Source organism: Effusibacillus sp. SKA8, from assembly GCF_058273125.1.
In genome coordinates this window covers 1-56,517 of sequence record NZ_JBZCSF010000001.1, presented here as the reverse complement: position 1 = coordinate 56,517, position 56,517 = coordinate 1, and the positions used below count along the sequence as shown (strand labels likewise).

The window sequence follows — 56,517 nt, the reverse complement described above, 5'->3', positions numbered from 1 at the left end:
GCTGTTTTCCAGCGTGTATTTCACCTTTTCCATCACATTGTTGGCCACGACTGAAATTTTGGTGCCGTAACTGACGATAATATGCAAATCGACAATCAGGCGGTCATCGTGAATGTGAACTTCGACGCCGCGGCCCGGATTGTCCCGCCCCAACAGTTCACTGATGCTGTCTTTGACCTTTTTCTGGGATGCCATTCCCACCAGGCCGTAACAGTCCAACGCCGCAAAGCCGGCGATCGTGGCAATCACATCTTCCGCTATTGCAATCTTGCCCAATTCGTTCTGCACTACTTTTGGCATGTCGAGCACCTCCAAAAATGCACCCAAGCGGCACCATAATTCTACTACAAATAGTGGCAAAGGAAAAGTCGTCTTGCAAGGCTCCTGTTCTCTATGGTAAGATAAGCAAGTCAGTCTTATGCGAGGAGGTGCAGTCCATGGCCAAGCGTTGCGAAGTTTGCGGAAAAGACCCGAAAACAGGGAATCAGATTTCCCATTCCCATATCTTGACCAAGCGCCGTTGGTTGCCCAACATTCAACGTGTCCGTGCCGAGGTAAACGGTGCGGTGAAACGGATTCGTGTATGTACCCGCTGCTTGAAAGCAGGCAAAGTGAAACGCGCGATCTGAAACAATCGCGCGTTTTTGCTTTCCTAATCTTTCTTCTGGAACACATTCAACATTGCTTTTACGATGCCTCCGAGAAACCTGGGCAGTTTGATGGTATAAAAACGCAATGTGACCCCTCCTCAATAGTGTAAATCCGTCCCCATCCGAATTGCCGCCTGAGGCGGGTTAAAAAATCTGTACCGCCCGTGGGCGATTTTACCGTCGCTACTATATATATTCCCGCGCCCTTAAAATGTGCCAGATTAAAGCAATCTTATGCCGATTGGCCGCCGCGTATGCGTCGGATGGCCGCCGCCGGATCCGCCGCGCCGTAAACGGCCGACCCGGCAACCAGAACGTTTGCCCCCGCTTCCCGCACGGCAACCGATGTCACGGGATTGATCCCCCCATCGACCTCGATATCGACCTGCGGCAGGTTGGACGCCTCCAGCATCCGGCGTAAAGAGCGGATTTTCGGCACAACCGCTTCGATAAATTTTTGCCCGCCGAAACCGGGATTTACAGTCATCAGGAGGACCATGTCCAATTCGGAGAGCATATGCTCAATCATCGCCAGCGGCGTATGCGGATTGAGCGCAACCGATGCTTTGGCACCCAGCGATTTGATCAACTGGACGGTTCTGTGCAGATGCGGGCATGCTTCAACATGAACGGACACGATATCCGCTCCCGCTTTCACAAAATCCGGTATGTAACGGTCCGGCTGCTCGATCATCAGATGAACATCCAGCGGCAGCCGGGTGTGCGGTTTAATTGCAGCGACGATCAACGGTCCGATCGTCAGGTTGGGGACAAAGTGCCCGTCCATCACGTCGACATGGACATAATCCGCCCCGCCCTTTTCAATAACCTGGATTTCGTCCGCCAGTCTGGCGAAATCGGCAGACAAAATCGAAGGCGCTATCTTGACCATCTAAGAATACCTTCCTTCTTTCGCTTCCCGGATTTCCTTCAGAAATTCCAGGTAGTGTTGATATCTGACCGCGTCGAGAGAACCTTCCGAAAGCGCTTTGCGTACTGCGCAGTCGTGTTCCGTCTCATGCTCGCATTCGCGATAATAGCAATGCCGGCTGAGTTCGGCAATGTCGCGGAAATAGGCGTCCAGATCGGCCGGTTCCATATCGCCGAAGTCAAGCTGGCTGAATCCGGGAGTGTCCGCGATAAAAGCATCGGGTTCCACCGCAAGCAGTTCGACATGACGGGTCGTGTGGCGCCCCCGGCCCAGCTTCTGGGACACTTCTCCCATTTTCAGACCAAGCGATGGATAAAGCGCGTTCAGAAGAGACGATTTGCCCACGCCGGATTGCCCCGCCAAAACGGAAATCTTGCCCCGGAACAAAGCACGCGCGTTTTCCAAGCCGGTTCCGAGTTTCGACGAGATGGGACAGACCGGGTACCCCATTTCTTGATAAGGACGGATTTCCCGGTGCAGGTCTTCGCCGTTTTCCAGCAGATCCATCTTTGTCAGAAGGATTGCGGCCGGTATGTTTGCCTTTTCCGTCAAAACCAGCATCCGGTCCAGCAACCAACGGTTGAGCTCGGGCTCTTTCACCGAAAACACCAGGACTGCCTGATCCACATTGGAAATCGGCGGACGGACCAATTCAACGGACCGTGGAAAAATTTCCCCGATCACGCCCTCCCGTCCCCCAACCGGGCTGAATTCCACCCGGTCTCCAACCAGAGGGGTGATTCCGCGTTTTTTAAAAATGCCGCGGGCTCTGCACTGATAAACGCGGTCATCCGCCAGCACGTAATAAAAACCGGCTAGCGCTTTCACAACCATTCCTTCCGGCATGCGATTCCTCCCGTCATCACAGATAGGGAATGACCTGTCTTTGCTTTAACGCGTTGTTTTCATAGACTTCGATTTCACCCGAAACGGTGGGCGTGACATAAACCTCCAGCGAGTACCGTTTCGGAGAACTTACCTTTTCTTCGTTGACAACAATCTGTTGCCCCCGGGCATCCTTCTGCTTGATCGTGATCGTGACTTCGGTTCCCTTGTCAGGGCTGACCAAAACTTGGTACGGCCGGATTTTCACGTCCGGCGGCAGCCCTTTCGATACCCAAAGGGTGATCTTTGAACCCTTGTCCACTTCCTGTTTCGGCTCCGGACTCTGTTTGATCACGCGATCCTTTTCAACCGTGAGACTGAATTCGTTGTTGACCTGCACTTGAAAACCGGCCGCCTGCAGTTTGTTCAACGCCTCGGCATACGTGAGATTGGTCAAATCGGGAGTGGATGTCTTCTCGGGACCCGCGGAAATGACGACGACAATTTGCGTCAGGCCGGGAATGATCGGGACCTGCGCCTGCGGGTCGTGGCGGATCACCAGGCCCTTTTCGACTTCTTTGCTCGGTTCGCTGACAAACTTGACGCTGTTCAAGTCAATGCGTGCTTTCGCCAGCTCTTCCCTTGCCTTTTGCTCGTCTTTTCGCACAAGGTTCGGCATCAGGACCGGTTCCACTCCGGTGCTGACTTTCAGCGTGACGGTCCGGTTGTTTTTCACCCGTTTGTTCGGCTCCGGATCCTGTTCGAACACCTTTCCGGCTTCCAGTGGAGCGCGGCCCTCTTCACCCGAATCTTTCATATCCACCCGCCTGATGTTTTGTTCCTTGAACCCGTATTTTTTGAGTTCGTTGACAGCTTCCTCATAACTCATGCCCGTCACCTTCGGCATGTCGACTTCTTTGCCGGCCATCGCGGTCGACATTAGCGTAAACCCGGCGGCGACACCTGCGGTACCCAACAGTAGGAGACCAACGACGATTCCGATCATTTTCCAGATATTGTGCTTCTTAGGCTCTGCGGTCCGTTCCCGCTTCGTTCCCCCATTGCCCAGCATCGTTGCCGAGGGCCGTTCCTGCAACGCGGCAGCCGGAATCTGCAACGTCGGCTGAGTCAGCGCGGTCGGGTCCGGCGCGACAAACTTCTCGACGTTCGGATTCTGCAGCGATTGGTCAAGGTCGCGGTACATTTCCTTGGCGGATTGGTAACGCACTTCGGGGTTCTTGGCAAGCGATTTCAGAATGATGTTTTCGACGCTTTGCGGAATCTTCGGGTTTAACTGCCGGGGCTCGACAAAATGTTCCTGCAGATGCTTCAATGCGACGGATATCGGCGTTTCTCCCGAGAACGGAAGTTCGCCCGTCAACATCTCATACAAAACGACGCCGAGCGAATAAATGTCCGATTTGACATCGGTGATGGCTCCCCGCGCCTGTTCCGGCGAAAAATAATGCACGGAGCCGATCACGGACCCGTTGTGGGTGATCGTGCTGGATGTCACCGCTCTCGCGATGCCGAAATCGGTGACTTTGACGTGTCCGTCTTTGCCGATCAAAATATTGTGCGGCTTGATGTCTCTGTGCACGATTTGATGTTCGTGGGCGTGCTGCAGTGCCGAACAAATCTGTTTGGCAATATCGACCGCCTCCGCGACGGGCAGCGGTGCCCGTTCCCGGATCACTTCCTTCAGCGTCTTGCCGTTGATATATTCCATTACAATAAAATAGGTCTCTTCTTCCACGCCCACATCGTAGATATTCACGACATTCGGGTGAGACAGGCTGGCGGCGGACTGGGCTTCCCGCCGGAAACGGCGGACAAACTCTTCATCCGCGACAAACTGCGGACGCAGGACTTTCACCGATACGTAACGGTTTAAAACGGTGTCCAAAGCGCGATACACAATGGCCATTCCGCCTCCGCCGATGCGATCCAGTATCTCGTACCGATTGGCCAGTTTTTTTCCGATCACAGCGTCTCACCCCGTCTTTGCGGAACTGTATTTTGCAACGCGACAACGGTAATATTATCATTACCGCCTTCCTCGAGGGCGCGTTCGACGAGCCGGTCGATCTTATCCTGCAGCTTGCCTTCCCGGTTCATGATTTGTCCGATCTCCCCGTCGCTGACAAGGTTCGTCAAGCCGTCGGTGCAAAGCAGCAGAATGTCCCCTTCTTCCCAGGGGGTCACCAGCAAATCAACCTCTACCTTCAGATCTGTCCCCAATGCCCGCGTCAAAATGTTTCTCTGCGGATGGGAATTGACTTCATCCTCAGTCAACTGCCCGTTTTTGAACAATTCGTTGACAAGCGAATGGTCGTCGGTCAATTGCCTGATTTCGCTTTTTGTAATCAGATACCCGCGGCTGTCGCCGATATAGCCGATCGTGATCGAACGGGGACTGACGATCCCCGCGACGATGGTCGTCCCCATCCCGGAATACCCGCTTGTACTCCGCCCGCGATGATAAATCTCCTCATTCGCCCGCAAGATCGCTTCCACAATATAATCGCTCAAGTCGGGTTCCGCTTCCGCTTCCGACTTGCCCTGCAGCTTGTCGCACAGTTCGCGGCCTATGACCTCCACCGCAATCGACGAAGCGATTTCCCCCGCCAAATGACCGCCCATCCCGTCCGCTACGAGAACGATCTGATAGTGACCGACATCCATGTGGAGAGCGAACTCGTCCTCGTTGATTTGCCGCACTAACCCGACATGGCTTTTGGCCGCATATTCCATTCGACTCACCCCTAGCTTCTCCCCTGTTCCGCCCGCAATTGTCCGCAAGCGGCCGAAATGTCATGCCCCATCTCCCGTCTCACCGTAGCGTTGACCCCCAGGCGATTCAGTTCAGCGACAAAAGCCCGGATCTTTTCTTTCGGAGTACGCTTATAATTTCGCTCCGGCACGTAGTTGACGGGAATCAAATTGACATGACACAAAAGACCGTTCAATAGGTCCGCCAAAGCGCGTGCATGCCGCAAGTCGTCGTTCACTCCGCCGATTAGCGCATATTCAAACGTCAGCCTGCGTCCCGTCTGCTCCCAGTAATAGCGGCAGGCGTCCATCAATTGCCCGATGTTCCACGCCCGGTTGATCGGCATCATTGAGGTTCGCAGTTCGTCAAACGGCGCGTGCAGCGAAATCGCCAGCGTAATTTGCCGCTTTTCATCGGCGAGTCTCCGGATGGCCGGGACCAATCCGCTGGTCGATACCGTAATGTGGCGGGCACCGATGTTCAACGATTCCGGCGAAGTGATAATATCGATAAACTTCATCGCCGCATCGTAATTCTCCAGCGGCTCGCCCGATCCCATCAAAACGACGGACGAAACGCGCTGCCCCTCGGCATCCAACATGCGTTGAAAAAACAGGACTTGCTCGACAATCTCACCGGCCGTCAGGTTCCGGACAAGCCCTCCGAGAGTCGACGCGCAGAACGTACACCCCATACGGCATCCCACCTGCGTGGAAACGCAAACGGAATTGCCGTACTGATGCCGCATCAAAACCGTTTCGACAGTGCTGCCGTCGTGCAGTTCCAACAGGAGTTTAACCGTTCCGTCCTTCGACGTCTGGCGGGTGATTTCCTGCATGGTTCCCATTACCGCCTGCGCTTTCAACACTTCCCGGAACGCCGCCGGCAAATCGGTCATTTCGTCGATTGTCGCCGCCCGCTTTTTATATAACCAATGGCAGATCTGTTTGGCGCGAAACCTAGGCTGGCCCAGTTCCGACACAAAGCGCTCCATTTCGTCCAACCGCATGTCATACAATTGCCGTTTCGGTCCCCCCGGCTCAACCATCGTCCCGATCGCAACCACCCCCTGTTCCTACATTTTCCGTAATCTGCATATAAAAAATCCGTCCGTGCCGAAATGGTGAGGCAACACCTGCACCCACCCTACAGGCGCAACGGCTTTGTCAGCCACAATCCCCGGCAAAAACGAGCGGACCGATTCGATTTGAAAATCGGATCGCTCTTTTAAAAAATTTCGTATAATGTCTTCGTTTTCCTGCCGTTCTATCGTGCAGGTCGAGTACACCAGCACGCCGCCGGGTTCGAGGGCGCCGGCGGTTTTCCGGATCAGGTCCGCTTGCATTTCGCTCACTTCCGTTACATCCTGCGGGGTTTTGCGCCATTTGATATCCGGTTTTCTGCGGATCACGCCAAAACCGGAACAGGGTGCGTCGAGCAGGATCGCGTCAAATTGTCCCAATTCCGGCAGCAACTGCCGGACATCCCCGGAGACCGTCCGAACCGATCGCAGTCCGAGACGCTCTGTCGCATTTCGGATCAACGCGGATTTATGTTCGTGAATGTCGGCTGCGACGATCTCTCCCTGATCGTTCATGCGTTCCGCCAAATGCGTGGTTTTACCGCCAGGCGCGGCACAAGCGTCCAAGATCCGCATGCCCGGCTGCGGGTTCAGGCAAAGGGCCACCAGCATCGAACTTTCATCCTGAACCGTACAGAGCCCTTCCCGAAAGACGCCCAATGCCGCCACATCGACTCCAGCCAGCAGCACAATCCCGTCGGGGGAGACTTGGGAAGGACGCGCTTGCACTCCTTCCTTGGCAAGCGATTCCAGTACTTCTTCCCTCGTCGCCCGCAGCCGGTTGACACGAAGCGACAGGGACGGCCGCCCGTTGTTGGCAGCGCAGATTTTGGCCGTTTCCTCGATTCCGTATTGCTCGGTCCATTCCCGTACCAACCATTCGGGGTGGGAGTGAACCAGCGCCAGATGGCGCAAAGGCTCTGTTGCAAACGCTGGAAACTCCGGGCTTCCCGCCCGCAACAAATTGCGCAGGACGGCATTTACAAAACCGGCCAATCCCGGATTGCGGCGCTTGGCGATTTCCACCGCTTCATGGATGACGGCAAAGGACGGAATCCGGTCAAGATAATCGATCTGATAGACGCTTAACCGCAAAAGATTGCGCACCCAGGCGTCCAATTTCGCGAGGGGTTGTTTTAAAAAAGGTTGCAAGCGGTAATCGAGCGTATTCAAACGTTGAACGGTTCCGTAGACGATTTCCGTCACAAGCGCTTTGTCGTTTGCGGCAAGCGCATGTTTCGCCAAAGCGGCTTGCAGCGCCAAATTGCTGTAGGCGGACTGTTCGTCCACCGCCAGCAAGACCTGCAGCGCCAACTCCCTGGCGTTGATTTTCCGGTTACGGTTCCGGGTTTGCGTCGTCAAATCGATTCCCCGCCTCCACAGTTTGTCCCCGCAACAGTTCCTCCGCGCTCATTCTCCGCTTCCCTTCCGGCTGCAATTCTTTGATCGCAAGGGTGCCTTCCCCCGTTTGAACCACGATCGCATCTCTCGTCGCCGCCAAGACGGTGCCGGGAAGTTCACCCGTGATCCGGTGTTCATCGACGATTTCGGTCCACCAGATTTTCAAAATTTTTCCATTCAATTTGGTAAAAGCGACCGGCCACGGATTGAGGCCGCGCACCTGATTGTAAATCGCCCGGGCATTCTTGGACCAGTCGATCCATTCGTCGTCCCGCGTCAGGTTCGGTGAATATGTAGCCAGCGATTCGTCTTGCGGCGTCTCCGTAACGGTTCCGTCCGCAAGCTTCGGGAGCGTTTCCAGCAGGAGCCTGGCACCCGCTGCCGCCAGTTTGTCATGCAGAGTGCCGACCGTATCTTTCTCGTCAATCGGCACCCGCACCTGCGCCAGCATACCGCCCGCATCCAGCACCTGCACCATGCGCATGATCGTCACGCCCGATTCTTTGTCCCCGTTGATGATCGCACGGTGGATCGGCGCGCCTCCCCGGTGGCGGGGCAAAAGCGAAGCGTGCACATTGATGCAGCCAAGCCGCGGCATGTCCAGCAAACGCGCGGGAAGCAGCTGACCGTAAGCGGCTGTGACAAGCAAATCGGGCTGCAAACTCGCCAAATAATCAAGCGCCTCCTGCGAGCGGATCTTCTCCGGTTGAAAAACGGGCAACCCTTTCGCCAAAGCGACCGTTTTTACAGGCGGAGGCAGCAACTGTCTGCCTCTTCCCTTCGGCCGGTCCGGTTGCGTCACGACACAGGCGATATCGTACCCGCCGGCAAGCAAAGCGTGTAAGCTGGGAACTGCAAAATCGGGAGTTCCCATGAAAATGATGCGCATCCTCCCGCCTCCATTCCAAAACATAGTCTCTGCCGACCAAGCGGCGCCGATTCACTCGCTTACCGCTTGTTTTTTAAGAGGTTGGCGGGGTTGACGTAATCGGTAAACAAAATTCCGTTCAGATGGTCGATTTCATGCTGGATGCAGCGGGCGAGCAGCCCTTCCCCTTCGACGATAATCTCCTCCCCGTGACGGTTCAGCCCTTTCGCCACCACCTTGTTCGCACGGGCGATTTCCGCCGTAACGCCAGGAATCGACAAGCATCCTTCCGGCCCGATCTGCTCCCCTTCTTTTGAAATGATTTCCGGGTTGATCATCTCGATCAATCCGTCGCCGCAATCCATCACGATCACCCGTTTCGAGATGCCGACCTGCGGCGCCGCAAGGCCGACACCTTCCGCGTCGTACATCGTTTCCGCCATGTCGTCCAGCAGTTTCAAAATGTTTTTTGTAATTTGCGGAACCGGTTTCGCGACTTCGCGCAATACCGGATCGCCTTCCAAGCGAATCATGCGAATCGCCATCAGTATCCCTCCTGTTGCTGCGCGTTACAAAAGCATTTGCGCGTTCACGTCAACCGTCAGCGTGCCTTCTTCCTGCCGCGCCAAACGGGAATATTCCAGGTATCCCTCCAACAAGTCCCGCTGCACGCCGGTAAAATCGCGGAACTTTATCCCGAGATGGTAACGGTATTTGCCCTGCAGCTTGGCCAGCGGCGCCGGACACGCGGCAAGCACCTCGACGTCCGGAAAATGTTGGAATCGCGCCCGCAGCCGTTTTTCAAGCCCCCGGATCAATTGTTCGGCTTTCGTCTGCCGTTTGTGCTGGGCCGTAAAAACGGCCAATTCGCAAAACGGTGGATTTTCCAGCGTTCGCCGGATCTCGATTTCCCGCCGGTAAAACGCTTCATAATTTTGGGTTACCGCATACTGTATCGCATAGTGATCCGGATGATACGTCTGCACGATGACGTCTCCTTCCGTTTCATGCCGTCCCGCCCGGCCGGCAACTTGCGTCAACAGTTGAAACGTGCGTTCGGAAGCCCGGAAATCCGGCAGGTTCAGGGATGTGTCGGCTGTGATCACGCCGACCAGCGATACTCTTGGAAAATCCAACCCTTTTGCGATCATCTGGGTGCCAAGCAGGATATCCGCTTCCCCGGCTTGAAATTGCTGCAGCAATCGTTCATGACTGCCCTTTGTTCCGGTGGTGTCCACATCCATCCGGATCACGCGGGCGGCGGGAAACACCTTGTGCAGTTCCTCTTCCACCCGCTGCGTCCCGGTTCCAAAAGTCCGGATATGAGGGCTTGTGCATGCGGGACATTTTGCAACGGACGGTTCGGAGTGGCCGCAGTAATGGCATCGCAACACGTCAAACCCGTTGGCGTTGTGATACGTCAGCGTGATGTCGCAATGCGGGCAACGTGCCACATAGCCGCAATTCCGGCAAAGGATAAAGGTGGAATGCCCGCGGCGGTTGAGAAACAGAATCATTTGTTCTTTCTTCTCTAATCGCTCGGAGATTGCACGGTACAGACGGCGGGAAAACATCGAACGGTTGCCCGCCTGCAATTCCTCCCGCATATCCACAATTGTAACATTGGGCAGCGCTTTCTTGTTAAAACGGGTCGGCAGCACGATCTGCCGGACTTGTCCCAATTCGACCGCATGCCGCGTTTCCAGCGATGGAGTGGCGGAACCGAGCAGCAGTACGGCGCCGTGGGAAAGCGCCCGCTGCCAGGCGACCTCCCGGGCATGATATTTTGGATGATCTTCCTGTTTGTAAGAGAATTCATGTTCTTCATCAATTATAATAAGTCCAATTTTCTCAAACGGTGCAAAAATGGCGGAACGCGCTCCCACCGCAATCGACACTTCCTTGCGGCGGATCCGCTTCCACTCGTCATACCGTTCCCCCTGCGACAAGCGGCTGTGGAGAACCGCCACCTGATCCCCGAAACGCCGTTTAAACCGCTCCACCATTTGCGGAGTCAGCGAAATCTCGGGAACCAAGACGATCGCTTCCCGGCCTCTGGCTACGCATTCCGCGATCGATTGCAGATAGATCTCCGTTTTCCCGCTCCCGGTCACTCCCTGCAGCAGAATCCGGTCGGCTTTTCCCGCTGAAAGCGAAGCGACAATGCCGCTTAACGCCCGCTGTTGCACATCGGTCAACGTCAAGGGTTGTTCCAACGGCCCCTGGAAACGGTTTGCGTAAGGATCCCGCCGCTCTTCTTCCTCCGTCACCCGGATAATTCCTTTTTGGACAAGTGCCTTCACGGTTGCATAAGTCGAGCCGGTCGCCCGCAGCGCGTCGCGTACGGGAACCACCGGGCCGTGGGCGCGGATCCACTGCGCGACTTCTTTTTGCTTGAAAGCGCGTGCCGGAATTTGATCCATCGCTTTTCGAAAATCCGCTTCCGGCAGCGTGCAGCTCGCGACCTTTACATAGACCGTTTGCACGCCTTGCGACAATTCCCGTTGTTCCCGCACGACCCCCTGCCCGATCAAACGCTGCAGCAAGGTTCGCCAGCCGGGGTTGTCCTTTAACAGTTTGTCTTTATAAACCGGTTGTGCGCTCTCCCGCAATACCTGGAAGATCTGCAATTCTTTTGCCGTCAGTTTGCGGGAAACCGCTGCAAACTCCGCCGGTTTCAAAACGTTTTCGTCCAGCGTCAACCGAACGGCGGTTTTGGCCCGGATGCCGGCGGGAAGCAGCGCCTGCACGGAAGCGGCTTTCGATGACAGGTAACGATACGACAGCCAGTCGGCCAATTTCACCAACTCTTCCGTCAGCGGCGGCTGCTCGTCCAACACCTCCAGGATGTCTTTGACTTTGTCCACGTCCGCGTGATCCGAAAGTCCGACCACATACCCCTCCAGTTGACGAGGCCCAAACGGAACGATGACGCGCGTGCCGACGGAAACCTGCCGCAAATGGCGTTCGGGAATCCGATAGTGAAAAGGACGGTCCACTTCCCGCGCACGCACGTCGACGATCACTTCGGCAAACTTCAGACCGGATTGCAAGTTCATGGCTACACCTTCCCGCCAGGCGGGAGCCCGTTGCGAATGGTCAGAATCTCATCCAAAATCGCTTCCGCCACGTCCCGTTTGCTCATTTGCGGCAAATGCCGGACCGGCCGGTCCGGCCGGATCAGCGACACGATGTTCGTATCCGCCACAAACCCCGCCCCTTCCCGTGAAACGTCGTTTGCCACAATCAGATCCGCATTTTTTTTGCGAAGTTTGGCAAAAGCGTTTGCTTCGACATCGTCGGTTTCCGCCGCAAAGCCGACAACCACTTGCCGCGGCGTTTTCCGGGCGCCAATTTCCGCAAGGATGTCCGGATTGCGGACCAATTCGATCGTCAATCGCTCGTTTGTTTTCTTCATTTTGCGGTCGGCCGCGACCGCCGGGCGATAATCCGCGACCGCCGCAGCCTTGATGATCACGTCCTGTTCCGGCAACAAGCTTAACACCGTATGGTACATGTCGAGCGCGGATTCCACCGGCACGACTTTCACGTTCGGCGGAGGTGTCAGTCCCGTAACGGCAGATACAAGAGTGACGTTCGCACCGCGACCGGCGGCCGCCGCCGCGAGCGCAAAGCCCATTTTTCCGCTGGAATCATTGGTGAGATACCGGACCGGGTCGATTCGCTCCCGTGTGCCGCCGGCGGTCACTAGCACCCTAAGTCCCAGCATGTCCCGCTTTCGTTCCAGGACCGCCCGGATCACTTCCAACAGCTCTTCCGGTTCCGGCAACCGTCCTTTGCCGGTATAGCCGCAGGCAAGCGGTCCTTCTCCCGGCTCGGCGATCAGGTGTCCGCGGCTCCGCAATCGTGTCAGATTCTCCTGAACCACCGGATTGTTGTACATATTGACGTTCATGGCGGGCGCAAACAAAACCGGGGCGCGGGTGGCAAGGATCGTCGTCGACAGCATGTCGTCCGCCAAACCGTAAGCGGCTTTCGCGATCATATTGGCGGTCGCCGGCGCCACTACCACGAGCTCCGCTTTGTCAGCCAAAGCGATATGGCTGATTTCCGCCGGATCCGGCTCCGTAAAAATATCGGTAACAACAGGGGTTTTCACAAGGCTTTGGAACGTCAACGGCGCAACGAATTTCGTAGCGGATTCGGTCATTATGACGTGCACCATCGCTCCCTGTTTTACGAGAGCGGAACAAAGCCCGGCCGTTTTATACGCGGCAATTCCCCCGGTGACCCCCACCAGGATCACTTTGCCCTGCATGACCATCACTCCTCGCGGCAACCCGAAAATCGAACGTCGTCCAACGCAAAAAAGGAAACAAACAAAGAAACAACCTGCTCAGGTTGTTTCGCGAATTATTTGATTCCTTCTTTCGTGCGGACGTATCGGATCTTGTCCTGACAGATCTCATTCAATGCAATCGTAACATGCTTGTTGGACGGAACATCAACCAGCGGCTCGGCTCCCTCCTGCAACCGGCGTGCCCGTTTGGCTGCCGCCACCACGAGAAAATATTTGCTGTCCGCTTTCTCCATCAAAGCGTCAATCGAAGGATACAACATTTTTTTGTCCCTCCCGAATCAGCTTGTTGTAATATTCCCGATTGCGTTTCACCGAACACAACTCGGCGTAAATGATGGAGCGAATGCGGTCGACCGCATTGTCCACCTCGTCATTGACCACCACATAATCGTATTCGTTGATATGGCTCATCTCTTCGGCGGCGGAACCAAACCGGAGCTTGAACGACTCTTCCGTTTCGGAACCGCGGCCGAGTATACGCCTCTTCAATTCCTCCAGCGACGGCGGAATCAGAAAAATGAACACGCCGTTCGGATACTTCTTTTTCACCTGCAAAGCGCCCTGGATATCGATCTCCAGCAGCACATTCTGACCGGCCGCCAACTTGTCTTCGACATAGCGAACCGGCGTTCCGTAATAATTTCCGTACACTTCCGCCCATTCAAGCAGTTCGTCATCCCGGATCATCCGCTCGAACTCTTCCTTTGACTTGAAGAAGTAGTTGACTCCCTCCACTTCTCCTGCCCGTGGCTGGCGGGTCGTACATGAAATCGAATATGCCATGTCCGGCATGATCGGCAACAGCGCCTTGCACACAGTCCCCTTGCCGGCACCGGACGGACCCGACAAGACGACCAGCAGCCCTTTTTGCACCATTTGCATACCCCTATTCTTCGTCGTCTTGCTGATTGTCTTTGGCCACCAGGCGATGCGCGACCGTTTCCGGCTGAACGGCCGACAGGATGATATGGTCGCTGTCGGTGATAATCACCGCGCGGGTGCGCCGTCCGTAGGTCGCGTCGATCAGCATGCCACGGTCCCGGGCTTCTTGAATGATTCTTTTGATGGGGGCGGATTCGGGCGAAACGATCGAGATGATGCGGTTTGCGGAAACGATGTTTCCGAATCCGATATTGATCAGTTTGATGCTCATAGGACTCCTCCTCGCATAACTATTCGACATTTTGCACTTGCTCCCGTATCTGCTCCAGGACGCTTTTGGCCTCGACCACAAGCCGGGAAAGGGCCAGATCGTTCGACTTGGAGCCGATGGTGTTCACTTCCCGGTTCATCTCCTGTACCAGAAAATCGAGTTTCCGCCCAACCGGCTCCGCAAACTGCAACGCGGCGGCAAACTGCTTGATATGGCTCCTGAGCCTGACCAGTTCCTCATCAATATTGGCCCGCTCGGCAAAAATCGCAACTTCCGTAACCAGGCGGGATTCGTCAAGTTCCGCTTGGCCGTTGAGCCATTCCTGTAGGCGCTTGTATAATCGCTCCCTGTAATCTGCGACGACATGCGGGCTCCGCTCGGCCATCCGGTCGACCAACCGGCTCAATTTGTCAAGCCGTTTCAAAAAATCGGCCGCCAATTGCTCCCCTTCCCGGGCTCTCATATCCAGCAACCCCTGCACTGCTTCAGCCACCGCAAGGCTGATCACCCGTTCGACCCGTCCCGGATCCGCAACCGCCTGTTTGATTTGAACAACGCCTTCAAATTGCAGTAACTGAGCAATTGACAGGCCGTGCTCCAACCCCAACTCGCCCGCCAGACGGTCGCCGGTCCGCTTGATCTCCCGTGCCAGTTGCTCGTTGACGACGATGTCCGCCGCGCTTCCCGACAATTGCTCGAAGGTTATGTACGCTTCAACCCGCCCCCGGCGGATCTTTTCCGCCACCAGCTTTTTGATCAGGTCATCGAAAGCGAGAAACTCGCGGGATATCCGCACATTGATCTCCGAATACCGGTGGTTGACCGCTTTCAGTTCGGCCACGGCCCGATACCCGTCCTGAACCGCTTCTCCGCGACCGTAACCGGTCATGCTCCTAATCAATGGAAATCCCTTCTTTCCGTGCTTCTTATTTTACTGCAAATCGGGTGTATTAGACAAGTTACCCTTCCATTTTCTTTTATTATCTAAAGATTTCTAAGTATTGCATGATATCGCGCACAAGCTTCTCGGCGGGCAAAAACCCTACCGCCCGCATGCGGTAGGGTCCATTTCAAATTTATATTAACGGTTGTAAGCCATGCGCGAACGGCGGGCCATCCGGTTTGTGGCGCGGCGGGCGGCCAACGAGAAAGTCGGAATCGCGGCGGCCGTCATCACGATAACCCAATCCAGCAGATTTAGTGGCACCGTCTTAAAAATCGGCTGCAACGGTTCAATGTAAATCACTCCCAACAACAACAGCGCGGAGATTGCCACGGACGCGATCAGCCACGGGTTTTCAAAAAAGTTGCGCGAAAAGATCCCGCCTTCGACGCTCCGGCAGTCAAACACCTGGATCAACTGCGCCATGACCAGCGTGGAGAACGCCATCGTTTGCGCTTTCACGAGATTGTTCGGATCGTCCGCATACGTCAGCCAAAACACGGCCAGCGTGACAACCCCGATCAACACTCCCCGCGTCAAAATCTTCTGTCCGACACCACGGGCAAAAATGCTTTCTTTGACATTGCGCGGACGCTTCTGCATAATGTTTTTCTCGGGCGGGTCGACTCCCAGGGCAATCGCCGGCAGGCCGTCGGTCACCAGGTTCACCCAGAGGATTTGAATCGGCAAGAGCGGCAGCGGCAATCCTGCCAGCATCGCCAGGAACATCACCAGAATCTCACCGACGTTGGAGGCCAGCAGGTACCGCACAAATTTCCGGATGTTGTCGTAAATGCCGCGTCCTTCTTCAATCGCCGCCACAATCGTTGCAAAATTGTCATCCGACAGTACCAGAGCGGACGCTTCCTTCGCCACATCGGTGCCCGTCCGGCCCATCGCGATTCCGATATCAGCCGCTTTGATCGCCGGGGCGTCGTTCACGCCGTCCCCCGTCATGGCGACGACGTGCCCGTTTTGCTGCAGCGCTTTGACGATGCGCAGCTTGTGTTCCGGCGACACCCGGGCATACACGTAGATGTCTTCCACCCGTTCCTGCAGTTCCTTGTCCGACATCGCGTTCAACTGCGCTCCGTTCACGACCAGTCCGCCCGGCGGGAGAATTCCGATCTGGCGCGCGATCGCCTCCGCCGTGGCCTGATGGTCGCCCGTGATCATCACCGTCTTGATACCCGCCCGCTTGCACTTTGCAATCGCCTGGTAAACTTCCGGACGGGGCGGATCGATCATTCCCGCCAATCCGAGAAAAATCAGCCCTTTTTCCGGGTTCGGAACACGGATCTCGGCAGGGTCCCGGACCGGGCGATAAGCGATACCCAGGTTGCGGAGCGCCCCCGCCGCCATCGATTCATTCGCCTGCGCCACCGCTCTTCTTAATGAAACGCTCATCGGAACGGCTTTGCCGTCCACCAGAATATGAGAACAGCGGTCGAGCAGCACATCGGGAGCCCCTTTGACCAGCAGGTGGAACTGCCCCGCCTGATTCCTTGTCAGCACCGACATCATTTTGCGGTTCGAATCAAACGGGAGTTCGTCCAGGCGCTGTTCCGCTTCCGCCAGCCGCTCCGGCGTAATTCCCGTTTTCGCAGCCATTACCAGCAGGGCCCCTTCCGTCGGGTCTCCGGAAACCGTCCAGCGCGCCTCGCCTTTTGGGTTTTTTTCCCGCGTCAATTCCGCGTTGTTGCACAGCGCCGCGATCTCCAGCAGGCGCCGCAAATCATCGCGCTTGCGGGGGTCGACTTTTTTGCCGGACAATTGGAACTCACCTTCCGGTTCAAATCCGTACCCCGTTATGTCGTAAAACTGCCCGCTTACCCACACCTGTTGCACGGTCATCATATTCTGCGTCAAAGTCCCCGTCTTGTCGGAACAGATCACCGAAGCGCAACCAAGCGTCTCAACGGAAGGAAGCTTTCGCACAATCGCCCGTCGCTTGATCATGCGCTGTACGCCAAGGGCAAGGGCGATCGTGACAATCGCCGGCAGTCCCTCCGGTATCGCCGCCACCGCCAGGGAAACGCCGGCCAGGAACATCTCGTAAATCCCGTGCCCGTGCAAGACCCCGGTGACAACGACCACCAATGTAATCGCCAGCGCCACATAGACCAGGATTTTGCCCAACTGTTCAAGCCGTCTTTGCAGTGGGGTCTCGGTGTCTTCCGCCGTTTGGATCAAATCGGCGATCAGACCCATTTCCGTATCCATGCCGGTGGCGACCACCACCCCGACACCTTTGCCTCGCGTCACCATGGTGCCCATGTACGCCATATTGCGGCGGTCGCCCACACCCGCGTGCGGGTCGTCGATCGGCTCCGTGATTTTTGCGACCGGAAGCGATTCCCCGGTTAAGGAAGACTCCTCGATCTCCAGCGACTGACAGCGGATCAACCGCAGGTCGGCCGGTACGCGGTCGCCGCTCTCGAGCTGCACAATGTCACCCGGCACCAGTTCGGAAGCCGGAATCGTCACTTTTTTTCCATCCCGGACGGCATGGGCTGTCGGGGCGGCCAGTTGTTTGAGGGATGCCAGCGAACGCTCGGCGCGAACCTCCTGCAGAAAACCGAGAATTCCGTTGACCACGATGATGGCAATAATCGTAACCGCATCGGTATACTCGCCGAGCAGCCCCGAAATCAGCGTGGCGGCCATCAACACCAGAACCATAAAATCCCGGAATTGATCGAAAAACAGCGACAGCAGGGACACCCGTTCCCCCTCGGACAAACGGTTTTCTCCGTATCGCCGCCGCCGCTCTTCCGCCTCTTTCCGGGAGATGCCGTTGACGGTCGTCTCAGTGAGCCGAAGGCATTCCGGGACGCCCAGTGTGTGCCAGTTGGTCTTTTGCACCGAGTGCCACCCCTTTTTCGTATCGTTTGTCCCTAGTCATGTCTATGCTTGACCGCGGCTGAAAATGACCTGTCCGCTGCCTCTGTGCAATTCCAAAAACTTAGAATGGTACAAAAAGGAAATTAAAAAGGGGCATTCAGCCCCTTTACGATTTCAATACGTCATGATCCACATACCGTTCCCCGTTCAATTCGCTGATGATGTTGATGGCGACCCTTGCCCCGTCCCCCGCCGTCACAATCGTATGAACGCTGACGCCGGCCACCGTTCCTGCAGCCCAGATCCCCTCGACATTTGTCTTGCCGTTCGCGTCCACATCGATGACGGTCTTGATCCGGGGTTCCGTGGCGGGCTTCGTGTTCAGGCCGATTTTTTCCGCCAGGTCAGTCGCCACACCGGTTGCCAGAATGACGTGCAAAGCTTCGAATTGTTCATTCTCGGTCTCAATTCGGAAACCTTTGTCCGTTTTGACGATGTTTTGCGCTTTCCCGTTCACCAGCTCCGCCCCGAATTTCAACGCCTGTTTTTTCCCCGTTTCCAGAAGATCCGGTCCCGAAATTTCCATAACGCCATAGTGATTTTCCATCCAGGCGCGTTTTGTAATGCTTTGGTCATTGTCAATCACAAGCGTTTTCTTCCCGGCCTTTGCGGCAAACAGGGCGGCGCTTGCACCTGCGGGTCCCGCTCCGATAATGGCAATATCGTACATCCGGCAACAACTCCTTTGCAATTCATTTTTATATAGTTCCAACTCTTACCTGATTATACTGTTAAAGCAAATCCTTAGAAAGCCTACCGACATCCACCATGCTCGGGTTGGTCATGGAAGTGGACAAAGACACCCGTTTCAGTTGGCTAATACCAGGCACGCAACAAAGATAAATTCTCGCCTGAAACAAGATACTGCTTGGCGTCACTCGGAATCAGAATCGTGTCCCCCTGTTTTAACGGGAGCCGTTCCGTCCCGCAGACAAGCTCCCCTTTGCCCTCCGCCGCGATCAGAATCTCGGGGTTCCCCGCCTTCGCCTGGGACAGGGGGAGCGGGTCGGAAGTTTTGAGATCCAACTTTTCAATCGCGAAATAAGGGCATTGGCACAAACGCCGGTGTTCATAGCGGTCGCCGGAATGGATCGTTTCCGGCACAGGCGCAGGGGATTCCCCGGCATCTCCGTACCGCATTGCGTCCGCCGCTTTGTCGATGTGGAGCTGTCGCGGGTTGCCGCTCTCATCGACCCGGTCCCAATCGTATACCCGGTAGGTAACATCGGACGATTGTTGGATCTCAATCACCGTCGTCCCTTTTAACAGGGCATGCAAAGTGCGGGAAGGCACGAAAATAAAGTCGCCATTTTTCACGTCCCGGTATTTGAGGTATTCTTTCACCCGTTTTTGCGCAATCGCCCGGTAGTACTGCTCCCTGTCGGCAAACGTGTGGCCGTGGATCACCCTCGCTCCCGGCTCGGCGTCCAATATGTACCAGGCTTCCGTTTTGCCGAAATCCCCTTCATGGGCCAACGCGTATTCGTCATCCGGGTGAATCTGCACCGACAGGTCCTGTTTTGCATGCAAAAATTTGATCAGCAGCGGAAACCGTTTGCCACTCCACGTTTCACCCAAGTACAGCTCCGGATAGGCCGCAACGATTTCCGAAAGCGTTTTTCCCTGCAGCGGGCCGTTCAGACAGACGCTCGGATCACTGGGATGGTCGGACAAAGTCCAGATTTCCCCAATCGGTTCTTGCCGCTCTACGCCAAACATCCGGGGGAGCTTGTTCCCGCCCCAGATGCGGGCCTTCGCAACCGGCGAAAACTTCAAAGGATAACCCGCAAAACCCGTCTCCATACTCCTCTCCTCTCAAATCCGGACATCGAGTTCGCTATGAAGTTGTCAATGTGTGAAGGAAGCCGTCAAGGTTTGAAAGTGGCAACCCCGATCCTCGACTCTGCGTTTCAACACCTTTGCCGGGTCCGCAAGCGGTCTTCAGCGCGGTAAAACAGATAAATTTTTTTGCCGTCTTTTACAATCGTGGCCGTGTTGAACAGATCTTTCGCTTCCCACGTGTCGCCTTGGGGACGCAGGATCGGGTATGGCAAACCCGCATCACCAAGCAACGGAAAGATCCGCAGAGGCGAATTTGAGCGCTTTTTCAATCTGCCGTTTGATGGTTTGCAGCCCGCTTTCCGACTCCGCCTCTGCCCGCAAAACCAAAATCGGTTGCGTATTGGAGCAGCGCACCAACCCCCAGCCGTCGGGGAACAGGACTCTGGCCCCGTCGACGTCGACCACCTCGTGGCTGCCCTGGAAGTATTGCTTCACTTTTTGTAGCACCTGTTTTTTCTTCTCTTCCGGACAGGGAACTCTCGTTTCCGGGGTCGCCGGATACCGGGGCACGTCCGCAAACAAGCCCGACAGGCTTTGATCGGTGTTCGACATGATCCGCAGCAGCCGTCCCGCCGCGTAAAGCGCATCGTCAAAGCCATAATATTCATCCCGGAAAAATAAATGCCCCGACATTTCCCCCGTAAACGGGGTCTGCAGTTTCTTCATTGTCGCTTTGATATGGGAATGGCCCGTCCGGTGGAAAAACGGCTTTCCGCCCAACCGGGCGATCTCTTCGACAAGCGCCTTCGAGCATTTCACTTCAACGGGCGCTTCACAGCCGGGATACTTCGGCAAAATTTCCCGCCAGAACAAAATCATCAGCTGGTCTCCCCACAAGATGCGCCCTTGCTCGTCCACAACGCCCAATCGGTCGCCGTCGCCGTCAAAAGCGATGCCGACATCCGCTTTTTCCGCCCGCACTTTCTCGATCAAATCCCGCAGGTTTTTCGGATCGACCGGGTCGGGATGATGGTTGGGGAAGTTCGGGTCCGATTCGCAATACAAAGGGATCACTTCGCATCCCCACGCTTCCAAAGCGCGGGGAACAAACGGGGATGGCGTTCCGTTGCCGCAATCGGCCACCACTTTCAACTTTCTCGGTCCCAGCTTGATTTTTTGCCGCAGCATATCCAGGTACGGCTGCTCCACATCCTCTCTTTGCAGCAAATTCGCCCTCCAGGAAAACTTTTTCGGCGCTCCCTCCGCATCGCGAATGCGCAGCATCGCGCGTTTTAACTGTTGAATTGTATCTCCATAAATGGTCGTTTTATGCATGGCGATCTTGAAGCCGTTTTCGTCTCCGGGGTTGTGGCTGGCTGTGATGATCATGCCGCAGGGGATGTCAAAATGTTCCAGTGCGTAGTAAAACATCGGGGTGGTCACTTCGCCCGCATCGATCACGCGGCAGGCGGAGTCATGCAATCCGGAGATCAGCGCGCGGTGCAAATCGGGCGAGGATTTGCGGTTGTCCCTCGCAACGACAACGGTGTGAAAGCCGGCCGCCTTGACTTTTTCGGCAAAAGCCCGGCCCAGCAAATAAGCAAAACCCTGGTCGATTTCCTCTCCCGCTTTGCCTCTGATATCGTACTCCCTGAACACGTGCGAAGGAACCGCCACATCTTTCTTAACCGCAACAGACATTTGCATCAACCTCCATTTGCAGATTCAAACAGACGGCTTCTGTCAGCAAATAAGAGAGAGTGGATTCCGCTCCGCAGTTTCGGTTCGGCCCTGTCGGTGTCAAACCGTCGCAACAGCTTCCTTCTTCTGGATTCGCCAGGGGAGCCCGGCAATCGTTATCGCCGTGAAACCACGCCCGGCATTTTGCGGCCGCTTCCCGGTAAACGGGGTCCTTCAAGACGGTGTAAGCCTGCGCCGCGGCCAGGGCCAGTTTCATCACCTCAAGCGGCTGCTGGTCCCAATCGCTTCTGCAATCTGCGGTACACCAGCCGCGATTTCCGATTGGCCGGATCCAGCCTTGCGGAGCCGTCATTTTTTCGATCAGAAAGCCAAGGCTCGCTTTCGCCGTTTCCAACGTCTCCTGGCGGCCGGTGACACTGTACGCGTGGAACAAAGACCAGGGGAGCACCCCGTTTCCGTAAGTCATCACCGGTTCAAACCAGCGCCATCTTGGGCCGGCGTTTTTCCGGTAAAGTTCGAGCAGCCTCGCTTCGAACAAATCCACGTACCGGCGCAACTCCGGGAAATGTTCCGACAAAATGCAGCATGCCGCCAACACATAAGCCCATCCCCTGGGAAAAGCCATTGATTCGCTCCGCCGGATCGCCTTGAAAAAAATCCGTTCCGCAACAAGCGAGCGCCCCGGGTCCCGCAACCGGGCGCAGACGACAGCACAAGCCCACAGAGCGCGGCCCAGGCAATCGTCGGACGGCTGCTCCGGTTCCGGCGAACGGTCGTATGCAAAATTGTTGTGGAAATTGCCGTCTTCCCGCTGGGCCCACAACAAAAAGGAAAGATAAATATCGGCAAGGCGCAGCAGTTCTTTTTGCTGCCGTTTGTTTTGCGGATCGCCGCCATCGGCCGCCGGCCGGCTCCGGAGCCATTCGACGCACGCCCAAAGCGCCCTGGCGTTGTCGTCCGTCGTGTATCCCTCGTTCCGGCGCGGGATGATCCCCAGGCTGTGTTCCAACAATCCCGTATCGTCCGTCATTCTTTGCAAATGGCGCAAACTAACCGGAAACGGGCACAACCTCTTCCACCCCCGATCTTTTGCACTGAACTCCGGAGTTGTTGGCCGTTTCGACAAACAACCGGGTGTGGGCCTTCCCGACCTGCGGCCAGTGCATGGCTTGTCCGATTCGCCGCATGATGCCTTCCCATCGTTCCAAGACCGCGGGTTCGGAAAGCAGCCAGGCAATTTTTGCAGCCCAGCCGGCCTCGTCGTCGTAAGGAATCAACATCTCTTCGCAACCTGCGAGCAGATCCTGCGCGTAGCTGTACGGGGTACTCAACACGGGACGGCCCAAGCCGACCGCGTACGCAAGCGTCCCGCTGGTGATCTGCTGCATGCCGGGATAAGGCGTGATATACAGGTCGCACGCGGTAATGCATTTGACCAGATCGGACTCCTCCATATAGCGGTCGATCATCACCACGTACCGTTCCAAACCGTTTTCGCGGATCATCGCCTGCAACTGCTGGCGGTACGCTTCGCCTTCCCGCTTCTTTACCTCGGGATGGGTTTGCCCGACAATCGCGTACAGCACATCCGGAACAGCTTTCACCACCGTCGGCAGCGCCTTCAGGATCAATTCGATCCCCTTGCCGCGGCTCAGAAGGCCGAAGGTCATCATCACCTTTCTATCGGCCCACCGCAACTCCTGGCGGTACTGCTCCCGCTTGCCCATGGCGGGAACCGGCGTGCCGTGCGGAATGAACACGATTTTCTCTTCCGGCAAGGCGAAAGCTTGTTTCAGATAAGCGATCGCTTTCCGGTTCATCACGACGATCCGGTCGCTTCGTTCGGCGATTTCCCGCTGGATGGAGCGGTAAGGCTCCTCCGGATTTTCAAACACCGTATGGAACGTTGTAATCAAAGGTTTCTTCAGGCGCCTGACGAAGTCCAGTACATAAACCCCCGCTTCTCCGCCGAAAATCCCGAATTCGTGCTGCAGCGAAACAACCGTTACGTTGCTCTTGTTGATCCTTTCGGCCATGATTGCGTAAGCTTCCCGCTGATCCTTCGGCAAACGCCAAATGGCGGGATCGGTCGAATCCATTTCGTCTCTCCTGTCGATCAGCGCGACGACAGCGTCCGATCCTTTCCACTCTCTTGCCGCGCTGACGCTTTGCCGCAAATGGTGCGTATAGGTTGCCAGCCCGCATTTTTTCGGTATATACGTGCTTACGTAAGCGACACGGTTCATCCCTGAAGCCCCCCCGCCATGCGATTCATCACGGCCTCGTGCAAAATGTGTCTGGCCCCCAATTCCAACCCGTACCCGAAAATGCAGTTGTTCAGTTGGGTGGCGTTGTTGACTTTGCACCCGTCCCACATGACCGTTTCGGAACAGCGCACATGCTGTCCGATTTCGCAGCGGTCGCCGATCACCGCATAGGGGCCGATCACGCTGCGGTCACCGATTTGCACATGGTCTCCGATCAGCACAGGCGGTACGAATAAGACGCCGGAGCCGATTTTTGCATTTTCCCCTACCCATATGCCTTTTCCCCTTTCCGTTCCTTTTAACGGCAACGCAAGTTTGCGATCGAGCAAATCCCAATGCACCTGGCGATAGCGATCCTTGGTTCCCATATCGATCCAATAGCCGTCAATCGGTGTGCCGTATACCCCCAGGCCCCGCTCGATCAGCAGCGGGAACGTTTCCCGCTCGACGGAAACTTCGCGGCCCTCGGGAATCCACTGCAAAACCGCCTTCTCCATCACATAGATTCCCGCGTTGATCCGATTGGACGGAGCTTCGCCTTGCGGCGGTTTTTCCACAAACCTGAGGATTTCCCCGGATGCCTTCTGTTCCACCACCCCGTAATGGGAGGGGTCTTCCACCTCGGTCAATCCGATTGTGACCGCTCCCTTGTGTTCAAGGTGGTACTCGAGGAGCGGCTTGATCGACACTTCATGCACAATGTCGGCATTTACGACCAAAAAACGGTCGCCAAGCAGCGGCTCCGCATTTTTAATGGCGCCGGCCGTTCCCAGAAGCGTCTCTTCCACCGCATATTCGATGTGGACGCCAAGCGGGCTTCCGTCGCCAAACCGATCCTGAATCATCCCGGAGAAGTGTTTGACGGCCAGAACGAAATCCAAAATGCCCTGCCGCTTGAGATGCAGAATCAAATGTTCAAGCCATGGACGGTTGCCGACCAGCGCCATCGGCTTTGGCAAATTTTCCGTCAACGGCCGCAGGCGCGTTCCCAAACCTCCCGCCAACAACAACGCTTTCATCGTGAACCACCCTTTCCCTCGAATACGAAATTCGGATACAAAAAAAGAAGAATTCGTCATAAAAGAAAATTTTTTACGTCATGATCCCATGCTGTAAAAAAGTTTCAAGTATGCAAAATCTTCTTCCGCAAGCTGGTGATTTCGATTGTTCGTGGCGATGACAAGACTTTGGCCGACATCCCTCCGTTCGAACGAACTGTTATTAGCACTCATCCGAATCGGCTGCTAACAATAATATAAAAATGGGAGATCCTGCTTTTCAAGGGCAAAAAATTTCAATTTTCGCCCATTTCCACATCAGAGATTCGGAGAATCCCGGTTTTTTGGCAAAATTCGTTTTTTCTTTGACGAACTCGCCGGCGCCCCGTATACTTTGGAGTGATTTACAGGAGGTGCGGGATATGGCATTCGACGGAATCGTTCTGCGCGCGGTCGCGCATGAATTGAACCAAACAATTGTCGGCGGCCGCGTGGACAAAATCCACCAGCCCCTCCCCCGGGACCTGCTGTTTACCATCCGGAACCAGGGGCGGAATTACCGGCTCCTGCTATCCGCCAACCCGACATATCCGCGGGTCCACCTGACCGAACGGTACAAAGGGCAAAATCCGACGGAACCGCCGATGTTCTGCATGCTTTTGCGCAAACATTTCGAAGGCAGCCGGATCAGCGGCATCCGTCAGATCGGCAACGAACGGGTTCTCCTGATCGATGTCGAAAACCGGGACGAATTGGGAGATCTTTCGGAGAAACGGCTGGTGGTCGAGATCATGGGCCGCCATTCGAACATCATTCTGATCGACCCGCGGACACAGCGTATCCTGGACGGAATCGTGCACGTCAATTTCGGGACGAGCCGGCACCGGGAAGTGCTACCGGGCCGCCCCTACGTTGCGCCTCCCGAACAGGACAAAATCTCTCCCTTCGCGGAAACGGAATCCGGCTTTTTGGCGAAGCGGCAGGCGGACAACAGCCCCTTTGACAAATTTGTCGTCAGCGCGTACAGCGGAATCTCACCGTTAATCGGGCGCGAATTGGCACATCGGGCGGAACAGGTCGGAGTCGGGACGCAGCAAACGAGCGGAGCCTCCCGGGAAAATGGGCTCTGCCATGGGAACGCGATGTCCCACGGGAACGAGTGGCGAATTTTCGCCGACTTCCTCGGGCCGTTGCGGGACCATCGCTATTCGCCGACCCTGGTCGTCGACAAAGACGGGAAACCGAAGGCGTTTTCGGCGATCCGGCTGACGCACGTCGCGGGAGACGCGCAGGAATGGGACAGCATCTCCGCCTGTATGGAGCAATTTTTTGCGGAGAAATCCTGGCGGGACACGCTCCGCCAGAAAGCGGGCGACATCGAGCGGGTGCTCTTTGCCGAACTGGAGAAAGACCGCAACAAGTTGGCCAAGTTCACAGAAGCGGTTGCCCAAGCGGCGGAGGCGGACATCTACCGCGTTTGGGGCGAACTGCTGACGGCAAGCCTCTATCAATTGGAAAAAGGGCAGACCGTTGCCCGCGTTCCCAATTTTTACGAAGAGGGGATGCCGGAAACCGAAATCCCGCTTGACCCAACGCTGTCTCCGCAGGAGAATGCGCAGGCTTACTTCAAAAAATACAATAAGGCGAAAAAATCGGTGCCCGTCCTTGAGCGGCAAATCCGGCAGACAACCGAGCAAATCGCTTATCTGGAGAGCGTTCTGCACTTGATCTCGACTGCGGATCTGGCGGACTTGGAGGAAATCCGTGAGGAGTTGGAACAAGAGGGGATCCTCAAAGCCGCCAGGAAGCCGGTCGGACAGAAGAAAAAACAGGCCGCCGCCCAACCGGAACGGTTCCGCTCCAGCGACGGAATCGACATCTATGTCGGCAAGAACAACAAACAAAACGATTATCTGACGATGAAGCTGGCCCACTCGGCCGACACGTGGCTCCATACGAAAGACATCCCCGGTTCGCACGTCGTCATTCGCGCCAAAGACGTGCCGGCGACCACCCTGCAGGAAGCGGCCATGCTGGCGGCCTATTTTTCGAAAGCCCGCGAATCGAGCCAGGTGCCGGTCGATTACACTTTGGTCAAACATGTGTGGAAACCGAACGGCGCAAAGCCCGGCATGGTTTTGTACGAGGGGCAAAAGACGCTGTACGTCACGCCTGACCCCGCCCTGATCGACAAGCTGCGGGTCAAGTGAACGCAAATCCGGGTTTTGGCGCACGTGTTTGGCACACGGCCATTTCCGCGGGAAAAAGTTAGCCCGGCAGCAACCGATGCCGGGCTGGCCCGCATGGAGAATGTAGCCCAGGTTACACCCGATCCCCGTTTCCTGTGGTAAAATAATTGAATGGGGAGTTGTTGAGAAAGTGGGGTCTGGAATGGCGGTCATCGAAGTGAAAGAACTGCGCAAAGAATTCAAACGGCTGATTCCGAAAAAAGGCCTGTTCGCTTCCATCCGGAACCTGTGGAACACCGATTATTCGGTCCACACGGCCGTCAACAATATCACGTTTTCCGTCGAAAAAGGAGAGCTTGTCGGATACATCGGCCCCAACGGGGCCGGCAAATCGACCTCGGTCAAAATGCTGACCGGGATTCTCGTACCCACATCGGGAGAAATCCGGGTCGCCGGTCTCGTGCCGTACAAAGAGCGGAAGGAACACGCAAAGAACATCGGCGTGGTATTCGGCCAAAAAACCCAGCTCTGGTGGGACATCGCGGCAATCGAAAGCTATCGGATCCTAAAAACGATCTACAAGATCCCGGACGTTGTCTACAAGCGCAATCTAGATCTGTTTCGCGAACTGCTTGACCTGCACGAATTCGAAAATACGCCTGTGCGCCAATTGTCCCTCGGCCAACGGATGCGGGCCGATCTGGCGGCGGCGCTTTTGCACGATCCGGAGATTCTGTTTCTCGACGAACCGACGATCGGCGTCGACGTGTTGGCCAAAGAAAAACTGCGCGCCTTTATCCGGGAAATCAACCGGGAGAGGAAAGTCACCGTCCTGCTCACGACTCACGACATGACGGACATCGAGAAACTCTGCAACCGCGTGATGATCATCGACGGCGGGTCGATCCTCTATGACGGCTCCGTCGAACAGTTGAAACATCACTTTGGCGGCAAACGAACCCTCGTGATCGAACTGGAAGAGGAACTCGATCCAACCGCTTTGAATCTTCCTTACGTACGCCTTGTGCGGCAAGAAGGAACGCGGATCTGGCTGGCGTTTGACAAAGAGGAAATTTCCGCCTCCGAACTGATCATGGATCTGGCCCGGACGCACCGCATCCGCGACCTGACGGTGGAAGAGCCGGAAATCGAAGCTGTGGTCCGTCAAATCTACGAATCGGGCATCGAACGGAAAAAGCGCCCGGAGCGCACAGATCAAGGCCTGGCGCAGGAAATGCCGAGCGCGTGAAGGAGGATTCCAATGCCGCTGTTCTGGATGTTTAGCCGCCAGAGTTTTTTGAACCTGTCCGCCTACCGTCTCAATTTTTGGTCGGAGATGTTCGCGCTGTTTGTCCAGATATTTGTCGTCCTGACGCTTTGGCGGGTGCTGTACGGGCAGGCCCCTCACATCTTCGGTCCGGTCAGCCTGCAGGCGATGATTACCTATGCGGTGCTAGGCATGATTCTCGACATGATCCTGACGACCGACGTCGGGCCGCATCAATATTTGACCGGACAAATCAAGTCGGGGATGATCACCAGCGACCTGCTGCGACCGATCGACTTTCCACTCCATATGCTGTTGCGATTTTCCGGCGAGGCTCTGGCCCGCATCGTGTTTTATGTGTTGCCGCCGGTTGCCGCTTCGTACCTGCTGTTCGATCTCACAACGCCAGGCAGTCCCGGGCAGTTCGGCTGGTTTTTGCTGAGCGTGATGTTTTCCTGGCTGATCCTGTTTTTCTGCAATTTCCTGTTTGGCCTGATCTCCTTCAAAACGCTTGATCTGGTCGGATTTTTCTTTACCTACTGGGCGATGCTCAGGTTTTTGTCCGGGCAGTTGATTCCGCTCTGGATGTATCCCGACTGGATGCAGGCCGCGATTTCCTGGCTGCCGTTTCAATCGATTTTCTATACGCCGCTCTCGATCTATATCAACAAACTGACCGGGGACGCGGTATGGCAGGCCGTCGTTCAACAAGCGATCTGGACTGTCATTCTGTACGGAGCGGTACGTCTGGCTTGGAGCCGCATTCACCGGCAGCTTGTGGTGCAGGGGGGATAAAAAATGCACGAGCTTCGCGTATACGCCAGCATGATCCGGGGGGCCATCCTGGCCCGGCTGCAGTACCGGGCCGATTTTTTGATGGGCATTTTGGGAGTGTTCGTGTTAAACGGGGCCACGCTGGGAACGACTTGGGTACTCCTGCAACGGTTTGAGAATTTGAACGGGTGGACCTTCTGGGAAATCGTGTTTCTGTACAACCTGTGGCTCCTGGGGCACAGTTTCCGCGCGATTTTCTTTCGCCAAGTCGCTTTTCTCGACGATTACATCGTGCAGGGAACCTTTGACGGCTTTCTGACCCGTCCCGCTTCGCCGATGATTCAGTTTCTCGGGCGCGAGGTGCATTATCTGGGAGTGGGAGACTTGCTTTTGTCGTCGACGATGTTGACCCTCGCCTACCAGAAGCTGAATCTTCACTGGACGCCCGCGATGTTTGCCTGGTTCGCCCTGATCGTTCCCGCCTCCACTGCGGTAGAGGTGTCGCTGATCCTGATCCTGTCGGCCATTGCCTTTAAAACGGGCCGCTCCCGCGCTATTGTCAACGCGGCCACCCAGTTCAGTTTCAATCTCGTGCAGCAGTACCCGCTTGATATGTTTGGGCGCGGCGTGAAAGCGATCGTCACGTTTATCCTGCCGTTTGCCTTTATGAACTACTACCCAAGCCTGCTCCTGCTTGGAAAATGGGACAAAGCCGGCAGCTATCCCCTGCTTGCCTATGCGTCGCCCGCAGTCGCCGCCATCTTGTGCGTGCTGGCATTTTTCGCATGGCGCTGGGGCATCCGGCAGTATCAGAGCACGGGGTCGTGACACACGAATTGGTGTGCAGCAATCTCGCGCAAGGTGCAGCTATTCGCACGGTTACTGTTCATAACCGGCGTGCGGGATCTGACCGGCGTCGTTGCCGGAATCTTCGTTGCCGGAATCGTCAATGATGCCGTCGATCGTTCCTTCCCGGTAAGAGTCCATAACCTGTACATAGGTGTACTGCAGAGCCCCTTCCGGATGCTCTTCGTCTTTCGTCATGCGGTTGACATCCTTTGAGACTTCCTGCCCGACAACGCCCGCCGCCCGCCGCAGAGCTTCCGAATTGTATCCCTGTGTCGCGTATCGCTCTTCCGTCATCCCCTTTACCACCTTCCAAGACGGTTTTTCCCGTTTTAAGGTTTCCTTATATGCCCAAAACATGCATGGCACAGTCCCGCAAGCCCGCCAAGACAAAAAAAGAGCGCCTTGTCGGCGCTCAGCGCTTTTATGCTCTCTATTTCACGATTGTGTGAATCCCTTGGCCAAGCGCATTCTCGCTTGCTTCCATCACCATCTCGCCCAATGTCGGATGAGCGTGGATCGTCAGCGCAATGTCTTCCAAAGTCGCTCCCACTTCAATCGCAAGACCTATTTCCGCGATCAGATCAGGAGCTCCCGGTCCGACAATTTGTCCGCCGAGGACCAGACCGGTTTCCTTGTCGGCTACCACTTTCACGAACCCTTCGTTTGCATTCAGCGAGAGCGCCCGCCCGTTGGCCGCGTAATTGAATTTCCCTATGGCGACGGTGTAGCCTTTTTCTGTCGCTTCCGTTTCACTGAGGCCTACACTGGCGAGTTCCGGATCGGAGAACACGATGGACGGGATGCATTTGTAGTCAACGGCGCTCGCATGACCCGTAATCACTTCTGCCGCCACTTTGCCTTCATAAGACGCTTTGTGGGCCAGCGCCGGACCGGGGACGACATCGCCGATCGCGTAGACATTCTCAATGCTGGTCCTGCATTGGTGATCGACCTGAATGTAGCCGCGCTCGTCTTTCTTCAATCCGATCTCGCCAAGCCCCAGTTCGTCCGTGTTGGGAACGCGTCCCACCGTGACAAGCAGGTAATCGGCCGTCACCTCTTTTTCCTGACCTCCGGCTTCAAACTTGACAGTCACGCTCGTGTCGGTTTGGACGGCCGCCAGCGCTTTTGCCTTGGTATGTACCTCGACACCGTCTTTTTTCAACCTGCGCTGCACCCAACGGACAATTTCGTTTTCAAAAAGCGGCAGCACCTGATCCGCGCCCTCGATGACCGTTACCTTGGTTCCGAACTTGGCGAAGGTCTGCCCCAATTCGATTCCGATATACCCACCGCCAATCACAACCAGGCTCTTCGGAATCTCCTGAAGCTGCAGGGCTTCCGTCGAAGACAGGATCCGTCCGCCGAAGGGAAACGCTTTTAACTCAATCGGGCGGGATCCCGTCGCGATAATGCAGTGATTGAATTTATAGCGGTTAAATTCGTTTCTCTGATAAATCCGAACTTCATTGGGAGTGACGAACAACGCTTCCCCTTGCACGACTTCCACGCCGTTTGCCTTAAGAAGCGCCCCGACACCGCCGGTCAGCTTGTTGACCACGCTTTGTTTCCAAGCCTGGACTTTCGCGAAATCAACCTTGACTCCCTCGGCGGACACCCCCATGTCCGCCGAACGGGACATCTCTTCATACCGGTGGGCGGCCGAAATCAAAGCCTTGCTCGGAATGCAGCCGCGGTTGAGGCACACGCCGCCGAGTTCCGCTTTCTCCGCGAGCAATACTTTCCTGCCGAGTTGGGTAGCCCGGATCGCGGCCACATAGCCTCCCGGCCCGGCGCCAATTACAAGCACATCCACTTCCATACCGAACTCTCCCACTACCATTCTCAGACCTCCATGGCATCCATCAGATCTCCATCAGCAACATCTGCGGATCTTCCAGCAATTGTTTGATGTGATTCAGAAAATGTTGGGCGGTCGCCCCGTCGATCAGGCGGTGATCAAAGCTCAGAGACAAGGCCATGACCGGCGCCGCCTGGATTTCGCCGTTGATGACGACCGGTTTTTCCGTGATTCGCCCGGTGCCAAGAATCGCCGCTTCCGGATAATTGATCACCGGTGTAAAGAACATGCCGCCGGCGGAACCGATATTGGTGATGGAGAACGTGCTGCCTTTCAGTTCGTCCGGGGCCAGTTTTCCTTCCCGGCCGCGGGCCGCCAGATCGCGTATCTCGTCGGCAATCGTCCACATGCTCTTGCGGTCCGCGTCAAACACGACCGGCACGATCAGCCCGTTGTCCGTGTCGGTTGCAATCCCGATGTGATAATTGTACTTGTACACGATTTCGCTCTTCTCGTCGTCGATCGAAGCGTTCAATGCCGGGAACTTGCGCAGCCCGCTGACAACCGCTTTTACCACAAAGGGCAGATAGGTCAATTTGACGCCTTTCTTGTCGGCGGCAGGCTTCAACTCGTTGCGGAGAGCGACCAGCTTCGCGGCATTCGCTTCATCCATTATTGTAACATGGGGGGCGGTATACATCGATTTGACCATCGCATTGGCGATGACCTTGCGGATACCGCGCAACGGCACGCGCTCTTCCATCTGTCCGGTCGCCGGGCCTTTGGGGAGACCGGCGGGTTGATCGGCAACCGGTTGTGCCGTTTGCGCCGCTGCGGTCTGTACCGCTTCCGCCTGCACCGGCCGCGCTTCCGCCGGTACGGCGGGTGCCGTCCCTTGCGCGCCTTCGGCTTTCGCCCGCAAAATGTCATCCTTCGTAATCCGCCCGTTCGGGCCCGTGCCCTGCACGGCGTTGATGTCCACTCCCTGCTCGCGCGCAAACTTGCGGACGCTCGGCATCGCCAGCACGTTCCGGTTCGCCGCCTTGCCGTCACCCGCCCGGTCTTCCCTTGCCCCGTCACCGGGCACCGCCTGCGCGGGAGCCGCCTGCGGCGAAACGGCTCCTTCCACCTCAATCGTCACCAGCGTCGTTCCGACAGTCGCCACCGTTCCTTCCGGCACCTTGATTTCCAACACTTTTCCCTGCACGGGGCTCGGAATTTCAACGACCGCTTTGTCGTTTTGCACTTCCAGAATCGCCTGGTCTTCCGCGACCGCGTCCCCCGGCTTGATAAGCCATTTTACGATTTCACCCTCATGGATTCCTTCGCCGATATCCGGCAGCTTAAACTCAAACACGCTCATGATTCACATTTCCCCCCCTCCGCTTAGAAATCGAGAACCTGATGGATCGCCTTCAGGACGCGTGCCGGGTCGGGCAGCCATTCGTCCTCGATTTGCGCGAACGGGTACGGCGTTTCGGGCGATGTGACGCGCAGGACGGGAGCCTCCAGATACAACACGCCTCTTTCCATGATCTGAGCCATGATTTCCGCGGCCGCCCCCGAATTCCGGGGCGCCTCCTGAACGACAATCGCGCGTTTCGTTTTTTGAACCGAAGCCAGAATCGTATCGATATCGAGCGGCCAAACGGTGCGCAAGTCGATCACTTCCACCTTCGCGCCGCGTGCCTGTTCCGCTTCCGCCGCCGCTTTCAGCGCCGTGTGCACCATCGCGCCGTAGGTGATAACCGTAACATCGGTTCCCGCTTGCACCACGTTCGCTTTTCCGATCGGGATCGTGTATTCCCCCTCCGGCACTTCGCCGCGGAACGACCGGTACAGTTTCATGTGTTCCAGGAAGATCACCGGATCGTTGTCGCGGATTGCCGAGATCAAGAGTCCTTTCGCGTCATACGGATTGGACGGGATAATCACTTTCACGCCCGGCGTCTGCAGCATTAGCCCTTCCAGGCTGTCCGCGTGCAGTTCCGGCGTTTTCACGCCGCCACCAAAGGGGGAGCGGAACACGATCGGGCTGGAATAGCGGCCGCCCGAGCGGTAGCGCATGCGGGCCGCTTGCGCCGCAATCCCGTCGAATACTTCAAACACGAATCCGAAAAACTGGATTTCGGCAACCGGCCGAAACCCCTGCAGCGCCAAGCCGATCGCCAAGCCCCCGATCCCCGATTCGGCAAGCGGAGTGTCAAATACGCGATGTTCGCCGAATTCCTTCTGCAAACCATCGGTTGCCCGGAACACGCCGCCGTTTTTCCCGACGTCTTCCCCGAACACCAGCACGTCCGGATCGCGCCGGAGCTCCACCCGCAACGCGTCGGTAATCGCCTGGACCATCGTCATTTGTGCCATTGGATCAGTTCCCCTCCTTGGCCGCAAATTCTCGTTTCTGCTCTTCCATGTGAGACGGCGTCGTTTCAAATACGGTGTCAATCAGATCGGTGACTTTCATTTTCGGATATTCGTCCGCCTGTTTGATGGCATCCGCAACGGCGTTCTTCGTTTCTTCGATGACCGCCTCTTCGTCTTCTTTTCGCCAGATTCCTTTTCCTTCCAAATATTTGCGAAAGCGGATCAGTGGATCTTTCTGTTCCCATTCGTTTCCTTCTTCCGCCGTGCGGTAACGGGTCGGATCGTCGCCGGCCATCGTATGCGGACCGTAGCGGTAAGTGAGCGCCTCGATCAGCGTCGGTCCCTCCCCGTTGCGGGCACGCTCAGCCGCATCGGAAACGGCTTTGTAAACGGCAAGCACGTCCATGCCATCGACTTGAATGCTGGCGATGCCGGCCGCTACCCCTTTGTGGGCAAGGGTCCGCGCTTTGGTCTGCTTTTCGATCGGAACCGAAATCGCGTAGCGGTTGTTCTGGATGACGAAAATCGCAGGCACGCCATAAGCGCCCGCAAAGTTGATCCCCTCGTAGAAATCGCCCTGCGACGTTCCGCCGTCGCCGATATAAGTGATCGCCACGTTCTTTTTGTCCCGCAGTTTGAAGCCCATGGCAACGCCTGTCGTCTGGACGACCTGGGCGCCGATAATGATCTGCGGCATCAGGACATGGACGCCTTCCGGGATTTGCCCACCGTGCAGATGGCCGCGGGAATACAAAAACGCTTGGTACAACGGCAGTCCATGCCACACCATTTGGGGAATGTCCCGGTAGCTCGGGAGAATGAAATCGTCTTTTTGCAGCGCGAACTGGCTGCCAATCATCGTCGCTTCCTGCCCGGCGACAGGGGCGTAGAAACCCAAGCGCCCCTGCCGGTTCAAGCTGATTGCCCGCTGGTCCCACACGCGGGTGAACACCATGCGGCGCATCAGTTCCCGCAACTGCTCGTCCGTGAGGTCCGGGAGCAGTTTCTCGTTCTTGACATTTCCGTCCGGCGCGATAAGCTGAAGCGGAGCAAACTTTTCCGCATCGGGCATTTCAATCCATCCGGCGCCCATTGACTGTCACCTCGAATTTCAATATTGAAAATTGAATATTTGCGGATTCACGATGGCAAATGCTAACACTAGCTTGCCGTACATGTAGCCAATTATTCCGCGGCATACAATTTTTCATGGAAGAATGGTTTATGGCGGGTGCCCTCCGCCATTTTTTCCGCCCGGCGGGTTACCGGTTTCCATGCAAGCTCACAATCATGCAGTAGGCCCATTTTTCCGCAAAAAACGAATCGTCTCCTCAATCCCTTTCTGATAAGGAGTTTTCGGCAGCGGGCCGATTTCCGCTTCATATTTGGACCCGTCAAGCAGAACGGGATCTTCGGTCAAATAGTGCATCTCCCTCCATTCCCTGACGAGCGGATCGAACAAACCGGCGAAAAAAAGCGCGATTCTCCCCACCGGCATCACTTTCGGCTGCCGTTGCGTCACTGTTTCCGCAATCCGCAAAATTTCGTTTCCCGCAATCACACCCGGTCCGGGAATGTTCCAGTTTTGTCCGTATGCGCCAGGGCAAAGCGACAGTTGAACAAGAGCCTTCGCCGCATCCGGCAGATAGATGTATTCGCGGGGAATATCGAGACTTCCCACAAAGATTCCCCTTTTGTTTCTGGAGACGGGAGCGAGTAGGGCATGCAGCAGCGTGTTTCCCGCATGGGGACCGTAAAAATCGGGAAAATGAGCGATCAGGCAGGGAATGCCATCTTCCTGCGCTTTTTTTACCTTTTGCTCCAGCTCTAGGCGAATCCTCCCTTTTTTCGTATGGGGCTGTTTGGGATACGATTCCGCAACTTTGTGCCCCGGATTTTTGCCATAGGCATAAATGTTGTCGATCACAACCGCTTTTGCCAGGGAGAACCCGGCCGCTTTCAGCACATTGTCCATCAAAAGCGGAAGTTTTTCCGTCCACTCCGGATACGGCACATTGGCGGAATGAAAAATGGCGTCGACTCCTTCAGCCGCTTTCAGCAGTTCTTCCAAAACCAATCCGTCGCCGGAAACAACGGTAACAAGGCGGTTCCCGGAATACAAGTCCTCCATTTTTCTCTTGTTGCGAGCAAAAGCGACAACCTCGATTCCCCTGCCGGTCAATTCGTTGGTCAAGGAAACTCCCATGCCACCGCTTGCACCGACAACCAACACTTTTTCCATGTTAACGCCTCCCTAAGCGCACTCTATTAACCATCGGTCAATAAATATGCAAAAAAATCAAGAAATGCCTTTGATTAAAATGGAAACATACGAATCGGCCAATTCCTCGACATCCGCAAAGCTCTGGCCGGAGCGAAGGTAATGCGAAACAAAGCCGTGCAAAGCGAGAAACAAAGACCAGACCGTTTTGGGAGAGAGCGGCTGCGTTTGCGTTTTCGCGACATAATAAGCAAATTTCCCGTAACTCTCCATAGCGGCTGAGGATTGATGGAGAAACTCTTTGCCTGTCAGAAACATCACTTCGTAATGATGGGGATGGGTGAGCCCAAATTCAATAAATCCCAGTAAAATCTTCCGCAATTCGCAAGAAGCGGCCACGATTCGCTCCAATTTTTGATCCAGCAGGCGAAAGTCTTGCGCCACAAGGGCCGCAAACAATTCCGCCTTATCTTTAAAATGATAATAAATCGCACCATGGCTGCAGCCAAGTTTTTTTGCAATTTCGCGCATGGAAACAGAATGGTATCCGCTGGATACGAACAGTTCTCTGGCAGCCCGTAAAATTTCTTCCCGGGACAGTTCGCTGCCTGTTGCTTTTCGGGGAGACATACGACCCTCCTTTGGATTTGTCCTTTGTTTTTATTGACCATCGTTCAATTGATTTTATTTTAATTCAAGCCCCGATGTCGGTCAATGCTTGACCGGTTGCGGTCGCCCGGCTGCAATCGGGAAGCCGCAAGGGAAACGCGCTCCTGGCCAAGCGTGCCGTCAATTGACCGGCAGCCTGCGGGCCGGTTCACCCAAAAACTGTTCCGGTGCCAGCCCGTCGAACAGATCGACCCAGTCCGACCGGTTTTCCAGCAGTTTCGGGGAAACGCTCAGCGCCTGCCGGGGGCCGTTCGGGTATTGCCGCGCATATTCGTAATAACCTTCCCAGAGCAGATACACTTCCCGCAGATACCGTTCCGGTTCTTGGTAATCGTACAGATGGCGGATTTCCAAACGGTGCTCGATCATGTGGCGCAGCAGTTCCCGATCCGGCTCAAAATATTTGCCGACCGCCCGGATCAGAATGGTTACGATCGATTTTCGCTGCAGATACAGGGCGGTTGACGCCAGCAGCATAAACAAAAAAAGATAAGGCCGCACGCGAACCGGATCTTCTTGCTGCGGCAGCATTTCTTCCCGCATCCATGTCGAAATCGCCAGCACATCTTTGTTGTCCCCGTACAAAAACAACAACTTTGTCAGTTTCACATATTCGTGGAACAACTCGTAGATCAGCGGGTGCGGGAACAACGGCCCGTCCTTTTCGATAATGGTCGCCAACAGGCGTCCAAAGGCGTTGGACACGATGTGCTGGGCGACAAAGGAATGGCCGTGCAGCTCGCTTTTTGCGACCAACCTTCCGATTTCCTGCAAATACCGGAAGGAACCGATTACAAATTCGTGCACCGCTTCCTTGTCGGAACTTGTTTTGACCACCGCGCAACTGATTTCGTAAATATGCCGGACCACCGTCGCGATCATGTTCAGTTGCTGCTGCCCGGCCAGACTGTTGATCACAATCAGCGAATATCCCTCCACAATGACTCCGGCCGCCTTTAACGAGCCGCTTTCGACGTACTTCATCCCCATTTCCAGCATTTCATTCAAAATCGCCCCGGATACGGCCGTTTCCCTCTGGCTGAACGAGATGCTCGCCAATCCCTGCAGTTGCTCGACAATCCGTTTGTGATACCACAGCACCTTTTCCTGTTCGGCGGTCGGCAGCCGCGTGTTGTGCAGCAGATCCGCAATGTTTTTGACGCAGCGAATCGCCGTCATCGTATCCATGTCATTGACGGAACGCTTGCCGATATCCGCGATTTGCTCGATCCGGTCCAGCGCTTCCCGGTAGGCCCCCCGGTTATAAGCAGCCAGATACTCTTTCTCAATCTTGCTGATAATGGTCTCCGGTTTCATCAATTTCATGACGGCGTACATGTAGATCAGCAGCCACAAAAAACCGACGATCAGCAGCACCAGATCGGCGCTGATCCATTTGTCCATTTGTTTCAGGATCAATCCGTTTTCCAATTCGCGCATTTTGGAAAGCATATAAATCGCATGGAAAATCGTCAGCAGGTAAAACGAAAAAAGGGATATGTTATAGGGAAACCTCACGTAAAAATCGAGAATCCGGTGACTGTATTTGCTCGCGGTCATCTGAATCGCGACCATCACGATCGAGATTGACAGGGTGAAAATGGTGGCAAGGATTTGGGCGATCGTATTCAAATAATTGCGGGCCGTTTCGGCATCCCCGTCGAATATAGGCGGAGTGAGCAGCAAGATCGCCCCGATCAGCAGCCAGGAACCCACGAGATGCGATGCCATTTTGTCCCCGTCCTTTCCTGTTCACGCTTGTTTTATAGTATGTTCCGGGCCGCTCTAAAAAATTTGAGCGTTTTTTTCGACAGAAAGTGACAAACTAAAAAACGCCGGAGTGCCGAGCGCTTGTCCGGCGGCTTCCAGGTCCTTCAGCAAAACGTTTTGGGAGGTTGCCATGAAACGATTTGTATGGGGTGGGGCCACCCTGGCCGTCTTGTTGGCGATGACGGCAGTGCTGGGGTCCCGGCCGTTCCACCTGCCTTTGCAAAATCCGCCCCGGATCGCCAACATCCCGGGATCGCCCGCCGATGCCCGCGCCCGATTCACCGGTTCGCAAAGCCGGGCGGACATCGCCGCGCAGGATATGGCGGTCACCACCGCTTTGTGCGTGAGAGACTGCCGGTTTGCTTTGCAGCACCTGGCCAACCACCTGGATCACACAATCGATCCCGCCTTGCAAAGCAAATTGTTGAAACAAACGATTGCAGCACACCCGCAGTTTCGATCGATCGTATTGCACACGGGCAGCGGCTCCACAGTTGCCCAGGGAACCGCCGTAAAACCGCAAGCCGTGCAAGAGAGCATCGACGGCGTCCGCAAAACGGGACAATTTTACGTCACAGACCTGTATGAGGAGCCTGTGCGAAAACGTCAATTGCTGATGTCGATCGCGCTTCCGTTGCTGGAGAAGCCGCAGTCGGGCGGAGTTCTGGCGGCGGAGGTGGAGATGGGCTATTTGCGGCAGATTGCCGATCGGGTTGACGGCGAAATGGGGACGCACACCCACCTCAATAGCCAAAACGGCAGCCAGGTTCTGTTGCACCCGGAAAAACCGGCTGTACAAAACGGCAAGCCGGGTGCGGTGCAAGGAGTGGACGGCACCAAATGGCATACCGCGTCGACCGAGACAAAACCGCTTTCCGACGGCAAACAGGCTCGACACAAACCGAATGAAGTCGTGGTCCAGTTTCACTCTGAACCGGATGCCGCTTCATTGGCAAAAATCACTTCCGAAATTGACGGCACCGTCGTCAAACGAAACCATATGCCGGCGTTTGTGTTTCGCTCGCGATCGATGACTTCGGATCAGCTGGTCGCCTATTTTCAAAAAATGGGCGTAAAAATGGTGGAACCGCACCGGCTGTTCCGGCAGAACGAACTGCCAAACGATGTCCTCTACCAGCGGTATCAATGGAATTTCCCGCAGATCAAAATCGAAGACGCGTGGAAGACCACAACCGGCAGCCCCGCTACCGTCATCGCCGTGGTCGATACGGGAGTGGACCTGGACCATCCCGAGTTTGCGGGTCAACTGGTGCAGGGGCACAACATGATCGAAGACAGCGACCGTCCGCAGGACGACAACGGACATGGCACGCACGTGGCAGGCGTGATAGTGGCCCGTACCAACAATGTGGAAGGAGTGGCGGGCATGAACTGGAATTCGAAGGTGATGCCGATCAAGGCGTTGGACGCGGAAGGCACCGGTTCCGTGTTCGACATTGCGGACGGGATTCGCTGGGCGGTCGATCACGGAGCGAAAGTCATCAACTTGTCCCTGGGAGAGTATGAGGATTCCAACTACCTGCGGCAGGCGGTGCAGTATGCGGCAGCAAAAGACGTGCTTGTGGTGGCGGCCATGGGGAACGACGATACGGACCGCCCGAGTTATCCGGCCGCTTATCCGGAAGTGCTGGCGGTGACGGCGGTTGACAAAGAAAACAAACGGGCGACATTTTCCAACTACGGGACGCATGCCGGAGTGGCAGCGCCGGGCGTATCGGTTGCCAGCACGTTTCCCGGCCATCGTTACGCCGCCATGTCGGGCACTTCGATGGCATCCCCCCATGTCGCAGGGTTGGCCGGTTTGATCCGGGCGGCCAATCCGGACCTTCGCGCGTCGCAAGTAAAAGACATCATCCAGCGGACCGCGACGGACGTCGGGCCAAAAGGGCCGGACCTTTACTACGGGACAGGCTTGATTAACGTGGCGGAAGCGATCCGGCAGGCGCAAGCCAACCCGCGGGACATGTTCCCCGGCGGGCAACGGTCCAGACAAGCAAATCACCGGCCTTGGTGGTGGCCGTTTAGGTGGCTGTTCGGATTCTAAAAAAGTCAAAACAAACAGCCCCGTATCGCGCGTAAGTGGTACGGGGACAAACAAAAAGCACTTTACAAACGCTTCGCGCCGATGTAGCGGGGACCCCAGTACGAGCTGCTCAAGCTGTCGATTTTGACCCCGTGGGAACTGGTTGACGAAATGAATTGGTTGTCGCCGATGTAGATTCCCACATGGGATGCCCCGTTGTCATAGGTGGCGAAAAAAACCAGATCGCCCGGCTGCAAATCGGACACGGCAGCGCCTTGTTGATACATTTCATGGGAAGTGCGCGGCAATTCAACGCCTTGCTGTTCCATTACATACCGCACAAAACCGGAACAGTCAAAACCGGAAGGGCTGCTTCCTCCCCAGGCGTAGGGCACGCCGACAAGTTTTTTGGCGATCTCGACGACGTCCGATGTCTTGGCGTTCGCGTCTTTCGAATTCTTGAGTTCTTCCGCTTTCTTCGCCGCTGCTTCCGCAATCACGGGAGCGGTGGTCACACCGACCTTGCCGGTTTCCTCGATGTTGTGGTCTCTTTGGAATGCTTTCACAGCCCCTTCAGTCACTTCACCGTAATAACCGGTGTTTGAAGGATATGTGAAATATCCCAAAATCCGCAAGTCTTGCTGCAAAGCGGCGACTGCAGCCCCTTGCGAGCCTTTTTCCAAAACCGCGTCACCGTACTTTGCAGCGGCTTCCGCGACGGACACGCTGACAGATGCGAGAAAAACGGCTCCCGCAAACACAAAGGCCTTAACAAACTTATGCACTTCCATTCCTCCTACTGCCTCCGAGGTTAGTTGCCGGGTTTGGGTAGAGGCACCCTACACAAAAACTGTGATTCACCCCAAAAGATCAGGTCCCCCGTACTGACAAGGCGTCAGATTCGGCATTTATGATTCTATCACACTACTAGAAAATACCATGAAATATGTCGAATTTCAATAGGCTTTTGCCATCCTTTGGCTTTTGCCATCCTTTTGCACCCGTTTCTGAAACCAGGACTCCCGCAGGCGCTAGTCCACCCCCTGCCCCCAAAAAAGGACAGCGCCGCAGCCCTGTCCCCTTGTCCCGCTTTGTTCCAAGCGGATCTATTTCGTCATCACAGCTTCCTTTTCATACAGTTTGCTCCCGACAAGCCGGGCAAGATCGACAACGCGGCAGGAATAGCCCCATTCGTTGTCATACCAGGCCAGCACTTTTACCGTGCGGTCGCCGACCACCATCGTCGACAGACCGTCCACGATCGAGGAGGCCGAGTTGCCCACGAAGTCGACGGATACCAAAGGCTCTTCCGTGTACTCCAAAATCCCTTTGAGCGGGCCTTCCGCCGCCTTTTTCAGAGCGGCATTCACTTCTTCGGCGGTAACTTCCTTTTTCAATGTGGCGACCAAATCGACAACCGATACGTTGGGAGTAGGCACCCGCAGGGCGAGTCCGTTCAGTTTGCCCTTCAATTCCGGCAACACCAACGCCACCGCCTTGGCCGCCCCCGTGGAAGTCGGGATGATCGATGTCGCGCAAGCGCGTGCCCTGCGCAAATCCTTGTGCGGATTGTCGAGATTCTTCTGGTCGTTGGTATAAGAATGAACGGTCGTCATCAGGCCTTGTTCAATGCCGAACTCCTCGTGCAGCACTTTCACAACCGGAGCCAGACAGTTGGTTGTGCAAGACGCATTGGAAATTATAAAATGTTTGTCCGGGTCGTAAATTTCTTCGTTGACCCCCATTACGATCGTAACGTCTTCATCTTTGCCGGGCGCCGTGATAATCACTTTCTTTGCGCCGTTTTTCAAATGGATGCCGGCAGTTTCCCGCGAACGGAATTTTCCGGTCGATTCGATCAGCACATCGACACCGTACTCGCCCCACTTCAGGTTGTTTGGATCCCGGTCCGACAAAATGTGCACTTTCCGGCCGTTGACGACCAGTGCGTTTGCTTCCGCTTGAATCGTGACGTCCCACCGGCCGTGAACCGAATCATATTTGAGGAGATGGGCCAGAGAGGCGGGATCGGTGGTCGCGTTTACCGCCACGATCTCAAAATCGGGATCGAGCATCGCCGCCCGGAAAACCATCCGGCCAATTCTTCCGAATCCGTTAATACCCAGTTTAATCGCCATATGTCGACAAAACCTCCCAGCACTCGAAAAAGATACAATCCTATTTTACACCTACCAAAGATATTACACCATACTATTTCCTGATTTCTAGTAAAAAGTATGACACATTTTCCGGTTTGGTGTCAAAATTCAACACCTGCCTGTAACAGCAAAAAACAGCGGGTCGAATCCCGCCGTTTCCTACCGCTGTGTTGTCATATACCAAATCCCCAGGGCCAGAAACAAGAATCCGCCAATGATCAAACCGGTCGCCAATTTTTTGAGCATGAGACAGCCACCTCATGGAGCGATTTTGCGTTGCACGAGAACTTTAAAGCGTTCTCCCATGCCGCCGGGCATGATCAGATGCTTGATCGCCAAATTGCGCTTGTACCCCTCGTCATGAAACGGATCCTTTCCCGTTTCGGGTGCCAAGCTTTCAAAGATCCCCGCCCGAATCAAATAGTTGGACTGGGTTCCGTAAAAAGCGGTCTGCAACCCCAGACTCTCCCCGTATTTCATGAGTGCGGTAAAATTCACGTCAGCCGTCAGGTCTTGTTCGCCCGGATCCTGCAACACGTCCTGACAGATTCGGTGCCGGCGGTATGCCCGCAGCGTTCCGTGCATTCTTCCTTCGCACAAAATTTCCGCTTCGTCCCCATAGTCGACGGTGATGATAAATCCGGTTTGCAAATAACCCACTGCCTCGCGAAGCCAATCCAAGGCGCTCAGATTGACTTCGATCCGCTGTCCCGCCTGTAACGGCGGCACGTATTCCCGCAAATACCCAAAAATCCGCGGATCGGATACGGGTCCCATCTTCTCCGCCAATCGTCCGTCCGTTTCCGTCACGTACACCTCCCGCGTTCCTTTCTCGCCTTGTACGATCAGATGAACCGGGAAGGCGTCAATCAGCTCATTCGAAATGATGACCCCGGAAAAAGGACCCAGTTCGCCAAGAGAAGGCAGCCACTTGACCTTGTGCCCCTCCAGCGTCTGCCGCTGAACCTGCCGCAAACGGTCCGACTTCTCAACGATCCGGTAATCGATTGCAAAACCCAGATCCGGCGCCATAAACCGGATGCCGTTCAGAATCTCCTTCGCGAGCGTTCCTTCGCCCGCTCCAAATTCGACAACCACAAACGGGGAAGGGCTTCCAAGCTGACGCCATTTTTGCAACAAATCGCGGGCAAGGGTCTCCCCAAACACGGGATGGACTCCGGGCGCAGTGTAGAAATCGCCCGACGTTCCAAAAGGGGTCCGCTCCCTCTCATAATATCCGAGCCCGGGATAATACAGGGCCAATTCCATAAAATCCCGAAACGAAACAGCCTCCTCACGGATGCGGTGGCGTAGGATTGTTTCCAGTTTGCACATTTTCACACTTTGCCATGCAAATCAGATTTTTTCGATGACCTTGTCGATCAGCCCGTATTCTTTTGCTTCTTCCGCCGTCATGAAATAATCGCGGTCGGTGTCCCGTTCGACTTTTTCCAGCGGTTGCCCGGTTCGTTCCGAAATAATTTTGTTGAGGCGATCCCGCATGCGCAAAATCCGGTCGGCGGCAATCTTGATGTCCGCTGCCTGACCGCGTGCTCCGCCCAGCGGTTGGTGGATCATCACCTCCGAGTTCGGCAGGGCAAACCGTTTGCCTTTGGCGCCCGCCGTCAACAGGAATGCCCCCATCGAAGCCGCCATTCCGACGCAAATCGTCGAGACGTCCGGTTTGATGAATTGCATGGTGTCGTAAATCGCCATGCCGGCCGTAATGGAACCGCCCGGACTGTTGATATAAAGATTGATGTCCTTTTCCGAATCTTCCGCGGCAAGAAAAAGCAATTGCGCGATCACGGAATTCGCGACCATATCGTCAATCTCGCTGCCGAGAAACACAATCCGATCCTTCAACAGGCGCGAATAAATATCGTAAGAACGCTCACCCCGGCTTGTTTGCTCGACTACAATCGGCACCAGATTCATTTAATGTAACCTCCTTCTCTGTTACAAGCAAAGCCACCTTGCGGTGGCTCATTTTACTCCCATTCGTTTCGTCGGCTTTTCCTCAATGCGCCCTTTCGGCCCGAAACCGAACCCCGTATTTTCCTTTGCGCGTTCGATACAATTCCACTTCCCGCGGCGGATGGCTGCCGTAAATTCGCTTGTCGCCCTCCACCCACATCACGGCGCAGTAGGCTTCGAATTTGCTGTCATACAGACCTGCCCAATATACCCAAGACATGCGCGACCCCCCAAGCGCCAAAATCGTATCTCTATTTTGGCCCTGGCAGAAGCGGATCACACCCGTCAAATCGTACTTTCCCTGGGAGTTACACCCAAACGCGGTCGCCGCCGACGCGAAGGACGTTTTCTTCCCCGAGAACGTGCTTGGCAATCGTGGTCGCTTCCCAGTTGCGTGCATGGTAAGACGCCAACAACGGTTCCAAAATCTGGACTTTGTATCCATTGTCAAGCAGGCTGTACATCGTGGCAAGAACCCCCATCTCCGAATCCATGCCGCCCAAATGTACCAGTTCGATTCGATGTTCTTGCAAAAGGCGTTTCACTTCGTCGTTTAACGCGCTGTAAGTTCTCTTTTCCACGCGCTTTGCTTTCGGATGGGACAACAGCAATGTATCCTTGCCTTCATTGTCTTCATGCTTCCAGGTGGTAAGAATGACCAGATCGTACTCGTTCGCGTTCTGGTCCAAATATTGCTGGCAAAGACGGACAATATAATCCAGATTGCCCAGATTGCCCAAGAAGTCTTTTTGCACATCAGTCAGGATCAATGCCTTTTTCATTGATTTGTCGCACCTTTCCGTACACAAATTTGCTACCTTATGGTAACACAAGAAATCAACTTGTTTCAACTGTCCGAAATCCCACTGTCCAAGATTGAATTATGTAAGATGGAGCAACTGGAGCCGCTAATGGATCCGCAAAAAACTGCCGTATCGATCCTCGATTTCCTCCACAATGGCTGCGTGCTCCGCTTCGTTCTCGACGACTTCAAGCCCGAAACCTTCATCTTCTTCAATCACGCGAAAGAAAACCAGTTCGGAACGGTCGTTTGCCTCCCGCTCGTAGTACACCGCGTAGCCTTGACCGTTTTTGGTGAAATAAGCGCCGAGCGTATATTTCTTTTCCCGGGACTCTTCCTGAACGGTGATGAAAAAAATCCTCGAAATCAAATCCATCACCTGTTCGGTATACAGTTGCCCCGGGTAATCCAACTGCAGCGATTCCCCAAGTTGCCCGGAAATCCGGTAGAGCTCCTTTTTGTCATCCCGCTCCCAACTGACCACCAACAAATGGGCTTCTTCGAAGAAAAAAGCGTAGTGGTCCGCTTTGGGAAACGTAAATACAGGTTTCATCCGTTCCACCTCGCGATGACAATTAGAAAAAGAGCAGGGGAATGCCCTGCGGTTCAATTAGATCTCGTCCCACTGCTCATGCTGCTTTTTGATTGCCGCGTTGAACTTCTCCGTCGTGATATTCGAACACATGAACAGCAACAAGAAACTGCCCGCCACAAACGCCAAGAGACCCCACATGCTCGCCGCCTCCTTCCATTCTTTCTATTCCCATATAGAATAAAAATAATTCAATATTGAGTCAAGTGAACATTCTTTGTCATTCTTTGTCAAAGCCAAAAAGTCCGTGACTTCGCACGGGCTTTTCTTTATACTGGAAGGCGGGTATGCCCCGCTTTACACTTTGTCAGGACGCCGATTTTCAAGGAGGAATCTGTATGACGGACTCGAACGAACTCTGGGGGAAAGCTTACGAGTTGGGCTGTTTGATAGCCGGCTCCCCGGAAGTGGAAGAGTACAAAAAAACGAAAGAGGCAATGGAGTCTCACCCGGAAATCACTCCGTTGTTAAACAAGCTGCGCGACATGCAAAGCGAATATGAAAAACTGCAATCCCACAGCCCGGGCCCGCATCTGAAAGGGCTTGAAGACTCCATCTCCGAGACCCTCGCTCGGCTGGACGAATTTCCGGAAGTGGCCGCGTTCAAACAATCCTGCGCCAAAGTCGATGAATTGCTGAAATCCGTCAGCACCTATCTGGCGGATTGCATCTCCGGCAAGGTCAACGGGTTGTCCGTTTCAAAACCGTCTGCCGGCGGCTGAAAATAGTTTTTTCCGGAACGGTGCGTTCCTTAGTCGATTTGACGGGGGAAGTTTTACCGTGTTATGATGAATCACGGGTTTCGATTCCAAAAGAGATGAGGGTTGTCAATGGCCGGTCACGATCACGTGCATGGTCCCGGTTGCGACCATGATCACGAACACGGTGTTATCATTCTCACTGACGATGAAGGAAACGATCACGAGTTTGTGATCGTCGACGTTATGGAACTGGAAGGGAACAATTACGCCATCCTGGTTCCCCACGACCAGGAAGAGGGCGAAGCGGTTATCCTCCGAGTGGAATCCGATGAAAACGGCGAAGAATATCTGATCGACATCGAAGATGACGCCGAGTGGGACCGGGTGGTGAAAGCTTACGAAAACCTGGCGGCGGAATAATTGCGCAAAAAAAGTCACGTTCGAATGAATGTGGCTTTTTTTGCTTGAACGTGGCTTTTTATGTGAGGCTGAGCGCCCGTTCCGCGGCGCTTTTTCCCGCCGCATAGCCCGTGCAAAATGCCGCCGTGATGTTGTACCCTCCCGTATAGCCGTGGACATCCAGAATTTCGCCGCAGAAAAACAAACCCGGCATCAACTTCGATTGCATGGTTTTCGAATCGATCTCTTTCAAATTCACGCCGCCGCCCGTGACAAAAGCCTCTTCCAGCGGCAGGGTTCCGTTTGCGTGAAGCGGAAACCGTTTCAACAGTTCCGCGATTTTTTCCCATTTGGCCTTTGGCAGATTGGCAAACGTGATATCGTCCTGCAGTTCCGCTTTTTGCAGCAGCAGCGGGATCATCCGCTCCGGAACGTATCCCTTCAACACGTTTTTGACCGTTTTTCTCGGTTGGCTGCGGGCCATCCCATACGTTTCGGCAAAGACGGCCGCCTGCGATTGATCCGGAAACAGATCGATCGTCAGCAGCACATCCCGACCCGGTGATCGCTTGAGCGCCTTGACGACAAACTGGCTGCAGCGCAAGGCTACCGGCCCCGAAATGCCAAAATGGGTGAAAATCATATCCCCTTCATGTTCGATCAGCTTCTTGCCCTTTTCATTGTACACCGCCAAATGAATGTTGCGCAGGGACAACCCTTGCAGGAACCGCCGTCTGATAAAATCCTCGTTTAACGTGATGGGCACCTCCGTCGGGAACAACTCCGTGATGCTGTGCCCGGCTTCCCGAGCCCATACGTATCCGTCGCCGGTAGAACCGGTATGCGGCACCGACTTGCCACCTGTCGCGACAATCACATTAGAAGCGTTAATTTTTTCACCCGATCGCAAACGAACGCCGACCACACGACCCTGTTCGTAAAGCACACGATCAACGGGGGCATGCACGCGGATGTCCGTCCCCGTCTCCCTGACCTTTCGGATCAAAGCGTCAACCACATCTTTTGCTTTGTTTGACACCGGGAACATTCTCCCCCGGTCCTCTTCCTTCAACCGGACGCCCAACTCCTCAAAAAAGCGGATAATGTCACGGTTATTGAAAACGGAAAACGCACTGTACAGAAAACGCCCGTTGCCCGGGATGTTTTTGATAATCTCGTCGATCTCTTTGTTGTTGGTCACGTTGCATCTTCCGCCACCCGAAATCGCCAATTTGCGGCCCAGCTTGTCCCCTTTGTCGACAAGCAGCACACTAGCCCCATGCAGGCCGGCCGCGACCGACGCCATCAGTCCGGAAGGCCCGCCACCGATTACGATAACGTCATATGGTTGCATAACGATCACTCCGTTCAAAACCAGCCTTTGCGCTTGAACCACACGATCATGGCGCCGGCGATGCTGCCCATCAATGCCAGGATCAAAAAGTATCCGTATTTCCAGTGCAACTCCGGCATATTGTCAAAATTCATGCCGTAAATTCCGGCAATAAACGTCAGCGGCATAAAAATGGTGGTAATCACCGTCAACGTCACCATTACCCGATTCATGCGCTGGGAATTCAGGGACACGTAACTCTCGATCAAATCGGATCCGATTTGCCGGTAGACATCGGTCATCTCGACCAGCTTTTTCAAATGATCGTATACATCCGCAAAGAAAAACCGTTGCTGCGTCTTCCACTTTTCGTCTTGGGGGTGCAGGATCTCCCGCACCACATCCCGGAAGGGGTCCAACGACCTGCGCAACGTCAGCAGGTCTTTCCGGATTTTAAACACCCGGTTGATCATTCGCTGGCTGGGGCGCAAAAAGTACTCGGTTTCAAGTCGTTCAAGCTCGTCATCGATTTTGTGCAGAACGGGAAAATACTGGTCGACCAGACCATCGACAATCAAATACAAGATGTACTCTACGCCTTTTTCCGTCAAATGCGGATTCTGTCGAACGCGCTCCCATACTTCGTCCATCGTTCGATTTTGCTTCATGTGAAACGAAACAATATAATTCTTGGCCACAAACAAATTGACTTCTTCCGTTTTGACTTTGGAGTCCGCCAGAGCATGCAGCACAAAAAACCGGTATTCCCCATAATCGTCGATCTTCGGCCGCTGCAGCAAATGGAGGCAATCTTCGATCGCCAGGTGATGAAACGCGAAGCGGCTTGACAACCGCTCGATCTCTTCCGCAGACGGCTCCGAAAAATCGGCCCAGAACCATTTTGCCCGTTTGTCGGAAATGTCCTCAAGCGACCGGTCAAACAAAATCTCCCCGTCGTCCAGAACCAGCATCGTGCGAATCATGAGCTTCTCCAATCCCTGCCGTGTTTTTCCCTATTATACCATACGATGTAACGGCCAATTCCCACCCTCGCATTGCAAGTCGAAGCCGCCTTCTCGTGGAAGGCGGCTTCCTCTGTTGGCGGAGTGAGAGGGATTCGAACCCTCGATACGGGTTATCCCCGTATACTCGCTTAGCAGGCGAGCGCCTTCGACCTGCTCGGCCATCACTCCATCCGGTATGGAGCCACCTGCCGGGATCGAACCGGCGACCTCATCATTACGAGTGATGCGCACTCCCGACTGTGCTAAGGTGGCAAATTCCTGGGCTTCTTCACCTTGATGGACTGAACTTTGGTGGCTCGGGAGGGAATCGAACCCCCGACCTACGGGTTATGAATCCGCCGCTCTCACCGACTGAGCTACCGAGCCAAGCTGGCGGAGAGAGTGGGATTCGAACCCACGAGGCGCTGTTAACGCCTACACGATTTCCAATCGTGCTCCTTCGACCAACTCGGACATCTCTCCAAAACACGTGTTCCCCTCGCGTCCCGGCGAAAGCCCCACTCCCGCGGCGACAAATGATATGCTAGCATGCTCCTGCGGAATTTTCAATGAGCAATCTGCCCGATATTGAAACAAAAATTCCAATCGGGCCCCGTTACGGCGAATCACCTGCGCACGCCCTGAGCAAATTGCTGCACCGCATATTCGTGCGCTTGCAATTCCCAACTGTCGTCCAGTTGTTTGAGATCCGGGTTGTCCGTTTTGCGGCAAAGCGCCAGTTCAAGCAGATAATCGGCAAATATGGGATTTTTTGATAGTAACGGGCCATGCAAATAGGTTCCGAACACCGTTTTGTACGCGACGCCTTCCCGGCCGTCTTCTCCGTTATTGCCAAACCCGCTGATCACCTCAGCCAGCGGATTCATCCCGGCGCCGAGATAGGTCCGTCCGGAATGATTTTCATACCCGACCAGTGTGACCTCGGAACCGCGGATCTTCATTTTCCCGACGGCGTTCCCGACAAGCCGTTTCTGGCCGCCGACCGTGTACAAATCAAGCAAACCGACTCCCTGGATTCGGTTGCCGCCGACAGTCTCGAAATAATGACCCATCAACTGATAGCTGCCACAGATGGTCAAAATAACGGTGCCCGCATCCACTGCCTTTAAAAGCGCGTCCCGTTTCCTGAGCAGGTCTTCAGCCACAAGCAGCTGTTCACGATCTTCCCCGCCCCCCGAGAACAGCAAATCGTAGTCGGACAAGTCCGGATTGTCGCCGATGGTAATGCGGTCAACCCGAACGTCAATCCCGCGCCATTCCGCCCGTTTTTGCAGGACTGTCACATTGCCGCGATCACTGTACACTTCAAGCAAATCCGGATACAAATGGCCGATCTTAAGTTTCAACCGCGACACGTCCTTTCTCCAACAAATGGTCCCGCACGGCATACAAGGAGGTATACGTCGACAAAATAAACAGCGTATGACCGGCGGGCAGGTCGTGAAGCGCCGCATCCACCGCCGCCAAGTCCCCTTCATGGATCGACGTGATCGAACCCAAACCGGCGTATTTGAAACGGACGGCGATATCGTGAGCCCGCGTGCCGGCCGCCACGATACGGCGCAAGCCTTTTTGTGCCTGAAGCCGTTCCAGATGAACGTCCCAAATCCAGGATACGTCGGTTCCGTCGGCATACCGGTCATTGAGGATAAACACCATGTCCACCGGTTTCTCCAGTTGACTGACCACTTTCAAAACCTGGTTGCACCCCGTCGGATTTTTCACAAGGGCAAGCATCGTCTCCTGATGTTCATTGACCACAATCCGTTCCATGCGGCCAAGCCCGGTGTTGAGATTTTTCATTTCCTGCCGGATCACCTCGGGCTTGACTCCCATCACTTTGGCCGCGGAGATTGCCGCCAACGCATTATATACATTGTAAAAAGCCGGCGAATGCAAATAGCCGGTATCTCCGTCAAGCTCAAACAAAATCCCGCCGTCATGCAAGCGGACATGCTTCGCCGCCTGATCCGGCATCTGCCGCTCAAACCCGCACCCGGGGCATCTGTAAAAACCGAGTTGGCCGTAGTGATACAAACTGTAGCAAAGCGTCGAGCCACAGCGGCGGCAAATTTTCCCGTCCCGCACTTCTCCTTGTTCGTCCATTGGAATATCGGTGGATTGAATGCCGTAATAAAGCGTATTTTTCCCGGCGGGAGCGATGGAAGAAACCAGCGGGTCATCGGCGTTCAGCACAATGGTGGTGCCGGGCGCCGCTTTTTCCAAAGCGTTTCCGACCATGCCGACTACCGTATCCACTTCGCCGTATCGATCCATCTGGTCCCTGAAAAAATTCGTCACCACCACGACAGCAGGCTGCAGCGGTTCGATCACTTTGCCGATCGTCGCTTCGTCAACTTCCAGCACGGCGAATTGCTTCCCTTTCCGTGCCCAGGATACCCCCTCGACAAGGGCGGCCGCAATCCCCTGTATCAGATTGGCACCGAGCGAATTGGAAATTACGTCTCTGCCGTCTTTTCGCAGGAACTGCGTCAGCAGATTGCTGGTTGTTGTCTTGCCGTTCGTTCCCGTCACAAAAACGATCCGGCCTTTGAGTTTTTGACCGTAATAATGCAGCAGATCCGGATACAGCCGGAGAGCGACGGATCCGGGCAGGGTTGTGCCTTTACGCCGCATGATCGACAGGAGACGCTTTGTCATGTTAGCCGCCGCAATTGCAATCCATACTCTCCACGTCCGCAAACAAGGATCCTCCTAGCTCGAATGGACTCCACGTTTAAAGCTTGTCCCACCAATCTGTATCATGCTATGAAGTCGCCCGGGGTGCGATGTTTCCTGAGGGCGGAGGCGGCGTCGTTCCGTTGCCGCCGGACCCTCCTGTACCCGTACCTCCCGTGCCGGGACTTCCCGTACCCGTCCCCCCTGTGCCGGTGCCGGGTGTCCCGCCCGTTCCGTTGCCGCCGGAGCTCCCCGGTCGGGTTCCCCCGGCCGGGCTTTCCCCTGCGGAGGTTCCCGAACCGCTCCCACCTCCGCCAGAAGAATTGGGATTTTGGGTATTGGTGCCACCCGTACCTGAAGTGTTGGTGTTGGCCCCGCCGGGTTTTGTTTTGTCACCTGTCTTCGCGTCCCCGACACCGTCCTTGCCTACCGCCGGATCTTTCCCGTCCGCCGCTTTGGACGGCAGCGGGGCGACCGTCGTATCGGGTTTCGGAGCCGCAACCTGCTGCACCATAGGCTCCTGATCATCCGTGGTTCTTGCGATCAACTTTCCTGTATTCAGGATCTTATGAACCAGCAACCGCGTCTCGTACACATCGGGAATGACGACAGACGCGCCGTCCCGGGTGGCTTCCAGCAGCGCCAGTTTGGTGCCGGTGGAATCGTGCAGCGGCGGCAACTGGGTCGAATCCAGGTTGTTTATGTCGAGATTGTACGCCAACCTGCCAAGTTTCAGCATGTCGCTAAAGGACATGTCGGTCTGGATATCTCCTTGCACGGATTTCAAGATTTCCGGCAGTTTCAGGAACGAACTGGTTGATTTCAGTTCGGACGCCAATGTCGTCAAAAACTTGCGTTGTCTCTCCGTCCTGGAATAGTCAGACCCCGCGTCGCCCCGATAGCGGACATACATCAAAGCGTGTTTGCCATCGAGATGCTGTTGCCCCTTTTTGAGGTTGATATTGTAAATTCCGTCATCATAGTGAACCATATCTTTCTCGACGTACATGTCTATGCCGCCCAGTACGTCCACAATATCCGCAAATCCCTGAAAATCGGTCTTTACATAGTAATGAATCGGAATCTGCAGAAACTTCGACAATGTTTCCTTCACCAAACGGGGACCGCCAAGCGCGTGCGCTTCATTGATTTTGCGAAACCCGTATCCCGGGATCTTGTAATACGTATCTCTCAATACCGAAAATAAGGAAGCTTTTTTCGTTTGCGGATCAATGCTCAATACCATCATCGTATCGCTGCGGGACGCGCCTTCTCCCGGTCGCGCGTCCACTCCGATCAGAGCGATGTTGACGCGTTCCGTTCCCGTCCATTCCTCGGCCGTTGCTGCAGACTTATCAGGTTTGGAGGCGTTTTGCAAAAAATCATAAAACGAATAAGCGTAATATCCGGCTCCCGCAAAGATCATCAGGGCGAAGATAAGCGCGGGATACAAGACACCTTTGCGTTTATAAAAAGCTTTCCTGCGTCTTTTTGCCATACGGGGCATTTCCATGTATAAACCATCCTTACCCTTCCGAAAATAAGTGCTGGATTGGCGCAAAATCAAGCATCATTATACCATACTTTTCGCCATTGAGAGGATGCCATTTTTCTATGCCGGAATGTGAAACGTAAAGGGAAGCTGGCGGCTTCAGAAAAAACGTCCCCTTCGCCATAGCTTCCCTCGTTTCATGTATGGGCATTCGATCCGCTCCCGCCAGCAGGCAGGAGCCGGGCTTCCGTCAATCGTTGCAAGCAAATAAGGTTGTCCGCAAAGCACGCAGTTTGTGATCGCATTCGTTCCACTCGTGTTCGGGGATCGAATCCGCCACAATTCCCGCTCCCGCTTGCAGATACGACACCCCATCCTGATTGATGATCGTCCGAATGACAATCGCAGTGTTCATGTTGCCGAGAAAATCGATAAACCCGATCACCCCGCCATACGGGCCGCGGGTGAAAGTCTCCAGTTCATCGATGATTTCCATCGCACGCACCTTTGGGGCACCCGACAAAGTCCCCGCCGGAAACGTGGACAGAAACACGTCAAACGGAGAAACATGCGCTTCCACTTTCCCTTCAATAGTGGATACGATATGGAACACATGGGAATATTCTTCGACAGCCATAAAATCTTTTACGCGGACCGTCCCAGGCTCGCAAACCCGGCCCAAATCATTCCGACACAGGTCGACAAGCATCAAATGCTCCGCCCTTTCCTTCTCGTCGGATAAAAGGTTTTCGATCAAAATCCGGTTCTCGCTCTCGGTTCGGCCTTTGCCTTTTGTCGTTCCGGCAATCGGGCGCATTTGGGCGATTCCGTTTTCAAGCCGGATTTGCATTTCCGGGCTGGCGCCAAAAAGGCGATAACTGCCGTAGTCGACAAAGAACATGTACGGGGACGGATTGACTTCCTTTAACCGCTGGTAGACCAGCAGGGGATCGATTTCGCCGATCACCCGGTCCCGCTTGGACAGCACAACCTGAAAAATATCGCCCTCGCGGATATACTCCTGCGCCCTTTTTACCCTTGCGATGTACTCGTCTTTTTGCACGTCTTCTTCCACGACCAGCAGTGCCGGGTCAAATCCTTTTAACTCCGGGGGCGCATCGGTCGAAAGAAAAGTTTCAAGCACCGAAAAATCGGGCGTCTCGACTCCCGCCACCTCATTGATCACAACCCGGATCCGATCCGGTTCAAAGTGTAGAATCACCTGGTGGATTTGCAGCAATACATCATCCAGGTTACGGTCGTCCAAAGTGGTGTTGGGAATCTCCTCGAAATACCGGATGGCGTCATAGGCAAAAAATCCGATGAATCCGAACGAATAAGGTTTCGATTGGTCTTTTTGGCCCAGTTCGAAACTGTCTCTTATCGCATCCAACACCGGCGGCAGCGAGTCGCCAAACCGCGGCGGGGTGTACCCCTGTTCCCGCAAGTTTTCCGTTATCACGGACACCAGGGCGGGATGCCCTTCCAGAGCGAGACTGCGTCCCTTAAACCTGCAAGCGGCCAGCGGAAACAAGCCGATCACGGAGGAGCAATAGCGGCTTTTCAAATCCGTTACCGAATCGAGCAAAAACGCGCACGTCGGACCATACTCCGCATGCAGCTTGCGAAACACATGAAACGCTTCCACCGTTCTCGGGTAAACCCGCTCGCGAGAACGAACCCGAATTTTGCAAGTTGTTTTCTTCATACCAGTACCCTCTCGCGTTGCTCCAAAAAGTTTTGGATCAGTTGCTTGCCGCCTTGCGTCAAAACGCTTTCCGGGTGAAACTGCACGCCCGTCACGGCATATTCTTTATGGCGAACCCCCATAATCTCCCCGTCATCAGACCGCGCGACCACTTCCAGACAAGCGGGTAAACTTTCCGGTTCGATCACCAGCGAATGGTAGCGGGTCGCTTCAAAAGGATTTGGCAAATTTTTGAAAACCCCTTCTCCGGTATGATGAATTAAAGACGTCTTGCCATGCATCATCCGCTTCGCTTTCACGATACGGCCTCCGAACACTTGACCGATTGACTGGTGCCCCAGGCATACCCCCAATACGGGCACCCGTCCGGCAAAAAAACGGATCGCTTCCATGGAAATTCCCGCTTCGTTCGGCGTGCACGGACCCGGCGACACCAAAAGATGGGTCAGAGGCAACTCCGCCAATCGTTTGACAGTTACCTTGTCGTTTCGAAACACGCGGACTTCCCGCCCGAATTCCCGCAAGTACTGCACCAGGTTGTAAGTGAACGAGTCGTAATTGTCCACAACCGCAATCATCTTTCTCGTCTCCTCTCTTCTCGGCTCCGGTTTGAAAAATAACAAAAGACCAGCCTCAAAAGAAGCTGGTCTTGAAATACATATCAAGATCCTGCTTTTCTCGGCTCCACTCCACTTGCCCCTGCTCGGCTGATTCGCTCATGCTCCACTCAAACTGTTCAGACAGATTCCCGTTTCAAATATGGTAACAACGAACCCTTGATTTGTCAATCGTACGCGTCGTACACATCGCAAAAACGGAACAAGCAAATTCAGGCCCCGGAACTTTAGCGGAACCCATCGCAACTGGCGGAGGGAGAGGGATTCGAACCCCCGTGGGCTTGCGCCCTAACGGTTTTCAAGACCGCCCCGTTATGACCGCTTCGGTATCCCTCCACTTGCTTTTGCAAGTATAAATATTTCCGGTTTCAAATATTTTGAAATTCAAATGGAGCGGGTGATGGGAATCGAACCCACGCTGCCGGCTTGGGAAGCCGGAGTTCTACCATTGAACTACACCCGCGGATGTCGCCATTTTTCCCCG

At 55.0% G+C, this 56,517-nt stretch carries 55 protein-coding genes, 6 tRNA genes and 1 riboswitch (1 of these 62 only partly in view); of the genes, 8 read left to right on the top strand and 53 right to left on the bottom strand.

All coding sequences use genetic code 11. The annotated features are described in order from the left end of the window. Positions 1–300: the 5' portion of an Asp23/Gls24 family envelope stress response protein gene (locus AC4ED1_RS00305; protein WP_490935407.1), read on the bottom strand. It extends 66 nt beyond the left edge of the window; 300 of the gene's 366 nt are visible here — the first part of the coding sequence; its start codon is at positions 298–300; its stop codon lies off the left edge, out of view. Positions 301–437: 137 nt separating this feature from the next. On the opposite strand from AC4ED1_RS00305, the gene rpmB reads away from it, so the two are divergent. Further along, entirely contained in the window at positions 438–629 is a 192-nt protein-coding gene (rpmB, locus tag AC4ED1_RS00300) for a 50S ribosomal protein L28 (RefSeq protein ID WP_490935406.1), read from the top strand. Between the two features lie 23 nt (positions 630–652). Here the strand turns inward: rpmB and spoVM are convergent, their stop codons facing one another. The 23 genes from spoVM to AC4ED1_RS00185 form a co-directional block, all read right to left on the bottom strand. Beyond that, positions 653–736: a stage V sporulation protein SpoVM gene (gene spoVM / locus AC4ED1_RS00295; RefSeq protein WP_490935768.1), complete on the bottom strand. Its 84-nt coding sequence runs from the start codon at positions 734–736 to the stop codon at positions 653–655. Between the two features lie 146 nt (positions 737–882). Next, positions 883–1,542, bottom strand: a complete 660-nt coding sequence (gene rpe / locus AC4ED1_RS00290; RefSeq protein WP_490935405.1) for a ribulose-phosphate 3-epimerase — start codon at positions 1,540–1,542, stop codon at positions 883–885. Beyond that, positions 1,543–2,427, bottom strand: a complete 885-nt coding sequence (gene rsgA, locus AC4ED1_RS00285) for a ribosome small subunit-dependent GTPase A (protein WP_490935404.1) — start codon at positions 2,425–2,427, stop codon at positions 1,543–1,545. A 16-nt stretch (positions 2,428–2,443) separates the two neighbouring features. Continuing rightward, the gene (gene pknB, locus AC4ED1_RS00280) at positions 2,444–4,393 is read right to left on the bottom strand and encodes a Stk1 family PASTA domain-containing Ser/Thr kinase (protein ID WP_490935403.1); all 1,950 of its coding nucleotides are present in this window, start codon (positions 4,391–4,393) and stop codon (positions 2,444–2,446) included. Beyond that, positions 4,390–5,160 carry a Stp1/IreP family PP2C-type Ser/Thr phosphatase gene (locus tag AC4ED1_RS00275; RefSeq protein WP_490935767.1) on the bottom strand — a complete coding sequence of 257 codons (771 nt, stop codon included), beginning with the start codon at positions 5,158–5,160 and terminating at the stop codon, positions 4,390–4,392. Before AC4ED1_RS00275 ends, pknB begins: the two co-directional genes overlap by 4 nt. A gap of 11 nt (positions 5,161–5,171) precedes the next feature. After that, complete coding sequence (gene rlmN, locus AC4ED1_RS00270; protein ID WP_490935766.1) at positions 5,172–6,227, bottom strand: dual-specificity RNA methyltransferase RlmN; 1,056 nt, start codon at positions 6,225–6,227, stop codon at positions 5,172–5,174. A 27-nt stretch (positions 6,228–6,254) separates the two neighbouring features. Continuing rightward, positions 6,255–7,622: a 16S rRNA (cytosine(967)-C(5))-methyltransferase RsmB gene (gene rsmB, locus AC4ED1_RS00265; RefSeq protein ID WP_490935402.1), complete on the bottom strand. Its 1,368-nt coding sequence runs from the start codon at positions 7,620–7,622 to the stop codon at positions 6,255–6,257. Then, complete coding sequence (gene fmt / locus AC4ED1_RS00260; RefSeq protein ID WP_490935401.1) at positions 7,597–8,550, bottom strand: methionyl-tRNA formyltransferase; 954 nt, start codon at positions 8,548–8,550, stop codon at positions 7,597–7,599. The genes rsmB and fmt overlap by 26 nt, the downstream gene beginning before the upstream one ends. Before the next feature lie 59 nt (positions 8,551–8,609). Further along, on the bottom strand, positions 8,610–9,074 hold the full coding sequence (gene def, locus AC4ED1_RS00255; protein WP_490935400.1) for a peptide deformylase: 465 nt from the start codon (positions 9,072–9,074) through the stop codon (positions 8,610–8,612). Positions 9,075–9,098: 24 nt separating this feature from the next. Continuing rightward, a complete protein-coding gene (priA, locus tag AC4ED1_RS00250) occupies positions 9,099–11,588 on the bottom strand; it encodes a primosomal protein N' (RefSeq protein WP_490935399.1) in 2,490 nt (829 codons plus the stop codon). A gap of 2 nt (positions 11,589–11,590) precedes the next feature. Further along, positions 11,591–12,808, bottom strand: a complete 1,218-nt coding sequence (coaBC, locus tag AC4ED1_RS00245) for a bifunctional phosphopantothenoylcysteine decarboxylase/phosphopantothenate--cysteine ligase CoaBC (protein ID WP_490935398.1) — start codon at positions 12,806–12,808, stop codon at positions 11,591–11,593. Positions 12,809–12,903: 95 nt separating this feature from the next. After that, positions 12,904–13,110, bottom strand: a complete 207-nt coding sequence (rpoZ, locus tag AC4ED1_RS00240; RefSeq protein ID WP_490935397.1) for a DNA-directed RNA polymerase subunit omega — start codon at positions 13,108–13,110, stop codon at positions 12,904–12,906. Then, the gene (gmk, locus tag AC4ED1_RS00235) at positions 13,091–13,732 is read right to left on the bottom strand and encodes a guanylate kinase (RefSeq protein WP_490935396.1); all 642 of its coding nucleotides are present in this window, start codon (positions 13,730–13,732) and stop codon (positions 13,091–13,093) included. Before gmk ends, rpoZ begins: the two co-directional genes overlap by 20 nt. A 4-nt stretch (positions 13,733–13,736) precedes the next feature. Then, a complete protein-coding gene (gene remA / locus AC4ED1_RS00230; protein ID WP_490935395.1) occupies positions 13,737–14,003 on the bottom strand; it encodes an extracellular matrix/biofilm regulator RemA in 267 nt (88 codons plus the stop codon). A gap of 19 nt (positions 14,004–14,022) precedes the next feature. Then, positions 14,023–14,904 carry a YicC/YloC family endoribonuclease gene (locus AC4ED1_RS00225; RefSeq protein WP_490935394.1) on the bottom strand — a complete coding sequence of 294 codons (882 nt, stop codon included), beginning with the start codon at positions 14,902–14,904 and terminating at the stop codon, positions 14,023–14,025. Positions 14,905–15,084: 180 nt separating this feature from the next. Beyond that, the gene (locus AC4ED1_RS00220) at positions 15,085–17,811 is read right to left on the bottom strand and encodes a calcium-transporting P-type ATPase, PMR1-type (protein WP_490935393.1); all 2,727 of its coding nucleotides are present in this window, start codon (positions 17,809–17,811) and stop codon (positions 15,085–15,087) included. Positions 17,812–17,956: 145 nt separating this feature from the next. Beyond that, on the bottom strand, positions 17,957–18,520 hold the full coding sequence (locus AC4ED1_RS00215) for an FAD-dependent oxidoreductase (protein WP_490935392.1): 564 nt from the start codon (positions 18,518–18,520) through the stop codon (positions 17,957–17,959). 146 nt (positions 18,521–18,666) lie between these two features. Continuing rightward, positions 18,667–19,653 carry a type I phosphomannose isomerase catalytic subunit gene (locus AC4ED1_RS00210; protein ID WP_490935391.1) on the bottom strand — a complete coding sequence of 329 codons (987 nt, stop codon included), beginning with the start codon at positions 19,651–19,653 and terminating at the stop codon, positions 18,667–18,669. A 107-nt stretch (positions 19,654–19,760) separates the two neighbouring features. Further along, the gene (locus AC4ED1_RS00205) at positions 19,761–19,904 is read right to left on the bottom strand and encodes a hypothetical protein (RefSeq protein ID WP_490935390.1); all 144 of its coding nucleotides are present in this window, start codon (positions 19,902–19,904) and stop codon (positions 19,761–19,763) included. A gap of 7 nt (positions 19,905–19,911) precedes the next feature. After that, positions 19,912–21,333, bottom strand: coding sequence for a phosphomannomutase/phosphoglucomutase (locus AC4ED1_RS00200; protein WP_490935389.1), 1,422 nt, complete (start codon positions 21,331–21,333; stop codon positions 19,912–19,914). Beyond that, entirely contained in the window at positions 21,317–22,402 is a 1,086-nt protein-coding gene (locus AC4ED1_RS00195) for a glycosyl transferase (protein ID WP_490935388.1), read from the bottom strand. Before AC4ED1_RS00195 ends, AC4ED1_RS00200 begins: the two co-directional genes overlap by 17 nt. After that, positions 22,383–23,579, bottom strand: a complete 1,197-nt coding sequence (locus AC4ED1_RS00190) for a glycosyltransferase family 4 protein (protein ID WP_490935387.1) — start codon at positions 23,577–23,579, stop codon at positions 22,383–22,385. Before AC4ED1_RS00190 ends, AC4ED1_RS00195 begins: the two co-directional genes overlap by 20 nt. After that, positions 23,576–24,619: a nucleotidyltransferase family protein gene (locus AC4ED1_RS00185; protein WP_490935386.1), complete on the bottom strand. Its 1,044-nt coding sequence runs from the start codon at positions 24,617–24,619 to the stop codon at positions 23,576–23,578. Before AC4ED1_RS00185 ends, AC4ED1_RS00190 begins: the two co-directional genes overlap by 4 nt. A gap of 401 nt (positions 24,620–25,020) precedes the next feature. Between AC4ED1_RS00185 and AC4ED1_RS00180 the strand changes: the two genes are divergently transcribed. The 4 genes from AC4ED1_RS00180 to AC4ED1_RS00165 all read left to right on the top strand — a co-directional run bounded on the left by AC4ED1_RS00180 (position 25,021) and on the right by AC4ED1_RS00165 (position 29,656). After that, positions 25,021–26,808: an Rqc2 family fibronectin-binding protein gene (locus AC4ED1_RS00180; RefSeq protein WP_490935385.1), complete on the top strand. Its 1,788-nt coding sequence runs from the start codon at positions 25,021–25,023 to the stop codon at positions 26,806–26,808. A 169-nt stretch (positions 26,809–26,977) separates the two neighbouring features. After that, positions 26,978–28,036: an ABC transporter ATP-binding protein gene (locus AC4ED1_RS00175; RefSeq protein ID WP_490935384.1), complete on the top strand. Its 1,059-nt coding sequence runs from the start codon at positions 26,978–26,980 to the stop codon at positions 28,034–28,036. A 12-nt stretch (positions 28,037–28,048) separates the two neighbouring features. Then, complete coding sequence (locus AC4ED1_RS00170; RefSeq protein WP_490935383.1) at positions 28,049–28,849, top strand: ABC transporter permease; 801 nt, start codon at positions 28,049–28,051, stop codon at positions 28,847–28,849. A 3-nt stretch (positions 28,850–28,852) separates the two neighbouring features. Beyond that, complete coding sequence (locus AC4ED1_RS00165; RefSeq protein WP_490935382.1) at positions 28,853–29,656, top strand: ABC transporter permease; 804 nt, start codon at positions 28,853–28,855, stop codon at positions 29,654–29,656. A 51-nt stretch (positions 29,657–29,707) separates the two neighbouring features. Here AC4ED1_RS00165 and AC4ED1_RS00160 read toward each other — a convergent pair whose 3' ends face one another. The 8 genes from AC4ED1_RS00160 to AC4ED1_RS00125 form a co-directional block, all read right to left on the bottom strand. Continuing rightward, positions 29,708–29,971, bottom strand: coding sequence for a hypothetical protein (locus tag AC4ED1_RS00160; protein WP_490935381.1), 264 nt, complete (start codon positions 29,969–29,971; stop codon positions 29,708–29,710). Between the two features lie 136 nt (positions 29,972–30,107). Beyond that, positions 30,108–31,520 carry a dihydrolipoyl dehydrogenase gene (gene lpdA / locus AC4ED1_RS00155; RefSeq protein ID WP_490935380.1) on the bottom strand — a complete coding sequence of 471 codons (1,413 nt, stop codon included), beginning with the start codon at positions 31,518–31,520 and terminating at the stop codon, positions 30,108–30,110. 22 nt (positions 31,521–31,542) lie between these two features. Continuing rightward, positions 31,543–32,841 carry a dihydrolipoamide acetyltransferase family protein gene (locus AC4ED1_RS00150; protein WP_490935379.1) on the bottom strand — a complete coding sequence of 433 codons (1,299 nt, stop codon included), beginning with the start codon at positions 32,839–32,841 and terminating at the stop codon, positions 31,543–31,545. A 23-nt stretch (positions 32,842–32,864) separates the two neighbouring features. Then, a complete protein-coding gene (locus AC4ED1_RS00145; RefSeq protein ID WP_490935378.1) occupies positions 32,865–33,845 on the bottom strand; it encodes an alpha-ketoacid dehydrogenase subunit beta in 981 nt (326 codons plus the stop codon). Between the two features lie 4 nt (positions 33,846–33,849). Next, positions 33,850–34,938, bottom strand: coding sequence for a pyruvate dehydrogenase (acetyl-transferring) E1 component subunit alpha (gene pdhA, locus AC4ED1_RS00140; protein WP_490935377.1), 1,089 nt, complete (start codon positions 34,936–34,938; stop codon positions 33,850–33,852). A gap of 195 nt (positions 34,939–35,133) precedes the next feature. Further along, entirely contained in the window at positions 35,134–36,087 is a 954-nt protein-coding gene (locus AC4ED1_RS00135; RefSeq protein ID WP_490935376.1) for an NAD-dependent epimerase/dehydratase family protein, read from the bottom strand. Positions 36,088–36,144: 57 nt separating this feature from the next. Beyond that, positions 36,145–36,696, bottom strand: coding sequence for a TetR/AcrR family transcriptional regulator (locus AC4ED1_RS00130; protein ID WP_490935375.1), 552 nt, complete (start codon positions 36,694–36,696; stop codon positions 36,145–36,147). Positions 36,697–36,855: 159 nt separating this feature from the next. Further along, complete coding sequence (locus tag AC4ED1_RS00125) at positions 36,856–38,466, bottom strand: DUF2254 family protein (protein ID WP_490935374.1); 1,611 nt, start codon at positions 38,464–38,466, stop codon at positions 36,856–36,858. A gap of 169 nt (positions 38,467–38,635) precedes the next feature. Here AC4ED1_RS00125 and AC4ED1_RS00120 point away from each other — a divergent pair, with 169 nt between their 5' ends. Continuing rightward, positions 38,636–40,570, top strand: a complete 1,935-nt coding sequence (locus tag AC4ED1_RS00120) for a S8 family peptidase (protein WP_490935373.1) — start codon at positions 38,636–38,638, stop codon at positions 40,568–40,570. 62 nt (positions 40,571–40,632) lie between these two features. On the opposite strand, the gene AC4ED1_RS00115 is transcribed toward AC4ED1_RS00120, so the two are convergent. The 8 genes from AC4ED1_RS00115 to AC4ED1_RS00080 form a co-directional block, all read right to left on the bottom strand. Then, positions 40,633–41,334 (bottom strand): C40 family peptidase, encoded by a 702-nt coding sequence (locus AC4ED1_RS00115; RefSeq protein WP_490935372.1) that lies wholly within the window; start codon positions 41,332–41,334, stop codon positions 40,633–40,635. Continuing rightward, a riboswitch (cyclic di-AMP (ydaO/yuaA leader) is annotated at positions 41,335–41,466 on the bottom strand. It abuts the gene before it with no gap. A 189-nt stretch (positions 41,467–41,655) separates the two neighbouring features. After that, a complete protein-coding gene (locus AC4ED1_RS00110) occupies positions 41,656–42,687 on the bottom strand; it encodes an ArsJ-associated glyceraldehyde-3-phosphate dehydrogenase (RefSeq protein ID WP_490935371.1) in 1,032 nt (343 codons plus the stop codon). 279 nt (positions 42,688–42,966) lie between these two features. Beyond that, complete coding sequence (locus AC4ED1_RS00105) at positions 42,967–44,043, bottom strand: class I SAM-dependent methyltransferase (RefSeq protein ID WP_490935765.1); 1,077 nt, start codon at positions 44,041–44,043, stop codon at positions 42,967–42,969. Positions 44,044–44,064: 21 nt separating this feature from the next. Continuing rightward, the gene (gene clpP / locus AC4ED1_RS00100) at positions 44,065–44,646 is read right to left on the bottom strand and encodes an ATP-dependent Clp endopeptidase proteolytic subunit ClpP (protein WP_490935370.1); all 582 of its coding nucleotides are present in this window, start codon (positions 44,644–44,646) and stop codon (positions 44,065–44,067) included. Positions 44,647–44,728: 82 nt separating this feature from the next. Next, positions 44,729–44,905, bottom strand: coding sequence for a hypothetical protein (locus tag AC4ED1_RS00095; RefSeq protein ID WP_490935369.1), 177 nt, complete (start codon positions 44,903–44,905; stop codon positions 44,729–44,731). An 88-nt stretch (positions 44,906–44,993) separates the two neighbouring features. After that, positions 44,994–45,467, bottom strand: a complete 474-nt coding sequence (locus tag AC4ED1_RS00090; RefSeq protein WP_490935368.1) for a cysteine hydrolase family protein — start codon at positions 45,465–45,467, stop codon at positions 44,994–44,996. Positions 45,468–45,593: 126 nt separating this feature from the next. Then, positions 45,594–46,040: a hypothetical protein gene (locus AC4ED1_RS00085; RefSeq protein ID WP_490935367.1), complete on the bottom strand. Its 447-nt coding sequence runs from the start codon at positions 46,038–46,040 to the stop codon at positions 45,594–45,596. A gap of 57 nt (positions 46,041–46,097) precedes the next feature. Then, positions 46,098–46,220 carry a hypothetical protein gene (locus AC4ED1_RS00080; protein ID WP_490935366.1) on the bottom strand — a complete coding sequence of 41 codons (123 nt, stop codon included), beginning with the start codon at positions 46,218–46,220 and terminating at the stop codon, positions 46,098–46,100. A 197-nt stretch (positions 46,221–46,417) separates the two neighbouring features. Between AC4ED1_RS00080 and AC4ED1_RS00075 the strand changes: the two genes are divergently transcribed. Continuing rightward, positions 46,418–46,801 (top strand): YlbF family regulator, encoded by a 384-nt coding sequence (locus tag AC4ED1_RS00075; protein ID WP_490935365.1) that lies wholly within the window; start codon positions 46,418–46,420, stop codon positions 46,799–46,801. 108 nt (positions 46,802–46,909) lie between these two features. Further along, positions 46,910–47,200, top strand: coding sequence for a DUF1292 domain-containing protein (locus tag AC4ED1_RS00070; protein ID WP_490935364.1), 291 nt, complete (start codon positions 46,910–46,912; stop codon positions 47,198–47,200). Between the two features lie 58 nt (positions 47,201–47,258). On the opposite strand, the gene AC4ED1_RS00065 is transcribed toward AC4ED1_RS00070, so the two are convergent. The 13 genes from AC4ED1_RS00065 to AC4ED1_RS00005 form a co-directional block, all read right to left on the bottom strand. Further along, positions 47,259–48,533, bottom strand: coding sequence for a BaiN/RdsA family NAD(P)/FAD-dependent oxidoreductase (locus AC4ED1_RS00065; RefSeq protein WP_490935363.1), 1,275 nt, complete (start codon positions 48,531–48,533; stop codon positions 47,259–47,261). Positions 48,534–48,547: 14 nt separating this feature from the next. After that, positions 48,548–49,495, bottom strand: coding sequence for a magnesium/cobalt transporter CorA (gene corA / locus AC4ED1_RS00060; RefSeq protein WP_490935362.1), 948 nt, complete (start codon positions 49,493–49,495; stop codon positions 48,548–48,550). A gap of 116 nt (positions 49,496–49,611) precedes the next feature. After that, positions 49,612–49,705 (bottom strand) — tRNA-Ser (locus AC4ED1_RS00055). An 8-nt stretch (positions 49,706–49,713) separates the two neighbouring features. After that, positions 49,714–49,789: transfer RNA gene (locus tag AC4ED1_RS00050), tRNA-Thr, on the bottom strand. A gap of 37 nt (positions 49,790–49,826) precedes the next feature. Next, positions 49,827–49,903: transfer RNA gene (locus tag AC4ED1_RS00045), tRNA-Met, on the bottom strand. Between the two features lie 4 nt (positions 49,904–49,907). Then, a tRNA-Ser gene (locus tag AC4ED1_RS00040) sits at positions 49,908–49,999 on the bottom strand. Positions 50,000–50,142: 143 nt separating this feature from the next. Further along, complete coding sequence (locus tag AC4ED1_RS00035) at positions 50,143–50,892, bottom strand: type 1 glutamine amidotransferase (RefSeq protein ID WP_490935361.1); 750 nt, start codon at positions 50,890–50,892, stop codon at positions 50,143–50,145. Beyond that, positions 50,873–52,240: a MurT ligase domain-containing protein gene (locus AC4ED1_RS00030; RefSeq protein ID WP_490935360.1), complete on the bottom strand. Its 1,368-nt coding sequence runs from the start codon at positions 52,238–52,240 to the stop codon at positions 50,873–50,875. The genes AC4ED1_RS00035 and AC4ED1_RS00030 overlap by 20 nt, the downstream gene beginning before the upstream one ends. A gap of 64 nt (positions 52,241–52,304) precedes the next feature. Continuing rightward, complete coding sequence (locus tag AC4ED1_RS00025) at positions 52,305–53,729, bottom strand: LCP family protein (protein WP_490935359.1); 1,425 nt, start codon at positions 53,727–53,729, stop codon at positions 52,305–52,307. 229 nt (positions 53,730–53,958) lie between these two features. Next, a complete protein-coding gene (locus AC4ED1_RS00020) occupies positions 53,959–55,416 on the bottom strand; it encodes an anthranilate synthase component I family protein (RefSeq protein ID WP_490935358.1) in 1,458 nt (485 codons plus the stop codon). Continuing rightward, entirely contained in the window at positions 55,413–55,994 is a 582-nt protein-coding gene (locus AC4ED1_RS00015) for an anthranilate synthase component II (RefSeq protein ID WP_490935357.1), read from the bottom strand. The genes AC4ED1_RS00020 and AC4ED1_RS00015 overlap by 4 nt, the downstream gene beginning before the upstream one ends. Positions 55,995–56,280: 286 nt before the next feature. Continuing rightward, a tRNA-Ser gene (locus tag AC4ED1_RS00010) sits at positions 56,281–56,369 on the bottom strand. A gap of 53 nt (positions 56,370–56,422) precedes the next feature. Continuing rightward, a tRNA-Gly gene (locus tag AC4ED1_RS00005) sits at positions 56,423–56,496 on the bottom strand. Positions 56,497–56,517: the final 21 nt, after the last annotated feature.

What these genes read in the sequence shown, in the direction of transcription:
- AC4ED1_RS00170 (WP_490935383.1), top strand. Translation starts at nt 28,049, where the DNA reads ATGCCGCTGTTCTGGATGTTTAGCCGCCAGAGTTTTTTGAACCTGTCC.
- AC4ED1_RS00070 (WP_490935364.1), top strand. Translation starts at nt 46,910, where the DNA reads ATGGCCGGTCACGATCACGTGCATGGTCCCGGTTGCGACCATGATCAC.
- corA (WP_490935362.1), bottom strand. Translation starts at nt 49,495, where the DNA reads ATGATTCGCACGATGCTGGTTCTGGACGACGGGGAGATTTTGTTTGAC.
- AC4ED1_RS00215 (WP_490935392.1), bottom strand. Translation starts at nt 18,520, where the DNA reads ATGTACGATATTGCCATTATCGGAGCGGGACCCGCAGGTGCAAGCGCC.
- AC4ED1_RS00105 (WP_490935765.1), bottom strand. Translation starts at nt 44,043, where the DNA reads ATGTGCAAACTGGAAACAATCCTACGCCACCGCATCCGTGAGGAGGCT.
- AC4ED1_RS00080 (WP_490935366.1), bottom strand. Translation starts at nt 46,220, where the DNA reads ATGTGGGGTCTCTTGGCGTTTGTGGCGGGCAGTTTCTTGTTGCTGTTC.
- AC4ED1_RS00065 (WP_490935363.1), bottom strand. Translation starts at nt 48,533, where the DNA reads ATGCAACCATATGACGTTATCGTAATCGGTGGCGGGCCTTCCGGACTG.
- AC4ED1_RS00135 (WP_490935376.1), bottom strand. Translation starts at nt 36,087, where the DNA reads ATGGAAAAAGTGTTGGTTGTCGGTGCAAGCGGTGGCATGGGAGTTTCC.
- AC4ED1_RS00110 (WP_490935371.1), bottom strand. Translation starts at nt 42,687, where the DNA reads ATGGCGATTAAACTGGGTATTAACGGATTCGGAAGAATTGGCCGGATG.
- rpmB (WP_490935406.1), top strand. Translation starts at nt 438, where the DNA reads ATGGCCAAGCGTTGCGAAGTTTGCGGAAAAGACCCGAAAACAGGGAAT.
- pdhA (WP_490935377.1), bottom strand. Translation starts at nt 34,938, where the DNA reads ATGGGCGCCGGATGGATTGAAATGCCCGATGCGGAAAAGTTTGCTCCG.
- lpdA (WP_490935380.1), bottom strand. Translation starts at nt 31,520, where the DNA reads ATGGTAGTGGGAGAGTTCGGTATGGAAGTGGATGTGCTTGTAATTGGC.
- AC4ED1_RS00180 (WP_490935385.1), top strand. Translation starts at nt 25,021, where the DNA reads ATGGCATTCGACGGAATCGTTCTGCGCGCGGTCGCGCATGAATTGAAC.
- AC4ED1_RS00090 (WP_490935368.1), bottom strand. Translation starts at nt 45,467, where the DNA reads ATGAAAAAGGCATTGATCCTGACTGATGTGCAAAAAGACTTCTTGGGC.
- rsgA (WP_490935404.1), bottom strand. Translation starts at nt 2,427, where the DNA reads ATGCCGGAAGGAATGGTTGTGAAAGCGCTAGCCGGTTTTTATTACGTG.
- AC4ED1_RS00015 (WP_490935357.1), bottom strand. Translation starts at nt 55,994, where the DNA reads ATGATTGCGGTTGTGGACAATTACGACTCGTTCACTTACAACCTGGTG.
- rlmN (WP_490935766.1), bottom strand. Translation starts at nt 6,227, where the DNA reads ATGGTTGAGCCGGGGGGACCGAAACGGCAATTGTATGACATGCGGTTG.
- AC4ED1_RS00095 (WP_490935369.1), bottom strand. Translation starts at nt 44,905, where the DNA reads ATGTCTTGGGTATATTGGGCAGGTCTGTATGACAGCAAATTCGAAGCC.
- rpoZ (WP_490935397.1), bottom strand. Translation starts at nt 13,110, where the DNA reads ATGTTGTATCCTTCGATTGACGCTTTGATGGAGAAAGCGGACAGCAAA.
- AC4ED1_RS00185 (WP_490935386.1), bottom strand. Translation starts at nt 24,619, where the DNA reads ATGAAAGCGTTGTTGTTGGCGGGAGGTTTGGGAACGCGCCTGCGGCCG.
- rpe (WP_490935405.1), bottom strand. Translation starts at nt 1,542, where the DNA reads ATGGTCAAGATAGCGCCTTCGATTTTGTCTGCCGATTTCGCCAGACTG.
- AC4ED1_RS00020 (WP_490935358.1), bottom strand. Translation starts at nt 55,416, where the DNA reads ATGAAGAAAACAACTTGCAAAATTCGGGTTCGTTCTCGCGAGCGGGTT.
- gmk (WP_490935396.1), bottom strand. Translation starts at nt 13,732, where the DNA reads ATGCAAATGGTGCAAAAAGGGCTGCTGGTCGTCTTGTCGGGTCCGTCC.
- AC4ED1_RS00200 (WP_490935389.1), bottom strand. Translation starts at nt 21,333, where the DNA reads ATGTCTGTTGCGGTTAAGAAAGATGTGGCGGTTCCTTCGCACGTGTTC.
- AC4ED1_RS00125 (WP_490935374.1), bottom strand. Translation starts at nt 38,466, where the DNA reads ATGGCATCGCATCTCGTGGGTTCCTGGCTGCTGATCGGGGCGATCTTG.
- AC4ED1_RS00275 (WP_490935767.1), bottom strand. Translation starts at nt 5,160, where the DNA reads ATGGAATATGCGGCCAAAAGCCATGTCGGGTTAGTGCGGCAAATCAAC.
- remA (WP_490935395.1), bottom strand. Translation starts at nt 14,003, where the DNA reads ATGAGCATCAAACTGATCAATATCGGATTCGGAAACATCGTTTCCGCA.
- AC4ED1_RS00190 (WP_490935387.1), bottom strand. Translation starts at nt 23,579, where the DNA reads ATGAACCGTGTCGCTTACGTAAGCACGTATATACCGAAAAAATGCGGG.
- AC4ED1_RS00075 (WP_490935365.1), top strand. Translation starts at nt 46,418, where the DNA reads ATGACGGACTCGAACGAACTCTGGGGGAAAGCTTACGAGTTGGGCTGT.
- AC4ED1_RS00120 (WP_490935373.1), top strand. Translation starts at nt 38,636, where the DNA reads ATGAAACGATTTGTATGGGGTGGGGCCACCCTGGCCGTCTTGTTGGCG.
- priA (WP_490935399.1), bottom strand. Translation starts at nt 11,588, where the DNA reads ATGAACTTGCAATCCGGTCTGAAGTTTGCCGAAGTGATCGTCGACGTG.
- AC4ED1_RS00210 (WP_490935391.1), bottom strand. Translation starts at nt 19,653, where the DNA reads ATGGAGACGGGTTTTGCGGGTTATCCTTTGAAGTTTTCGCCGGTTGCG.
- fmt (WP_490935401.1), bottom strand. Translation starts at nt 8,550, where the DNA reads ATGCGCATCATTTTCATGGGAACTCCCGATTTTGCAGTTCCCAGCTTA.
- AC4ED1_RS00025 (WP_490935359.1), bottom strand. Translation starts at nt 53,729, where the DNA reads ATGGAAATGCCCCGTATGGCAAAAAGACGCAGGAAAGCTTTTTATAAA.
- AC4ED1_RS00150 (WP_490935379.1), bottom strand. Translation starts at nt 32,841, where the DNA reads ATGAGCGTGTTTGAGTTTAAGCTGCCGGATATCGGCGAAGGAATCCAT.
- AC4ED1_RS00145 (WP_490935378.1), bottom strand. Translation starts at nt 33,845, where the DNA reads ATGGCACAAATGACGATGGTCCAGGCGATTACCGACGCGTTGCGGGTG.
- AC4ED1_RS00165 (WP_490935382.1), top strand. Translation starts at nt 28,853, where the DNA reads ATGCACGAGCTTCGCGTATACGCCAGCATGATCCGGGGGGCCATCCTG.
- AC4ED1_RS00160 (WP_490935381.1), bottom strand. Translation starts at nt 29,971, where the DNA reads ATGACGGAAGAGCGATACGCGACACAGGGATACAATTCGGAAGCTCTG.
- clpP (WP_490935370.1), bottom strand. Translation starts at nt 44,646, where the DNA reads ATGAATCTGGTGCCGATTGTAGTCGAGCAAACAAGCCGGGGTGAGCGT.
- AC4ED1_RS00130 (WP_490935375.1), bottom strand. Translation starts at nt 36,696, where the DNA reads ATGTCTCCCCGAAAAGCAACAGGCAGCGAACTGTCCCGGGAAGAAATT.
- AC4ED1_RS00085 (WP_490935367.1), bottom strand. Translation starts at nt 46,040, where the DNA reads ATGAAACCTGTATTTACGTTTCCCAAAGCGGACCACTACGCTTTTTTC.
- def (WP_490935400.1), bottom strand. Translation starts at nt 9,074, where the DNA reads ATGGCGATTCGCATGATTCGCTTGGAAGGCGATCCGGTATTGCGCGAA.
- coaBC (WP_490935398.1), bottom strand. Translation starts at nt 12,808, where the DNA reads ATGCAGGGCAAAGTGATCCTGGTGGGGGTCACCGGGGGAATTGCCGCG.